We start from the raw sequence: 57397 nt of genomic DNA on the forward strand, positions 1-57397 counted from the left end.
GGTATCAGGAGTTCTTCACCTCGGATGAGTGGATGCGCTCGATCAAGAACAGCATCATCGTGGCGGTGTGCGCGACGGTGCTGGCCACGGTACTGGGCACGCTTGCCGCACTGGGGCTTTCCAGTCGCTTCATGCCGTTTCGCAACACCATCATGGCGATCCTGATCTCGCCGATGATCGTGCCGCTGATCATCAGCGCCGCGGCGATGTTCTTCTTCTTCTCGAAACTGGGGCTGACCCAGACCTATCTGGGCGTGATTCTGGCGCATACGGCGCTGGGCATTCCCTTCGTGGTGATCACGGTGACGGCGACGCTGTCCGGCTTCGATCACTCGCTGACACGTGCGGCACACTCGCTGGGGGCCAGTCCGAGCCGCACCTTCTTCCGCATCATCCTGCCGCTGGTGACGCCGGGGGTGGTGTCCGGTGCGCTGTTCGCCTTCATCACCTCGTTCGATGAGGTGGTGGTGGTGCTGTTCATCGCCGGGCCGGCGCAGACCACCATCCCGATCCAGATGTGGTCCGGTATCCGCGAGGAGATCAGCCCGACGATTCTGGCGGTGGCCACGCTGCTGGTGCTGGTCTCGATCCTGCTGCTGACGACACTGGAGCTGATTCGCCGCCGCAATGAACGTCTGCGCGGCCTGACGCCGAGCTGAGCACTGTCCTCGACCCTCTGCCGTCTGTCCTCTGGCGTCTGGCCTCTGCTCTTGAGTGCTGAGCGCTTGATGGCTGTGAGAAACAGGAGTCGTATGAAACGCCCGCGCCCCCGCAGAGTCTGTCTGCGGGGGCACGGGCGTTTCAGGGCCAGGGCTTGAAGACAGGGCTTGGAGACAGGACTTGGAGACAGGGCTTGAGGAAGAGCCTGCTGCGTCAGGCCGCGCCCAGTCGCTTGTAGAGCGTGGTGCGACTGATGCCCAGCTCCCGCGCGAGACGCGAGACGTTGCCGCCCAGCGCGTCCAGCGCACTCTGCAGCTCCTCGGCACTGGAGAGATCATGCAGCGAGGGCAGGCCGCTCGGTTGCGAGGGCTGGTGGGCAATCTCGCCCTCTGCTGCGGGACAGTCGCCCTCTGCTGCGTGACAGTCATTCTGCGAGGCAAGGCAGTCGCCTGCCAGCATCACATGGGCCGGCTCCAGGGCCGGCCCGTCGCACAGTGCCAGCGCCAGACGCAGCACGTTGTCCAGCTCGCGCACGTTGCCGGGCCAGTCATGCTGGGTGAGGCGATCGAGGAAGGCGGGCGTGATGCGCGGCAGCTCACGTTGCTGCTCCCGGCACAGCCTGGTCAGCAGGGCACGACTCAGGCCGGCGATATCGTGACGCTCCCTCAGCGGCGGCAGGGCGATGGTGGCGCCACACAGGCGATAGTAGAGATCTGCCCGGAAGCGCCCGGCCTTGACCAGCTCGCTGAGGGGCTGATGGGTGGCGGCGACCAGTTCGAAATCGACCCGCTGCGGCTTGCCGCCGCCCAGCGGGGTGACTTCACGCTCCTGCAGCACGCGCAGTAGGCGCGCCTGTACATGCAGTGGCATGTCGCCGATCTCATCCAGGAACAGGCGCCCGCCATTGGCCTCGAGCAGGCGGCCTTCGCGTCCGGCGGGGTCGGCACCGGTAAAGGCGCCGCGCCGATAGCCGAACAGCTCGGCCTCGACCAGCTCATCAGGCAAGGCGGCGCAGTTGATGGCGACCAACGGCTGATGGGCGCGATGACTGGCCTGATGCAGCGCCTTGACCACTTCCTCCTTGCCGACGCCGGTCTCGCCCTGCAGCAGCAGTGGCAGGCGGGCGTTCACCAGCCGCGTCAGCAGTTCGCAGACCCTGGCCCAGCCGGCATCGCCATGATGCAGGCGCGCAAGGCTCGGGTGGCACGCAGTCTCTCGAGTAGCGGTCTCGGCCGGTGGCTGGCTTTCTGGGTGCTTGGCTGGCGCGCGGGCCACGACCCGTGGCCTGGGCGGGGCTGCGCACAGGGTGTAGCCCGTGAAGCGCGGGTGCTGCGTGAGCGTCAGGCACTGCGCCTCGGCAAGCTGGGCCAGCGGTGCCCAGTCCAGCTGCCAGCGTGCCAGCGGCTGGCCCAGCAGCAGGTGGATGTCATCGCGGGTGGCACAGCTGTCGCTGTCCGCTGCATGGGCTGTGCTGTTCGATGCATTGACCGCGCTGTTCGATGCATTGGCCGCGCTGTTCGATGCGTTGTCTGCGCTGTCGGAGGCGGGCGTGAGTTCAAGGTGAGCCGCCAGCAGCTGCAGTCCCCGGCGACTGGCAGCCGCGACCTGACCTTGCGGCGTGATGGCCAGCAGGGCCGCGCTGGGCGAGTCCAGCTGCGAGCGGTTGAGATGCAGGCGCAACAGGTGATGGTCGTGCCCATGCGCCTCGCTCAGACGGCGTTGCTCGATGTCATCCGCCAGTACGCCGAGCATGCCGAGGCTGTACTGGCGCACACGGTAGGGATCGCAGATCAGCCCCAGGCACCCCTCGCAGGCGCCGGGCGTCAGCCCGCGACTGGCACTCCAACTGGCGGGGGCCAGCAATGCGGCACTGGCGCTGGCCAGCCCCTTGAGGCATTCGGCGTCATGCGCTTCGAGGGCGATGCGTGCCAGGCGATTGGCGCGCGGCGCATTCAGGGTCTCGGCGATGGCGTTGTGACCCAGCGACTCCTCACGCCAGCGCGCGCCGGGGTGCAACAGGGCAGCGTCATTGCCCAGCAGCTGTTGATGGCCGTAGCTTGCCAGCACCACGCCGTCGCGGTCGGTCAGTACCAGACACGCCTGCCAGTGATCGAGCAGGTTGAGGGTATGGCCGGCCACCGCTGACGCCACCGTCGTCATCAGGCTGGCGGCTTGACGCTGACGCCAGACGAGCTCCTCCGGCGGACACCTGAGGGTTGAGGGCGGCAGCGCCGAGGGAAGAGAAGAGGGCAGAGCAGCCGCAGACGTTGCGGAGGCGGCGCCTCGATCGAGCGCCTGATCCTCCGCGTGGCGAGCTGGATGCTTGGCCGAATGATGAGCAGCGTGGCGCGCTGAGTGCTTGGCGGCGTGGGGTAGTGGCATGCGACGTCCCTTGTGCGGCGGGCTTTTCAGGCCTCTGTTGTTATGGGTGCTGTTATCGATGCTGTTTTCGGTCTGGGGGAGTGTTCACGGCAATGTTCACTTGTGCATGGTGAGTGTTCAGTTCCGAGGACTCCAGTGTTCAGACACTGTTCATCAGAGTAGCGGCAGACGCGGCGGATGACGGGCTAGACCATGGTCTGCCCCTGCCTTGGTCGCATCTGGCAAGTGGCTGAATGATCGACAGAAGAGCGGAATCCGGCGCCCTCCGAGGGGCGATGGAGGCTGTCTGTGGGCAGGGGGTTGCGCGCGGCTGGCACAGGGTTCGCTTGAGGATAGTCACCAGGTGGGTGTGAACACTCGGCAGTGGTTGGCCGTGTCCTTGCCCCGATGACTTTCACCAGACGAGACAGCGCCATGTCCTTGAGCCTTGAGGCGGTCACCCGCCGGGTTGGCCGCGAGACCCATATCGACAGGGTGGACCTGACCTTCGAGCCCGGCTCCTTCAATGTGCTGCTGGGACGCACCCTGTCCGGCAAGACGTCGCTGATGCGCCTGATGGCGGGTCTCGATGTGCCCAGTGACGGGCGCATCGTGATGAACGGCGAGGACGTGACCGGCCGTCCGGTGCGCGAGCGCAACATCTCGATGGTCTATCAGCAGTTCATCAACTACCCGAGCCTGAGCGTCTACGACAACATCGCCTCGCCTTTGAAGCTGGCGCGCATGGCGCCCGGGGAAATCCGCCGCCGCGTACACGAGATCGCCGAGATGCTGCATATCGAGCAGTTCCTTGCGCGTCAGCCAGCGGAGCTGTCCGGTGGTCAGCAGCAGCGCACGGCCATGGCGCGGGCGCTGGTCAAGGACGCCGACCTGGTGCTGTTCGATGAACCGCTGGTCAATCTCGACTACAAGCTGCGCGAAGAACTGCGCCACGAGATGCGCAGCCTGTTCGCGACCCGCAACACCATTGCCGTCTACGCCACCACCGAGCCCGGCGAGGCGCTGGCACTCGGCGGCACCACCACCCTGATGCATGAAGGGCGGGTGCTGCAGTCCGGGCCTACCGAAGCCGTCTACCATCATCCGCTGAGTGTCGAGGCGGCGAAGCTCTACTCCGAGCCGCAGATCAACCTGTTCGAGGCCGAGGTGCGCGGGCGTGAGCTGGCTTTCTCCGGCGCGGCCAGTGCCGGCGAGCAGGGCAGCCGTTTCGTGCTGCCCGCGCCACTGGCGGGGATCGAGAGCGGGGCCTATCGCTTCGGTATCCGCCCCAGCCATCTGGGGTTGGCACCGCTGGCCGATGATGATCTGGAGTTCGCCGTCACGGTGGATATCGCCGAGATCTCCGGCTCCGAGACCTTCCTGCATGTCAGCAATGCCGATCACTCGCTGGTCCTGCATCTGGCCGGTATCCACGACTTCGCCGTGGATGATGCCATCCGCGTCTATGCCCCCGCCCACAAGCTGTTCGTCTATGCCGCCGATGGCGGTGACGGGGCGGAACAGCATGGCGATGGGGCACTGATCCGCTCGCCCGAGCGACCCACCACGACTGGCGGAGGGCTGGCCTGATGGCGGAAATACACCTCAATGATCTGGCGCACAGCTACCTGGCGGCGCCCACCGCGGACAGTGATTACGCCATCCGGCGCATGAATCATGTCTGGCAGCAGGGCGGCGCCTATGCACTGCTCGGCCCGTCGGGGTGTGGCAAGAGCACGCTGCTCAACATCATCTCCGGGTTGCTGGCCCCCTCCGAGGGCGAGGTGCGCTTCGATGATCGCGTGGTCAATCGGCTGCCGCCGGAAGAGCGCAACATCGCCCAGGTGTTCCAGTTCCCGGTGGTCTACGACACCATGACGGTCTTCGACAATCTGGCCTTCCCGCTGCGCAATCAGCGCCAGCCGGAGCACAAGGTGCAGTCCCGGGTGCGTGAGATCGCCCAGGTGCTGGAGCTGGAAGACCTGCTGACGCGGCGAGCCAGCAACCTGACGGCCGACGAGAAGCAGAAGGTCTCGATGGGCCGTGGGCTGGTGCGCGATGACGTGGCCGCCATCCTGTTCGATGAACCGCTGACGGTCATCGACCCCCACCTCAAGTGGAAGCTGCGCCGCAAGCTCAAGCAGATCCATGAGCAGTTCAACATCACCATGGTCTACGTCACCCATGATCAGCTGGAGGCCTCGACCTTCGCCGACAAGATCGCGGTGATGTACGAAGGCCGCATCGTGCAGTTCGGCACCCCGCGCGAGCTGTTCGAGGACCCCGCTCACACCTTCGTGGGCTACTTCATCGGCTCGCCGGGCATGAACCTGGCCAGCATCACGCTGGAGTCGCAGGGCGTGCGGCTCGGCACGGGGGAGGATGCACCCTTGCTGCATCTCCCACGGGCGCTGCTGGCGATACTGGCGGAGCGCAAGGGCGAGTTGAAGCTGGGCATTCGCCCGGAATTCGTCGAGCTCGAGGCCAGCGACAGTTCACCAGCGGCGGCGGTTCCCGACACCCGCGAGCATTGGCTGAGTGGTCAGGTCACGCTGGTGCAGGATCTTGGCACCTACAAGGTGGTGGATCTCGACATCGGTGGCGGCTGCCTGTTCAAGGTGCGCATCGAGGAAGATGCGCCGCTGCCGACAGGCCGCGTGCGCCTGCGTCTGCCGGCCCGCTGGCAACGCTTCTATCTCGATGAGCATCTGCTGGATCTGTCTCAGGCTGGCGCGCATGACAGTGGCGAGGCGGACAGCTTTGCCAGAGGGGAAGATGACCAGCGGCCGGGAGGAAACGCCTGATGCAACGCACACACAACAATCGCGCCTGGTGGCTGGTGCTGCCGGTGGTCATCGTGGTGGCATTCTCGGCCATCATCCCGATGATGACGGTGGTCAACTACTCGGTGCAGGACATCTTCGATCCCTCCACGCGCTTCTTCGTCGGCACCGAATGGTATCGCGAGATCCTGCGTGACGAGCGCCTGCACGACTCGCTGATCCGCCAGTTCGTCTATTCCTTCGCGGTGCTGGCCATCGAGATTCCGCTGGGGATCGCCGTGGCGCTCTCGATGCCGCGCAAGGGCTTCATGGTCTCGCTGTGCATGATTCTGCTGGCCTTGCCGCTGCTGATTCCCTGGAACGTGGTCGGCACCATCTGGCAGATCATCGGTCGTGAGGACATCGGTCTCTACGGCTGGGCACTGGGCCAGCTGGGTATCGACTACAACTACGCCTCCAATCCGGCAGACGCCTGGGTGACGGTGCTGGTGATGGATGTCTGGCACTGGACGTCATTGGTGGCGCTGCTGTGCTATTCGGGGCTGCGTGCCATTCCCGATGTCTATTACCAGGCCGCGCGCATCGACCGTGCCTCGCCCTGGGCCGTGTTCCGCTACATCCAGCTGCCCAAGCTCAAGAGCGTGCTGTTGATCGGCATCATGCTGCGCTTCATGGACAGCTTCATGATCTACACCGAGCCCTTCGTGCTCACCGGTGGCGGGCCGGGTACCACCACCACCTTCCTGTCCCAGACCTTGACCCAGATGGCGATCGGCCAGTTCGATCTCGGACGTGCCGCTGCCTTCTCGCTGATCTACTTCCTCATCATCCTGCTGGTCTCGTGGCTGTTCTATACCGCCATGACCCATCAGGACAGTGACGACGCCTGAGGAGACGAGTGATGACCACACGCAAGCGTCTGGTAATGACGATCTATCTGCTGTTCCTGCTGGTGCCGATCTACTGGCTGCTGATCATGTCCTTCAAGTCGAATCAGGAGATTCTCGGCGGCCTGACCCTGTGGCCCGAGAACTTCACCTTCGACAACTATCGGGTGATCTTCACCGACCCCAGCTGGTACATGGGCTACCTCAACTCGATGAGCTACGTGGTGCTCAACATGCTCATCTCGCTGGCGGTGGCGCTGCCGGCGGCCTATGCCTTCTCGCGCTATCGCTTCCTGGGCGACAAGCATCTGTTCTTCTGGCTGCTGACCAATCGCATGGCGCCGCCGGCGGTCTTCCTGCTGCCGTTCTTCCAGCTCTATTCCTCGGTGGGACTGTTCGATACTCCGCTGGCGGTGGCACTCGCGCACTGTCTGTTCAACGTGCCGCTGGCGGTCTGGATTCTGGAAGGATTCATGTCCGGCGTGCCCAAGGAGATCGATGAGACGGCCTATATCGACGGCTACAGCTTCCCGCGTTTCTTCCTGACGCTGTTCATTCCGATGATTCGCCCGGGCATCGGGGTGACCGCCTTCTTCTGCTTCATGTTCTCGTGGGTGGAGCTGTTGCTGGCGCGAACCCTGACCTCGACGGAGGCGAAACCGATAGCGGCGGTGATGACGCGAACGGTCTCGGCCTCGGGCATCGACTGGGGCGTGCTCGCCGCCGCCGGTGCCCTGACGCTGATTCCCGGCATTCTGGTGATCTACTTCGTGCGCAACCATGTCGCCAAGGGCTTCGCCCTGGGCCGGGTGTGATCGGCACCAGGACGAGCGCCGCTGTCATTGCCGTCAGCAAGTCTCTGCTGGCGGCCCACAAGAGGACATGATGATGGAATGGATGGCTTGGACACTGCCCACGTCACTCTTCTTTGCCGGTATCGGCACCCTGCTGCTGGGCATGACCGCCTGGCAGTTCGTGACCCCGACGCTGAGTCGTCAGGGATTTCTGCCCATCGCGACCACACGGGGCGACAGACTGTTCATCGGGCTGCTCTCCAGCGGCTGGCTGCATCTACTGTGGTTGGGCTTTACCGATCAGGTGCTGTGGATGATCAGCATCGTGTGTGTCGTCTGGATGCTGGTGTTGATGAAGTGGGGATGAAGTGGGGATGACATGCGGGGAGATGTGGAGAGGAGAGAGCGCTGACGACAGGCAGCGTCGCCCGGTGGCAACACGGAACCGGACAGCCTGAGGGGAGTCCCAAGCGGTTCTGGCTGGCATCCGCCAGTGTCATTCGCCGCTCTGGAATCTCGTTGCATGTCGTCATCTCGCTCACCGCATCGCTCGTCTACTGATAGTGCTTCAAAGGGGGCTTCGCATGGCGATTCTCCCTCGCCGGGCCGCAAGAACCGCCGTCGTCTCTGGGCGGGCGTGACAGGACTGAGCATTGCCTGCGTTGTCGCCCTCGGTTGGTGGGCCGGTACACCGCTCGACACCCCGGGCACCACGACGCCTGATCAGCAGGTCGGGAATGGCGAAACGGAAGATGCAGGGCAATCAGCATTGTGGCAGCAGTATCAGCGCGTGTGGCAGGCCAACCAGACCCGCCCACCCGAGGCGCGCAAGCCACTGCCACTGCCTGACGTTTCCCGCGCCGGCTACCACCAGGGCGAGGCACTACCGGCGCTTGAGCTCGAGTCCCGTGACGAGGGTGAAGCGACTGGAGCGGGCACGGCAGGTGAGAGCGAAAAGGGCGTGCTGCGCCGGTTCGATGTCACGGCCTACGGCGCGGATGGCAGTGACACCCTGAGTGATCGCCGCGCCATTCTCGAGGCGCATGCCGCCATGCGTGACTGGCAACGTCAGGGCAATGATGACGCTGACCGCCCGGCGCGCCGCGGCGTGCTGTATTTCCCGGCGGGGGATTTCGTGGTGTATGGGGCGGCCGAGCGCGACTGGTTTCACTCCCGCCTGGTGGCACTGAAAGCCGCGGTGGCGGACGCAGAACACCAGCAGGCGCTGCGCGAGGCATTGCTCAAGATGCAGGGTTTGAGTCTGGCAGGCAGTCATTGGACCTTGATGGGCGCGGGCAGTGATGTCACTCACCTCAAGCAGACCCGGCCGATGCTGCCGTTGCACGCCAGCTGGTACTGGAGCACTCCCTGGCTGCTGCATCTGGGCAATCTGGCCGAGGGTGGCAAGCAGGAAGAATGGCAAGCCGTCACGCCGACGAGCCACCGGCAGCCGGCTGATACGCAGGACACGATCACGCTGGCGGATGAGACGGATGAGGCCGATGGCGCAGCGCTCGCGCCAGGCGATGAGGTGCTGCTGGAGAGCATCGACAAGCGGCCTGAGTCAGTGGCGCGTGCCCTGGCGCCCTATCAGATGGAAAAGGACGCCAGCACCGGCGAGTCACGCTGGTTGATCGAGCGTGACGGAGTGATCAAGCGGGCGCGCTACCGCGTGGTGGCACGTGACGGCAAGCGCCTCACGCTCTCGCTGCCGGTGGTGCATGAGCGCTTTCCCGGTGAGCAGTGGCGCATCGCACGCCTGCACCCGGCGCGGGAAGTCGGGGCGCAGGGCATCACGCTCAAGGGCAACTGGCGGGGGCACTTCAAGCACCACCGCAGCGCCGAGGATGATAGCGGCTTCGGCCTTCTGGACCTGGATGGCATCACGGATGGCTGGGTACGTGACGTACGGCTCGACAGTTTCAATCAGGGGGTGAAGGTGCGCCACAGCTCACAGCTGACACTCGAAGACGTGACGATGACCGGCAAGCCCGGGCATATCGCGATGACGATCAGTGACAGCAATCAGGTACTGGCCCGCCAGGTAGTCGACCAAAGTCATGCCTGGCATGCGCCCGGGGTGGCCCGCTACGCGACCCATAACGTCTACCTTGAACTGGAGCACGCCGGTGACAGTGGTATCGAGCTGCATGGTCAGCAATCGCGCGACAACGTGTTCGATCGCAAGCGTGGCGGTCATGTGCGCGACCGCTGGGGCGCCAGTATCGGCCATCAGCCCAATCATCTGCGCGGGCTGGTGCTGTGGAACCCGGTCAATACCGGCAAGCCGCATGCTGCCTGGCCCTTCATGCGCGCCGATTCTCACTTCGGCAAGGTGATCATGCCGACGGTCGTCGGGGCGACCGGGCATGCGCTGGGCATCGCCAATCGCCATGACTATGCCCGGGTGATGAATGCCAAGGGCGTGACCGAGTATGCCCCCTTGCCGCCGATGGATGCCTTGCAGGCCCGCGTCGAGTCGCCGGGCGAGGCCGTGAAGCCTGCCTCGCTCTACCGCGCCCAGCACGAGCTGCTGCATGAGACGCGAGAGTGACAGCAAGCCGCTGAGCATCAGGGCATCAGAGAAATCAGAGCAATCAGAGCAATCAGGGCAGCAAGGACAACAGAGCAGCAGCCAACGACAGCCGATCGCAACGGCAGGAGGACGAGCAGCACCGAGAGCAAGCAAGGCGGCGAATCGCGCCGCGCGACACGTGATTGACGGAAGTGGTTGTTGGAAGACGCGACACAACAATAACGCCAATGAAGGGACATCCCATGAGTCAGCACATCATTCGACCCGCACGCCTGCGTTACGCCATCGCCTTCGCCACGGCGGCGGGGCTCGCCGGCCTTTCCAGTCAGGCCATGGCCGATCAGTATCAGGATGCGGCAAGGAAGTGGATCGATCAGGAGTTCTCACCCTCCACGCTGAGCAAGGACGAGCAGATGTCCGAGCTCGAATGGTTCATCAAGGCCGCTGAACCGCTGCGCGGCATGGAAATCAAGGTGGCATCGGAAACCCTGACCACCCATGAATACGAGTCCAAGGTGCTGGCCAAGGCCTTCAGCGAGATCACCGGCATCAAGCTGACCCACGACTTGATCCAGGAAGGCGACGTCATCGAGAAACTGCAGACCCAGATGCAGTCCGGGCGCAATATCTACGATGGCTACGTCAACGACTCCGACCTGATCGGCACGCACTTCCGCTATGGCAAGGTCGTGCCGATCAGCGACATGATGGAAGGCGACGGCAAGGCCTTCACCTCGCCGACGCTGGATCTGGACGACTTCATAGGGCTGGATTTCACTACCGGCCCGGATGACAAGCTCTATCAGCTGCCGGACCAGCAGTTCGCCAACCTCTACTGGTTCCGTGCCGACTGGTTCGAGCGCGAAGATTTGAAGAAGCAGTTCAAGGACAAGTACGGCTACGAGCTGGGGGTGCCGGTCAACTGGTCGGCCTATGAAGACATCGCCGACTTCTTCACCAATGACGTCAAGGAAATCGACGGTGAGCGGGTCTACGGCCACATGGATTACGGCAAGAAGGACCCGTCACTCGGCTGGCGCTTCACCGATGCCTGGTTCTCCATGGCGGGTGCCGGCGACAAGGGCCTGCCCAACGGCCTGCCGGTGGATGAGTGGGGCATTCGTGTCGAGGAATGTCAGCCGGTGGGCTCCTCGGTGACGCGTGGCGGCGCGGCCAACGGCCCGGCGGCCGTCTATGCCACCACCAAGTATGTCGACTGGCTGGGCAAGTACGCACCGCCGGAAGCCCAGGGCATGACCTTCTCCGAGTCAGGTCCGGTGCCGTCCCAGGGCAACATCGCCCAGCAGATCTTCTGGTACACCGCCTTCACCGCCGACATGACGCGGGATGGCCTGCCGGTGGTCAACGACGATGGCACGCCGAAGTGGCGCATGGCGCCGTCGCCGCATGGCCCGTACTGGGAAGAGGGCATGAAGCTTGGTTATCAGGACGTGGGCGCCTGGACCTTCTTCGATTCCACCCCGGAGAAGAATCGTCATGCGGCCTGGCTGTACGCGCAGTTCGTCACCGCCAAGACCGTCTCGCTCAAGAAGACCCTGGAAGGGCTGACGCCGATCCGCGAGTCGGATATCCAGTCCCAGGCGATGACCGATGCCGCGCCGAAGTTGGGCGGTCTGGTCGAGTTCTATCGCAGCCCGGCGCGGGTGCAGTGGTCGCCGACCGGCACCAACGTGCCGGATTACCCGAAGCTTGCCCAGCTGTGGTGGCAGTACATCTCCCAGGCCGCCAGTGGCGAAGCCACGCCGCAGGAAGCCCTCGATGGCCTGGCCAAGGCGCAGGACCGCATTCTCGAGCGTCTCGAGCGCGCCAAGGTGATGGACAACTGTGGGCCGAAGCTCAACGAGGAGCGTGATGCGGAGTACTGGTTCGCCCAGCCGGGTGCGCCGAAGGCCAAGCTGGACAACGAGAAGCCCAAGGGCGAGACCATCGCCTACGACGAGCTGCTCAAGAGCTGGAAGGAGTAAGCGCGACAGTGCGCCTTCGAGCAGTTTCCTGAAAGACAGCAGCAACGACAACGCCCCTGCCGGTTTCCCGGCAGGGGCGTTTTTGTGCCAGAGCGATCAGCGACAGCGTTTCATCACTTTCTCATTGCTGGCTTACCGTTACGGCTTTTAATTACCGCGTTCAGTCACGGCTCTCAATCACGATAGAGATCGATGCTCGGGCAGGAGCAGATCAACTGACGATCGCCGTGCACGTTGTCGACCCGGTTGACCGCCGGCCATTGCTTGGCAGCCTTGACGTGCTCGCTGGGGAAGGCGCCGATCTCGCGGGAGTAGCTGCGCGTCCACTCGGCGTCCATCAGGTCGGCCTGGGTGTGCGGCGCGTGTACCAGCGGGTTGTCTTCCAGTGTCCACTCACCTTGCTCGACACGGGTGATCTCGGCGCGAATCGCGATCATCGCTTCACAGAAACGGTCGATCTCGTAGAGCGATTCGGACTCGGTGGGCTCGACCATCAGGGTGCCCGCCACCGGGAACGACATGGTCGGCGCGTGGAAGCCGTAGTCGATCAGACGCTTGGCGATGTCTTCCTCGCTGATGCCGGAAGCGGCCTTCAGCGGGCGGATATCGATGATGCACTCATGCGCCACGGTGCCGTTCTTGCCGCGATAGAGCACCGGATAGTGCCCATCGAGACGCGTGGCGATGTAGTTGGCGTTGAGGATCGCAAGCTCGGTGGCTTCACGCAGCCCCTGCGCGCCCATCATCTTGATGTAGGCCCAGGAGATCGGCAGGATCGCCGCGGAACCGAAGGCGGCGGCCGAGACGGCGGTGCACTCCGGCTTCACGCCTTCCAGCGGGGTGACCACGTGGTTGGAGACGAACGGCGCCAGGTGGGCCTTGATGCCGATCGGGCCCATGCCCGGGCCGCCGCCACCGTGGGGAATGCAGAAGGTCTTGTGCAGGTTGAGGTGCGAGACATCGCCGCCGAAGTCACCCGGGCGGCAGATGCCGACCTGAGCGTTCATGTTGGCGCCGTCGATGTAGACCTGGCCGCCGTGATCGTGAACGACCTGACAGGCCTCGCGCACGGTTTCCTCGAACACGCCGTGGGTGGACGGGTAGGTGATCATGATCGCGGAGAGCTTGTCGCTGTGCTGTTCAGCCTTGGCACGCAGGTCGGCGATGTCGATGTTGCCGTTGGCGTCACACTCGACCACCACCACCTTCATGGCGGCCATCGCGGCCGAGGCCGGGTTGGTGCCGTGGGCGGAGCTGGGGATCAGGCAGATGTCGCGCGCGCCTTCGCCGATGGAGGCCTGGTAGCGACGGATCGCGACCAGCCCCGCGTATTCTCCCTGCGCGCCGGAATTCGGCTGCATGGAGATGGCGTCGTAGCCGGTGATCTCGACCAGGAAGGCCGACAGCTCATCGATCATCTGCTTGTAGCCGACTACCTGATCCGACGGTGCGAAGGGATGGACGTTGGCGAATTCGGGCCAGGTCACCGGGATCATCTCGGTGGTGGCGTTCAGCTTCATGGTACAGCTGCCCAGCGGAATCATCGCGTGGGTCAGCGACAGGTCCTTGTTCTCCAGGCGCTTGAGGTAGCGCAGCATCTCGGTTTCCGAGTGGTAGCGGCTGAAGGTCGGGTGGGTCAGGAAGTCGCTGTCACGCTGGCAGGCCGCCGGAATCGCGCTTGCGCCCTTGGCCAGCAGGTCCTGGTCCAGTGCGGCGACGGACAGGCCGTGCTCCTCGCCGAGCAGCACGTCGAACAGCACGCCGACGTCAGCGGCGGTGGTGGTCTCGTCGAGATTGATGGTGATGCGGCCGTCGCCGTGGTGGCGCAGGTTGATCTCGTGGGTCAGCTCGCGACCGTGGATCTTGCCCTCATCCACGCCGGTCACGGTGATGGCGTCGAACCAGCTGTCGTGGGCCAGTGCCATGCCGCAACGGCTGACGCCCTCGGCGAGAATGCTGGTCAGGCGATGCACGCGGGTGGCGATGCGCTTGAGGCCCTCGGCACCGTGATAGACGGCGTAGAAGCCGGCGATGTTGGCCAGCAGCGCCTGGGCGGTACAGATGTTGGAGGTCGCCTTCTCGCGGCGGATGTGCTGCTCGCGGGTCTGCATCGCCATGCGCAGCGCCGGGTTGCCGCGCGAGTCCTTGGAGACGCCGATGATGCGGCCCGGGATGGAGCGCTTGAGCTTGTCAGTGGTGGCGAAGAAGGCCGCGTGCGGGCCGCCGAAGCCCATCGGCACGCCGAAGCGCTGGGAGGTACCGACGACGATATCGGCGCCGAGACTGCCCGGCGACTTGAGCAGCACCAGGCTCAGCAGGTCGGCGGCCACCACGCTCATCGCGCCATTGGCGCGCGCGGCGTCCAGCAGCGGCGCGAGGTCGCGCACCTGGCCGGTGTTGCCCGGATACTGGAAGAGGGCGCCGAAGATATCGTGCTCGCCGACGTTCTCGGCGGCATCGATGATCAGCTCGAAGCCGAAGTAGTCGGCGCGGGTGCGCATGACGTCCAGGGTCTGCGGCAGCACGTCATCGGCGATGAAGAAGCGCTTGCTCTTGCTCTTCTTGTTGCCGCGCTGACACAGCGCCATGGCCTCGGCAGCGGCGGTGGCTTCGTCCAGCAGGCTGGCGTTGGCCAGCTCCATGCCGGTCAGGTCCATTACCGCCTGCTGGAAGTTGAGCAGCCCTTCGAGACGGCCCTGGGCGATTTCCGGCTGATACGGCGTATAGGCGGTATACCAGCCCGGGTTTTCCAGCACGTTGCGCTGGATGACCGCCGGCAGGTGGGTGTTGTGGTAACCCTGGCCGATATAGGTCTTGAACACCTTGTTCTGACGCGCGAGGCGCTTAAGGTAGTCCAGTGCTTCGGATTCCGTGCGTGGCCCTTCGAGATCCAGCTCACGGCCCAGACGAATGGCGGTGGGCACCGTGCGGTCGATGAGCGTGGCGATGCTCTCTTCGCCCAGCGTCGCCAACATGCGCGTCACATTGGCATCGGTCGGCCCATTGTGGCGGGAGATGAAATCGTCGTGTCCGGCCAGCTGGGCCAGGGTAAGCGTCTCGTGAGCCATGCAAGAAATCCTGTGCTGCAACGGGGACTGCAGAGGGCAGTCCGCGGGAGGAACATCACCGTGCCAGCGAGGAAGCGGCGGGCAGGGCGTCGGGAATCATGGGGGCATCGACATCACTGCCGAGCATGCTGCAGTTGCTTCACTCCCCGCGCGACCTGCAAGAGCGGTCGTGTCAGGGGTGTCGTGCCATCGAAACGGGGTGGCGCAGTCACGAGGGTGGCTGTGCGCGAGTGCGACTTTATGCGAGCGCGGAAAGGCGCTGAAACCTCCTGCCCTGAGCGTCTGCGGCATGGACAGGAGGTTGACGGCGATCAGGCTTCGCTTTCGACCAGCTGAGAATAGGCATCAGCGTCGAGCAGCTTGTCGAGTTCGGCGCTGTCAGCGACCTTCATCTTCAGAATCCAGGCATCGTCATAGGGGCTTTCGTTGACGGATTCCGGCGCGTCTTCGAGGCTCTCGTTGACGGAGATGACTTCACCGGCCAGCGGCGCGTACAGATCAGAGGCCGCCTTGACGGACTCGATGACCCCGAACTCTTCTTCCAGCGCCAGCTCACGGCCGACTTCCGGCAGTTCGACGAAGACGACATCGCCCAGCGCTTCCTGGGCGTGGTCGGTGATCCCGATGGTCACGGTGCCATCACCGTTGTCCTGAACCCACTCGTGACTCTCGGTGTACTTCAGCGTGGCGGGAATATTGCTCATGAGTGTTTTCCTATGTGAAAAGATTTTCTGATTCAGGGAATCGGTACGTCATTATGCCCCAAGGTCCCGGCGTGTGGCAGTGGCAGACTGCCGCGTGATGCTACGACTTTGGGCGTGTATTGCTGACGGCCGTACCTCTATCGTGGTCTGTCACTCTTCGGGCGTCCAGTGTCTTGCGTGGTTCACTCATGAAGCCCGCCATCACGGGCTTGCCTGGCCCATGGCTGTGCATCGCTGGCCAGGCCGCCCGGCGCCTTTCCAGCGCGCCGTGACACCTCGTAAGAGGTTGAGTGCAGCGCAGCAGCGCGGGAGATCGGTCGCGCCAGTGGGCGAGGATGTCCGAGTCACTGTTGCGAGGCGCTCAAACTCGCGTTATGGTGCCGACAGTTTCTTATCGGAAACTTGTTTCCATGTTGTGTCGTGAAGACCCGGCTGTCAATGCCTGATGCGTTCAAGCAGAGCGAACCTGATCAGAGCGCATGAGAGCGCTGGTGGCACTGAGAGAGTCTTTACCTGAGCGTGACCGCGTCGGGCATGCGGCTCTGCATCTAGCTCGTCATTCGGCTCGGTTTGTTGTGAGACTTTTTTCGCCAGTCTCGAGATCACCCGGCGCAGGATCTGCTGCCAGAAGACACGATGAGGCGATGAAACATGCGAGTTGGCGCAGTCTCATCGTACTTTTTACGCAATGATTGCCTCACCTGCCAGCGTAAAGCCCTGTTGGGCTAGTGAAGTGAGATAGCTTCCGCTAATGTGAGCTGTCCCAACGGTGAAAATGCCGTGGGAGGCTCGTCGCGGGTCGATCACCCGCCTGGGGATGGCACCGCCACGAGTCACTGCGCATCGTGTGATAACAACAATTCAGCGGAGGAAATCTGCGTGGAAATGATCAGTTCCGTCTTTAGTGCCATCAATGGCGTCGTCTGGGGCCCATTGATGCTGATCCTGTTGCTCGGGGTCGGCTTCTATCTTCAGGCAGGCCTCAAGGGCATGCCGCTTCGCAAGTTGGGTACCGGCTTCAAGCTGTTGTGGAATGGTCGTGCGCCGGGCAAGGATGGCGACGGCGAGATTTCTCCTTTCAATGCCCTGATGACGTCGCTGTCGGCGACCATCGGCACCGGCAACATCGCGGGCGTGGCAACCGCCATCGCGCTGGGTGGCCCGGGGGCGATCTTCTGGATGTGGATCACCGCGCTGGTCGGCATGGCGACCAAGTACGCCGAGGCCGTGTGTGCCGTGCGTTATCGTGAAGTCGATGACACCGGCAACCATGTCGGTGGCCCGATGTACTACATCCGCAACGGTCTGGGCGCCAAGTGGGGCTGGCTGGGTGGTGCCTTCGCCTTCTTCGGTTGCTTCGCGGCCTTCGGCATCGGCAACACCGTGCAGTCCAACTCGGTCGCGGACGCGCTGGAAACGTCCTTCGCCATCCCGCACTGGGTCTCCGGTGTGGTGATGATGGTGCTGGCCGGCGCCGTGATTCTCGGTGGCATCAAGCGTATCTCCAGCGTGGCGGGCAAGCTGGTGCCGTTCATGGCCATCGCCTACTTCCTGGCCGGCATCATCATCCTGGTGATCAACGCCGACCAGATCGGCCATGCCTTCGGTCTCATCTTCACCTATGCCTTCAATCCGGTCGCGGCTACCGGCGGCTTTGCCGGGGCAGCGGTGATGGCCGCCATCCGCTTCGGTGTGGCGCGCGGTATCTTCTCCAATGAAGCGGGCCTGGGCAGTGCGCCCATCGCCCACGCGGCGGCGCAGACCAAGAACCCGGTCCGTCAGGGTCTGGTCGCGATGCTGGGGACCTTCATCGACACCATCATCATCTGCACCATCACGGCGCTGGCGATCATCACTTCCGGCCTGTGGTCTTCCGGGGAAACCGGCGCGGCCCTGACCTCGATGTCCTTCGATCAGGCGCTGCCGGGCGTGGGCAACCACCTGGTGGCCATCGCGCTGGCGGTCTTCGCCTTCACCACCATCCTTGGCTGGTCCTTCTATGGTGAGAAGTGCTTCCAGTACCTGTTCGGTACGCGTGCCATCATGCTGTATCGCATCGTGTTCGTGATCGCGATTCCGCTGGGGGCGATGGCCAAGCTCGACCTGATCTGGCTGATGGCGGACACCTTCAATGCGCTGATGGCGATCCCGAACCTGATCGGTCTGGCGCTGCTGTCGCCGGTGGTCTTCAAGCTGACGCGTGATTATTTTGATGGCAAGGAAGTGCTGGCTGGCGAAGATCGCTGAACGACGCTGATGACTCGCCTGGCCCTACCGTGCCACTGACTGCCTTCTGCATCGCTCGGGTCACCTGACCTGGGCGGTGCAGGCGCAGGGCGCCCTGTTCAAATCGGCAGTGCTCTTGAGAGCAGTGCCCATGACAACAAGCCTCCAGAGAGCGTGTGCCGTTCGGGTGCCATCTCTGAGAGTCATCGCAAGCCAACCTGGAGAATGACGATGTCCGATTCCGCCGCAGTGACGGGTCTCAAGCAGACCGCCCTTCATGACCTGCATGTCGAGCAGGGGGCTAGGATGGTCGAGTTCGCCGGCTATTCCATGCCCGTGCAGTACCCGCTTGGCGTCAAGAAGGAGCATGAACACACGCGCGCCAAGGCAGGGCTGTTCGATGTCTCGCACATGGGGCAGTTGATCCTGCGTGGCGAGAATGTGCAGGCGGCGCTGGAGGCCCTGGTGCCGACGGATATCATCGACCTGCCGGTGGGCATGCAGCGCTATGGCCTGCTGACCTCCGACACCGGCGGTATCCTGGATGACCTGATGATCGTCAATGGCGGTGATCACCTCTACGTGGTGGTGAACGCTGCCTGCAAGGATCAGGACATCGCGCATCTGCGGGTCGGCCTGCCGATGGATATCGAGCTTGAGGTGCTGGATGATCGGGCGCTGCTCGCGCTGCAGGGGCCGATGGCTCACGCGGTGATGCAGCGTCTGTCGCCCGAGGCCTGCGAGCTGACCTTCATGCATCATGCCCACGTCACCATCGAGGGCATCGAGTGTTGGGTCAGCCGCAGTGGCTATACCGGCGAGGATGGCTTCGAGATCTCCGTGCCCGATGCCGACGCAGAGCGTTTCGCGCGTCTGTTACTGGCAATGGAGGAGGTGGAGTTCATCGGTCTTGGCGCGCGGGATTCACTGCGTCTCGAGGCGGGGCTGTGCCTGTACGGTCACGATCTCGATACCACCACCTCGCCGGTGGAAGGCAGCCTGATCTGGGCATTGGGCAAGGTGCGTCGTCAGGGCGGCGAGCGTGAAGGCGGTTTCCCGGGGGCCGATGTCATCCTGACCCAGATCGCCAACAAGGATCACACCCGCAAGCGGGTGGGGCTGGTCGCCCAGGGGCGTGCGCCTATCCGCGAAGGGGCTGAGCTCTATGATGCCCAGGACAACCGTATCGGTGTGGTGACCTCCGGCAGCTTCGGGCCGACCTATGGCAAGCCGGTGGCGATGGGCTACGTGAGCATCGCTCACAGCGCACTCGAGACCGAAGTGTTTGCCGATGTGCGTGGCAAGCGTCTGCCGATGACGGTGACGAAGATGCCGTTCGTCGAGCAGCGCTACTATCGGGGGTAAGCGCGCCGTGGTCAGGTGAGCCACAGTCAGGCTCGCTGCGAGGCGTGACGCTCCGTCGCGGGTAGCAGCGCCTTGAAGAGATGCGAAAAGGAGAGAAACGAAAAAGGGACTGCCCAGGCAGTCCCTTTTTTCATGTCTGGCACTCGGGCATGCGGAAGGATGCGATACCCCGAGGCGTGCGCGAACGCCAGACGCAGAAAAGCCCGCCGAAGCGGGCTTTTCTGTCGGAGGAGGGGTTAGCCTCTTCCAGCTAAAATCAAAGCTTAGTCGATCAGCTTGATGTTAGCGGCCTGGAGGCCTTTCTTGCCCTGGGTGACGTCGAAGGAAACCTTCTGACCGTCTTGCAGAGACTTGAAGCCTTCAGCCTGGATTTCGGAGAAGTGTGCGAACAGGTCGTCACCGTTGTCGTCCGGAGAAATGAAGCCGAAACCTTTGGTGTCGTTGAACCACTTGACTGTGCCAGTTGCCATGATCGTAATTCCTTACTGATGATATTGCCGGGAGTTACCCGATAAACGTGGGTAAAACAAGGAGGATATACACCAGGTACCGAAGTGCTTCGATCACGACTGACGATATTCGACTTGCTAACCAACGAGAGCAATACTGCGCTGCTCGGGCGGCAAGGTCAAATGAAATATCAAAAACTTATCCTTTTGCCTAATAATCGTGCGCAGAATTCGCCCGCAAAGCCGTGCCAATAGTGCTGAGAATTTCGCCACACCGAGGGCAGGGAGTCCGCTTGTTTTTTATCCCGTTATCTTGGTGTGAGCGATGACGCCTGTAGGAAAAAGACCATAGTGCGGCTTTGCTTGTATAGGGGGTTGAATGGCGCAAAGCCCCGCATGGCGGGCGATGGACACAAAAAAGCCGGCAGCGATGGCAGCGCTGCCGGCGGATGGCGTCGAAGCCATCAAGGCTCTCGGAGAGAGGATGTGATGCGCCCATCACATCATGAGAGATTTTCCTCAAAAGAGTCGGCAAAAATCCGTGGGATGCCGGGGCCATGTTTTGCCACCCTCGAGCGCAATTGTTTCGTGTGTCAAAAGTGGCTCGAAGGGCAAAAGCGGCGCGAGGGTGGCCAGTGCCCGGGGGCAGAAGGTGCCTCAGGCATCCAGCTGCATTTCCGGCACGTGTTCGGGGACGACCAGCTTGCCTGCGGTCAGGCGCTCGATTTCCTCGACGCTCACGCCTGGCGCGCGCTCCAGCAGGTGGAAGGCACCATCCTTGATCTCGAGGAAGGCGAGGTCCGTCAGCACGCGACGGATGCAGCCGGCACCGGTCAGCGGAAGTTCGCACTGGCTGAGCAGCTTGGATTCGCCGTGCTTGGAGGCGTGGGTCATGGTGCAGATGATGTTCTCGGCACCGGCGACCAGGTCCATGGCGCCGCCCATGCCCTTGACCAGCTTGTTGGGGATCATCCAGCTGGCGATGTTGCCGTTCACATCCACCTCGAAGGCGCCGAGCACCGTGAGGTCGACGTGGCCGCCACGGATCATGGCGAAGGATTCGGCCGAATCGAAGATGGCGGCGCCATCGATGGCGGTCACGGTTTCCTTGCCGGCGTTGATCATGTCGGCGTCGACTTCGTCTTCATAGGGGTAGCGGCCCATGCCGAGCAGGCCATTTTCGGACTGCAGCATCACCTCGATACCGTCGGGGATATAGTTGGCCACCAGTGTCGGGATGCCGATCCCCAGATTGACGTAGGAGCCGTCCTGGATTTCCTGAGCCACTCGCTGGGCCATCTGTTCGCGTGTCAAAGCCATGATTGTTTCCTTGTCTTGGGTGCCATCAGCCATGAGGCACTGTGCCGTGTCGTGAAGGCGGTCGAGAAAGTTCGCCGTGGGGGCTGTCGCCCTGATGGCGGCGATTGATGCCGGCGGAGCCCTGGGCTCAACGCGAGCGGACGGTGCGTTTCTCGATGCGCTTCTCGAAGTTGCCCTTGATGACGCGATCCACATAGATGCCGGGCGTGTGGATGTCGGCGGGATCCAGTTCCCCCGGCTCGACCAGCTCTTCGACTTCGACCACGGTGATCTTGCCGGCGGTGGCGGCCAGCGGGTTGAAGTTGCGCGCGGTATGGCGGTAGACGACGTTGCCGTAGCGGTCCGCCTTCCAGGCCTTGACGATGGCGAAGTCGCCCTTGATGGACTCTTCCAGGATGTAGGGGCGGCCATCGAACTCGCGCACTTCCTTGCCTTCGCCGATCGGTGTGCCGTAACCGGTGGCGGTGAAGAAGGCGGGGATACCGGCGCCGGCAGCACGCATCTTCTCGGCCAGCGTGCCCTGGGGGGTGAGGATCACTTCCAGATCGCCGTCGAGCAGCTGCTTCTCGAACAGCGCATTCTCGCCGACGTAGGAGGCGATCATGGTCTTGATCTGACGGTCTTCCAGCAGGATACCGAGCCCGAAGCCATCGACGCCGCAGTTGTTGGATACCACGGTGAGGTCCTTGGCGCCGAGGCGCTTGATCTCTGCAATCAGGTTCTCCGGGATACCACACAGGCCGAAGCCACCGGCGATTACCGTCATGCCATCTTCGAGGCCTGCCATGGCCTCCGCGTAGCTGGTCACCACCTTGTTGAATCCTGCCATGCGAATCTCCTTGAGTATCCAAGCTGTTGTTGTCGGGATGTCTTCATCATTGCCGACAATCCTGAGTCTGTATATATTTAATAAGTTTGTTTTTTCTATCCATTGATCAGTTTTTGATAAGAATTGATCTGCTGTTTATCGAGCCTGCTCGCGAGGAAAAAGCCCGCCAAACCCCCATGCTGGCGGGACTGACGCGGTAGCGGGGCGGAACGGCCTGAACTGTGCGGGCAGTCATGTGAGAGCTGCGTGGCTGTCATCTATGACCAATGGCCTAGATGCCCTGCAAGCGCCTGACCTGCGAGCGCCTGCCCTGCGAGCGACAGACGACGAACTGCGCCGCATCACTTCTTGTGACATCTCTTGAAACAACCCCGGGCAGGACACGACATGACTCTGAAACAGCTGAAGGCCTTCGTGGCCGTGGCGCGCACGTTGTCCTTCGCCGAGGCGGGCACGCTGGTACATCTCTCGCAGCCGGCCCTGTCATTGGCGGTCAAGAATCTGGAGGAGTCGCTGGGCGGGCGCCTGTTTCAGCGCTCGACCCGACAGGTCAGCCTGACGCCGGAGGGTCGCGCCTTCTTTCCGCTTGCCAGGCGTCTGCTGTCGGACTGGGAGCATGCCGAGGATGAGATGCGCCAGCGCTTCAGCCTCGGGCGCGGCCGCGTGGCTCTGGCCGCGATGCCGACCTTTGCCGGCAATCTGCTGCCCGGGGTACTGGCCGATTTTCGCCGCCAATATCCGGAGATCACCATCGAAGTGAATGACGTCATCGCCGAAGAGGTGGTCGAGCGGGTCACCGATGGTCGTGTCGAGCTGGGGATCTGCTTCGACCCCGGCGTGCGCCAGGACCTGGTGTTCGAGCTTCTGTTCGAGGACCGCTATGTGGCGATCATTCCCCCCGGCCATGCCTTGCTGGCAGAGGCGCCGACCTCCATCGCGTGGTCACGACTGCTCAAGGAAGACTTCATCACGCTGCAGCGGCCCTCGGGGGTGCGTCGCATGCTTGAGAAACGCCTTGAGGATGCGGGCATGGCGCTGCATGTCGCCTTCGAGACCCACCAGCTGGTCACCTGCGGGCGCATGGTGGCGGAAGGTCTGGGTGTCAGCGCGGTGCCGGCGATGAGCGCGGCGCAGATGAGTGCGCTGGGCTGTCAGTGCCTGCCGCTGACAGGTCCCGAGATTCAGCAGCGGGTCGGGGTGATCCGTCGCGGCCGTCATGAGCTGTCGGTGGCGGTACAGGCGATGCTGGAGACCCTGCGCGCGCGTTACCCGTCGGCGGGTTGACCCCGGGGCGCAGTGACGCTGGAAGGGACAACAAAAAGGGACAATAAAGCAGGCGTTAGAGCAGGAAGAGAGCAGGAAGAGGGCAAGAGGAGAGCGAGAAGAGAGAAAGCAGAGAGCAACAAGAAAGATGACCTCAGCGCGAGGGCGTCAGCAACTGGCGATAGGTCAGGCTGATGCGCAGCCCCTCGAGCTTTCGCGGCGGCAGCGCATGATGGAGGCGGTCCTGACAGCCACGACCCATCACCAGCAGCGAGCCGTGCGGCAGCCACAGATTGAACGCCGGCGTGTCGGCATAGGGGCTGCGCGGATGGCCCTTGAAGCGCAGGGGGCGCTCTCGTCCCAGTGAGATGGCGAGCACGATCGGGCGAGTGCCCAGTTCCGGCTCGTTGTCGCTGTGCCAGCCCATGCGGTCGGCACCATCGGCGTAGCGATTGGCCAGCAGGCTGTTGAAGTGCTCCGGGATCACGGGCTCGTCGCGCCCCAGGTCATCGCGTTGCGGGCTCAGCTCGTGATTGATGGCATGACGCGACAGCTCGCCCAGCTGCCAGGCCGTCATGTGCCAGGGGTTGGGTTCGAACAGACTGCCGGAGTAGCGATAGCGGGCGCCGACATCGCCCATCCACACCTGACGGCGTGGGATCGGGTGCGTCTTGCCATGCACGCTCAGGCTGGGGCGCTGCCAGTCGAGATCGCCCTCCAGCGTGACGAGGGCCTGATCGGCCTGCAGCGGCGTCAGGGCGCGCGGCTTGAGATACAGCGGATGCAGCGGGTGGCGGTACCAGCCGTGCGCGAGGGTGAGCCAGTCCTCGGGCAGCTCGCGCGGGCGAGCTGCCAGGACCGAGCCATCCGCCGCCGTCTGGCGCGCAGCCCCATCAGCCGCGGACGTCGAATCAGAGGTCGAGAGGGCGGCGAAGAGATCATCGCCAGCAGAAGGAGTCGTCATGCGGCGAGAGTGCCAGAGCCGCGTCAGGTTGGGCAAGTGGGATTCGCGCCGACCCCGGGCTGACGCATGCCTCGCGAGTGTCAGGTCGTCAGCAGCGCCTCGAAGGTCAGGATGGCCACCTCGGCAAGGCCCAGCCCCAGCAGCGCGCCGGCCAGCACATCACTGACGTAATGCAGGCCGAGGATCACCCGGGAAAGCGCGATCAGCAGTGCCAGCGGCGTGACGAGGATGGCAAGCTCCGGCAGCTGCTGAGCGGTCAGGCTGGCGAAGAGGGCAGCATGCAGGGTGTGACCGCTGGGAAAGCTGTAGCGGTCCAGCGGCGGCATGGTGCAGTTGATGGTATTGAAGGTGATGAACGGGCGTTCCCGACACAGCCGTGTCTTGAGCGCGCGGTAGAGCAGGGCCCCGGCGCCGGCCGCCAGGCCGAATTCCAGAAACAGCCAGCCGCCCATGGCATGGTGCAGCGGCAGGCTCAGCGTCAGCAGCGCCCATACCGGCCAGTCGCCCAGGCGCGAGACGATACGAAACAGGGTGAGTATCGGCCGGAACAGCGCCAGGCGCGCGACCTGGCGGCACAGGCGCCACTCCAGAAGGTCCAGTCGCTCAAAGACGGGAAGGCTGCGATCGTGCATCGGGCTTCTCCTCGGCGTGACGCAGGCAGGTCAGAAAGCCCTCGGCGATGCGGCTCCAGCCCAATGGTTCGACGCGCACGCGGGCGGCACGTCCCAGTCTGGCGATGCGGGCCGGCCGCTGGCAGGCCTCCACCGCCTGTTCGATGAAGCGTTCCGGCTGGCTGCAGGGCGCCAGCAGGCCCTGGTGATCGTCGCGGATCACCTCGGCGGCCGCCGCGTAATCGAAGGCGATCACGGCCAGTCCGCTGGCCATGGCTTCCAGTACCACATTGCCGAAGGTCTCCGACAGTGACGGGAAGACGAACAGGTCGGCACTGGCGTAATGGGCGGCCAGCGACTCACCGGTCTGGAAGCCGGCGAAGATCGCCTCGGGCAGACGCTGCTCCAGGCGCTCGCGCAGCGGGCCGTCTCCCACCAGCACCAGGGCGAGGTCCGGTTGCACGGCCAGCATGGCCTCATAGGTGCGGATCAGCAGCTCGATGTTCTTCTCGGCGGCCAGGCGCCCGACGTGCAGCGCGACGGGTTGCTGTGAGCTGACGCCCCAGGACTTGCGCAATGCTTCGCTGCGATGACTGGGCGAGAAGCGCTCGCAATCCAGGCCGCGTCCCACCACCTGCACATGCTCGAAACCTTGCTGCATCAGGCTGTCTGCCTGGGTGCGGGTCGGTACCAGCGTCATGTTGGCGGCGTTGTGGAAGCGACGCAGGCCGCGCCGTACCAGCGGGCGTAGCGCCTTGAGCCGGTAGTGGGTGCTGTATTGATCGAAATTGGTATGAAAGCCCGCGACCACCGGCAGGCCCAGACGGCGGGCGACCATCAGCGCGCTGATGCCCAGCGGGCCTTCGGTGGCGATATAGACGACGGAGGGGCGATGCTCGCGCCACATGCGCATCAGGCGCTGTGGTGCCGGCACGCCGACCTGCACGGTGTCATATCCGGGCAGGCGGAAGCCGCGTACCTGAAGCTCCTGCTGGACACGCGGCTCCAGGCTGCCATCTCGGGTGGCGGGACGAATGAGTTGGAGCTCACAGCCGCGTGCGATGAGTTGATCGCACAGATGACTCAAGGTATGAGCCACGCCATTGATCTCCGGATGCCAGGTTTCACTGACGAAGGCAATGCGCTCCATGACGTCTCCCTAGATGACTATTGTGGTCATTATCGAGAGAGGGAGTGACGGCGGCATAACAAGCAGGTGACGAAGCGATGACACACCCTCAACCCCTCACAGCTCAAAGGTATGAGGGTTGTCTCATGAATCGTCAAGCAAGGACGACAGCCACCGGCGTGGCACCGGCGCTGTCGTCATCTGGCGGGGATTGGAGGTGGCGCCATGTCGGGCTGGCGCCGTGAAGCAACGCTGGTTCAGCGCTTCTCGAGAATCTCGCGCGGGTCGATCGGCTTGCCGCCGTGGCGCACGTCGAACAGCAATTCATGCTGACCGTTGTTGCCGCGTGCGACGCGACAAAGCGGTGTGCCCGGAGTGACCTGCTGGCCCACCTTGACCAGAATCTCGCCGCACTGGGCCAGCACGCTCTGCAGGTTGCCGGAGTGGTGCAGGATGACCACGTTGCCCAGTTGGCGCATGGAGTCGGCGAAGCGCACTTCGCCCCGCGCCGGTGCACTGGCGATGCCGCTGGCGGCGGTACGAATCTGCATGGGTGCCAGCTGGCCATTGCCGTTGGTGCCGAATTCGCGCGTCACGCTGCCGGCGGCAGGCCAGCGCCATGACTGGCCCGGCTTCTGCAGCGGGCCGGGGTCCGGGCGGGCGACCAGGCTGCCACCGCTGGCGCGCGCGGCCGGGGCGCTGCGGCTCGGGCCACCGTTGAGCGGCACCGAGATCAGCATGCCGACATCGAGATCATTGGGGTCCTTGCCGGGGTTGGCGGCCTGAATGCGCTGCGGGCTGGCACCGAAATAGCGCCCGACCTTGGAGTAGGTGTCGCCGGGGCGAAGCTGATAGCGATACGGGCCGCCGGAGGGTGCCCGCTCACGCGCGGTGGGCACCAGGATGCGCTGACCGACCTTGAGGTCACGAATCTTGACGCCCGGATTGAAGCGCGTGAGGCGCAGCAGGGGAATGTCGGCATCGCGCGCGATCTGCCCCAGGGTATCGCCCTTCTGGATGGTGACCCACTGGCCGGCCGGCGAGCCGGAGTAGCTGCCGGTCGCGCAGCCGCTCAGCCACAGGCCGAGGCAGAGCAGCGCCAGCCAGCGCAGCGCGAGGCCGGCCCGCTGCAGAAGTGGACGGTTCACGTCAGGTTCGGCCTGCGCTCGTGCCGAGAAGTCCGCGGCATTCAGGCCGTATTCAGTGTTCATCAATGTCATTCCCTGCACGTGACAGTCGGGCATCCTTGTCCTTCCAGACCTGATTGAGCCATTGCTGGAAGCGCTCGCGATAGGCGGCGTCCGCATGATAGTTGCCGTCCAGCATCCAGGGCTCCAACGGCCGCTGAGTGATGACGAGCGTGATGTCGCCCCCGTGACCGCACAGGAACTGCCAGAAACTGGCATCGGCATGCCGGTAATCGAGGGTGGCATCCAGAATACCGGAAAGTCGATCGCCAAGCGTGTTGATCACCTGGGCACTGCCGCCGGCACGCGGCTTGAGCAGGTGCTGGAAAGGGCTCTGCTGCTGGTTGTGCTTGGCGGGCGTGAAGCGAGTGCCTTCCACGAAGTTGAAGATCGCCATCGGCGCCTGACGCGAGCGCTCGCACATGCGTCGCGTCGCTTCGCGATCACGCTCGGCGAGCCGCGGATTGCTGGCCAGTTTCTGCTGGCTGTAACGGCGCATGAACGGGAATTCCAACGCCCACCAGGCAAGGCCGATCACCGGCACCCAGATGAGTTCCTGCTTGAGGAAGAACTTGGGCATCGGCGTGCGACGGTGCAGGGCGTACTGGAGAACGAAGATGTCAGTCCAGCTGCGGTGATTGGCGATCACCAGCCACCAGCGACGTCGGGCAGACCCATCGCGCAGCGATGGCGGCACGTGGATGTCCCAGCGCGGGCGCAGCACATGGCGAATCCACAGGTTGTTGGTGCCGATCCAGCCCATGGCGAGACGGTTGAGCCCCTCCAGCATGTGCAACTGCAGGCGGCGCGATGGCGTGATCAGCTTGAGCGCGGCCAGCAGGTAAAGCGGCAGCGCCCAGCACAGGGTATTGATGATCAGAAAGACAAGGCTGATGACACCTCTGATACTCGACATGCATGACTCCTCCATCAGGTGGCGCCATCGTAATTCACCCAAGAGTGGATGCCCACCCCGCTTGCGTGGGGGATGGCAACCCTGCGTTGCACGAAGCGAACGCCCCTCAGGTCGAATGGCGGGGCGCACGCAGCTGTGATGAGATGCATCGCCGGTCGTGTGACGGGTCGGTGCAAGGGAAAGGTCGTGGCAGGGTTCACGTTGAAGTCACGCCGGGCACCGTCAATCATCGCCGCCGCTGCGCGGCGATATCTCAGGGAGTGAGAGTGGCATGTGGTTGCAGGGACTGTTGATCGGGCTGGCGCTGGCCGCCTTCGTGTTGATTGCCATCGAGGATGTGATCCATCTCAACAAGGCCAAGACGACCTTGTTGCTGGGCACCTTCAGCTGGTTGCTGCTGTTCATCTTCGGCCCCGCGGCCCTGGCGGTGGATGATGTCCCCGAGGCCTTGAACGAGAACCTGCTCGAGATCGCCACCTTGTGGCTGTTTCTGATGGCGGCGATGACCTTCGTGGCCTTTCTCAATGCCAAGGGGCTGATCGCCAATCTGATCTACCGCCTGCTGCCGAAACGCATCGGGGAGCGCGGCCTGCTGTATCTGACGGGACTCTTTGCCTTCGCCTTTTCATCGCTGGCCGACAACATCACCGCGACGCTGGTATCGCTGACCCTGGTGCTGTCGCTGGGCCTGGCGCCGAAGAAGACGCTGCGCTTTGCGGTGCTGGCGGTATTTGCCGTCAACTCCGGCGGGGTGGCGCTGATCACCGGGGACGTGACCACGCTGATGATCTTCCTGGCGGGCAAGGTGCGCATCAGCGAGCTGATGCTGCTGGCGCTGCCGTCCTTCCTCAGCGTGATGCTGCTGGCGACGTTACTGCTGCCCGGGCTGGGAGGCGAGGTGAATCTGGTGCGCGAGCCGCGCGAGACCCGGCGTCTTGATCGTCTGGTCGCCTGGCTGTTTCTGGCCACCATCCTGTCGACCCTCGGGCTCAACGTGCTGTTTGGCGTGCCGCCGCTGCTGACCTTCCTGTTCGGGATGTCGTTGATGTTCCTGCTCGGGCATGTCGCCGAACGGCGCAGCGACAGCGAAGAGCGCCGCATACTTGATTACATTCGTATTATCGAATTCGATACATTGCTATTCTTCCTCGGCATCCTGCTGATGGTCGGGGCGCTCAAGGAAGCCCGTCTGCTGGAAGGCCTGGCACAGCTCTATGCCCTGATGCCGGCGATGCAGGCCAATTATCTGGTCGGGCTGCTCTCGGCGCTGGTGGACAACGTGCCGCTGACCGCCGCAGTGCTCAAGGCGGATGTCAGCATGAACGATGCGGAGTGGCTGGCGCTGACCTATGCCGCAGGCGTGGGTGGCTCGCTGCTGGTGATTGGCTCCGCCGCCGGGGTGATCGCGCTTTCCAAGGTGCGCGAGGTGAGCTTCATGAGTTATCTGCGCTTCTTCCCGGCGTTGTTGCTGGCCTACAGCGTGGGCTATCTGGAGGCATACTGGCTGGGCGGGCAGATCACGAACACGCCAGTGACATTGGCGCTGTCGTCTCTGAGCTGATGTGGGTGGCTGATGGGGGGGTTCACTACGGCCACAGCCGCTGCCGCAGTCGCTGCCACAGTGGCCGTCTGATGCACTGCCAGATGCGTGGTCGGAAGGGGAATTGGCGCTGTTTGCGGTCGGCTGATCATTTTTTGATCAATCTGTCTGCGCTCGCCTGATCTCGATGGCGATACCTAGATGTACAGAGATTCTTCACAGCTTTTTCCACAGCTTCTGTTGATAACCTGTCTGCGACGTTAGGTTTAGAGGCTCAGGCACAAGACGCAGGCATGGCGGGGGAAAGCGGCGGGGGAAGCGGCGAGTCGTGCAGTGATGACATCATGAGGTGATGCCATAAGGGTGATGGCAAGAGGGGTGTGAAGGGTATGGCATGACAGGGCGTGTCACCCTCTGAACACAAGAGCCCCCTACGCATGCGCAGGGGGCTGAATGCGACTCATCTCATTGCGCAGTGCTGCCAAGAGGCCATTACGCGCTGAGCTGGCACAGCGTATGTTCCGGCAGCAGTTGTTCTGCGGGACGCTGTTTCCCTTCTTGCTGAGTCGTCACCGGTGCCGTCGCCAGCAGGGCGATGCCGCCCAGCACCACCATATGCTCGTCACCGTCCGCGAACACCATGCGCTGGGCGTGGGCCGGGTAGTAGTGATACTGCAGCTTGGGATTGATGGGCAGTACCGCATGATGGCGCCCGGTCTGCGGTGCCATGCCGTAGGCCAGCATGCCCTCGCAGACCGCTTCCAGCGTTTCGCCAAGCTCTTCGGCATTGAAGCCGACATGGTGCAGGCGCGGCCCCATCACGGAGAGCCAGGCAGCCAGCGGGTTGGCCTCGAGCAGGCGCTCGAAGGTCGGCCAGTCCGGCATGTCCCACGGACGGCAGGGCGCGAGCAGGTTCTGTCCCTTGCAGTCATCACGATGACTCTGACTGATCAGGCGCTTGAGCAGGTCGCGGTGCATCGGCGGCAGGCTGTTGGCCTGCAGTTCCGCCAGCATGACGGCAGCGCCACCATCCGGGGGAAGCAGCAGATCAACCAGCAGGCCGCGGTCGGCCATGGCGTACTGTTTCACGCGGCGATAGCCCTGGTGATACAGGCTGGGTAACAGTTTCTCGCTTCTGAAAGGCCCCTGATTCAGCGTCAGGAACATCAGATATTCAGGGTTGATGCTGTCTGGCCAGATATCCAGCGCCCCGATGTCGGGATGGCGATGGACGAAGTCCAGCCATAGCTGCTGTTGGAATTCCTTGCGTTGCATGATGCCTCCTTGGACGGCCCCTATGACCTCAGTGCTGGAGCGATTATAGGTAGTCGTGCAAAGGGGGATTCAACGCCATTATCCGTTTTTTCGCGTTTCTTGATCGGAGAGTAAAAATGCCAGTGCTGGTGGCGTATTGCGTGGTTCTCATGGTGTGGTCGACGACACCGCTGGCCATCTCGTGGAGCGCCTCGGGCTGGCTGCCTGCCTGGTCGGCGATGGGCAGAATGTTAATTGCCGCATGCCTCGGTTACCCATTGTTACGCATGATGGGGCTGAAAATGGACCTTTCGCGTGGGGCACTGCGCAGCTACTCGGCAGCCGCTCTGGGTATCTGGGGTGGCATGTACTTCGCCTACCTCTCTGCGGCCTGGTTACCAAGCGGTATCATGTCGTTACTGTTTGGACTGGCACCTTTGCTATCAGGGCTTTATGCACGCTGGTGGTTGAAAAGTGCTCCACTTGACAAGTTGCAGTGGATGGGGTTTGCGTTGGCATTGAGTGGACTGGCCGTCGCGGTCTCGGATTCCCTGGCGTTGCCGCCGGGCAGCTGGAAGGGAGTCCTGACCATGCTGCTGGCCGTCAATTGCTTTGCTGCCTCGGGGGTACTGGTGCAGCGCGAGCGGGCAGGGCTGCATCCGCTGGTGCAGACGGAGGGGGCGCTGCTGGTCTCGCTGCCGCTCTATCTGGTGTGTGCGCTGATCGTCGATGGCGTGCCGCAGGCCCTGCCGGAGGGGCGTCCGATGGCGGCCATCCTCTACCTTGGCATCTTCGGCTCGCTGATCGGCTACCTGTGCTACTACTTCGTGCTGTCACGCCTGTCGGCCAGTACGGTGGCGCTGGCGACCTTGATCACCCCCATCTTCGCCATGAGCCTGGGCGCGGTGCTCAATGATGAGCTGATCTCCAGCCGCGTGCTCGCCGGGGCCTTGCTGATCGTGATCGGGCTGTGCGCCTATCTGTTCGGCCCGCAGTGGCGGGCGCGCCTGACGTCCCGCCGCCTGTCGCAGGGCTGAGCAGGCCTCGGGCCGCCCGCCTTGACCGGTGGCAAGGTTGCACGCAATGCCTTGCCGAGTGCCCCAACGACAAGGGCCGCCCCTGCCGGGGCGGCCCTTGTGTCTTTTCAGGCGCGACTGAGCGCTCTGACGAGTCGTGCGACGTCAGTCCTGATTGTTCTGGAACAGACGCTTGAGCTCGACCATGGCGGCTTGCTCGCTGTTGACGAGCGCTTTCTGGTCGTGACGGTGCTCGTAGTTCTGCTTGAGCATGTTGTCATCCATTTCCCGGAACGCACGCGCCACTTCCGCCGCGCGAGCACTGGGGTAGCCCATCGCCACCAGCAATTCTCCGCCCATTTCCAGGCTGCTGGCGTAGGTGTCACGAATCACGTGCTCCACGCCCAGTTCCATCAGCTCCCAGGCGTGGTGGCGGTTACGGGCACGCACGAACAGCTTCAGGTGCGGGAATTGATGGCGCACCATGCGTACGATGCCAGTCGAGGTCTCGGCATCATCGACCGCCACCAGCATGATCCTGGCCTGCTCGGCACCCGCTGCCCGCAGCAATTCGGCGCGGCTGGCATCGGCGTAGAAGATACGCGACCCGAACTGACGCACGAACTCGACCTGGGTGATATTGGGGTCAAGCGCAGTGAAGTTGATGCCCTGGCTCTTGAGCATGCGCGCGCTGATCTGGCCGAAGCGGCCAAAGCCGGCGATCACCACCTGCGGCGTCTCCTCACCGAAGTCCTCATCATAGGGACGCTTGGCTTCGCTGGTGGCGCCGAGGTGGCGGGCATAGCGATAGAGGAAGGGCGTGGCAGCCATCGATAGGGTCACCGCACTGATCACCAGGCTGGTGAGGGTCTGATCGAAGATGCCGGCGGCCATGCCGGCGGTCAACAGCACGAAGTCGAACTCACCACCCTGTGACAGGACCGCGGCCAGCGGCAGGGCCTCGGCCATCTTGAGGCGTGCGACGCGTCCGACCAGCGTGATGACGATGACCTTGCCGAACATCAGCGCCAGCGTCAGCGCCAGCACGGTCAGCGGACGCTCCATCACCAGCGACACGTCGACCGACATGCCCACGGCCATGAAGAACAGCCCCAGCAGCAGCCCCTTGAAGGGCTCGATGTTGGCTTCCAGCTCGTGACGGTAGACGGTATCGGCCAGCAGTACCCCGGCCAGGAAGGCGCCCAGGGCCATGGACAGGCCCACCCACTCCATCAGCAGCGCCGTGCTGATCACCACGAACAAGGCCGCGGCGGTGAAGATCTCGTGGATCTCGCTGCGCGCGACCATCTTGAGCAGGCGCGGCACGACAAGGCGGCCGACGATGATGACCGCCGCGATCATGCCGATGCCCTTGGCGATGCCGATCCAGTTGGTGCCGGTGGAGGCATCGAAGTTGTCAGCGAACAGCGGCATCAGGGCCAGCAGCGGGATCACCGCCAGGTCCTGGAACAGCAGGATGGCGAAGGTCGACTGGCCGTGCGGCGTCGCCAGCTGCTGATTCTCGCTCAATACCTGCAGCGCGAAGGCGGTCGAGGACAGCGCCAGAATCAGGCCCAGCAACACGGCGGCGGGCAATTCCAGCCCCAGCCACAGGCCGACAGGGGTGAGCAGGGCGCCGCACAGCAGCATCTGGGCGCTGCCCAGGCCCGCAAGCTTGAGGCGCATGTCCCACAGGCGCTTGGGTTCCAGTTCCAGTCCGATCATGAACAGCAGCATGACGACCCCGAATTCGGCGAAGTGCAGCACTTCGCCAGGCTCCGAGATGAAGCCGATCAACGACGGACCCAGCAGTACCCCGATGGCCAGATAGCCCAGGATGGAGCCGAGGCCCAGACGCTGGAAAAGTGGCACGGCAACCACCGCGCATCCCAGCAGCACGGCGCCTTCCATCAACATGTTCATGTGCGTGTCCTTGTGCATACACGGGCGGAGAAGGCAGCGATTGTCGCTGGCCCCTCCTTTTGTCGCAAGCGGCAAGGTGCGCAAGACGCGACCCTGTGCACAGCGTTGTGGTGCGAGTGAGTGTCGTGACCAGGGGCGGGAGGCGGTGACGCAGGCACAAAAAAGCCCCCGCCAATGGCGAGGGCTTCAGCAGTGAAGCAGCTGATGGCGGCGATCAGGCCTGTGGCATCAGAGCTTCGTCCTGCACGTACTGGTTGAACTCGGTGAAGCCACCGATGTGGGTCTGATCGACGAAGATCTGCGGCACGGTCTCGACCGGCTTGCCGATGGTCTTTTCCATGTCGGCCTTGCTGATGCCTTCGGCATGGATGTCGATGTAGCGGAAGTCGAAATCATCGCGCTTGGCGGTGAGCTCTTCCGCGAGGTCCTTGGCGCGGACACAGAAAGGGCAACCCGGACGACCGAAAATGACTGCAAGCATGAGACTCTCCTAAGGTTCGTGACTCTCGTTCAGCCCGTACTGGGTGGGCCGAGAAAATGGCGCCGGCACTGCCGGTGAGTAATGGATGACCGCCATTGTGCTTGAGCCTGCCCGGGTTTGCCAATTGAGCCGTACTACCAAAGTCATTGGGGCAATCAATCACTGCCGTGCTGAGGATTAGCCCATCAGCAGCAGATTGGCGCCAAAGCCACCGACGATCAACAGCGTGAACAGGATCAGCGCGAGCAGGAAAGGCTTCATGCCCAGTGAGCGCAGACGATCGATGCGAGTCTCGACGCCCAGGCCCGCCATGGCCATGGTCAGTGCCACGCTGCCGAGGGTAGAGAGGCTTGAGTGCACTGCCGCCGGGATCGCGCCGGTGCTGTTGATGCCGGCCATGGCGATGAAGCCCAGCGCGAACCACGGAATCGTCATGCTGCCGCCGGTCTCGCGGTCATCGCCCTCGGTGCGGGTACGCATGGCCCACAGCTTCGGCAACAGCAGCAGGAAGGGTACCAGCATCATCACGCGCATCAACTTGACGATCAGCGCATTGGCCAGGGCGTCCGGGCCGACCGCTTCCCCGGCGGCCACGACCTGAGCGACCTCGTGGATGGTGGAACCGATATAGATGCCGAACAGGCCTTCATGCATGCCGCTCAGCGGGTAGAGCAGCGGGTAGACCAGCATCGCCAGCGAACCGAACAGCACCACCGTGGCAACGGCCATGGCGGTGGCCGCCGGGCGTGCCTTGATCATCGATTCGGTCGCCAGTACCGCCGCGGCGCCACAGATGGCGGAACCGGCACTGGTCAGCAGTGCGGTGTCGCGGTCCAGCCCCAGCCAGCGCGTGCCGATGAAGTAGCCGCTGCTCAGCACCGCGGTGATCACCAGCACATCGAGGAAGACGACGCTCCAGCCCAGGCCGAGAATCTGCTGCAGGGTGATGGAGAGGCCGAACAGGATGATGCCGAGACGCAGCAGCTTCTTGGTCGCGATATGCAGCCCCGGGGAGAGCGCCGCGGCGTGCCGGCTGGTGATCGGCAGGTTGCCGACCACGATACCGCACAGCAGGGCGAAGACCAGCGGGCTGATGCCGGTGGAGGCCAGCGCCGGAATGGAATGCAGTGCCAGTCCGACAAGGGTCAGGCCGCCACACAGGGCGAGGCCCGGCAACATGCGGCGCAAGCGCTCGGCAGTGGCGGGGGGAGTCAGGGTCTGTGCGTCCATGAGCATTCTCCTTGAGGAAAGTGGCCTATCCCGTGCGGAACATGGCCTGTCTTGTTATGGGTCGTGCGCTGGCGTGGGGTGCACGGCTGTCATCGGCAAGGGCGCTTGAGTCTGCGTCGCTTGCTTAGTGTCTCTGGTTTGATGATTAGTCTATTCGGGAATATTATTCGGCAGTTAGTCGATTATTCTTTTATTACATACCGGAAAAACCGATATGCAGATCCACATCACGCTGCGCCAGTTGCAAGTGTTCGTGGCGGTGACCCGCCATGGCTCCGTCAGTGCCGCGGCGCGCGAGATCGGCCTGTCGCAATCGGCGGCGAGTCAGGGGCTATCCGAGCTTGAGCGTCACCTCGAGGTGCAGCTGTTCGAGCGCCTCGGCCGTCGCCTGGCCCTGAACGCCAATGGTCGCCGCCTGTTGGCGCGCGCCGAGCAATTGCTGGAACAGACCCACGCGCTGGAGCTGGAGGCGCGTGAGCCCGGCGTGGTGGATGGCAACCTGCGCGGCGAGCTGGAAATCGCCGCCAGTGCCACCATCGGCACCTGGTTGCTGCCGGGGCTGGCGGGGGCCTTCATGCGCGAACATCCGGGCACCGAGCTCAACCTGCGTCTGCGCAATACCCATCAGGTGGTGGAGGCGGTGCTCAACTATGACGCGGAACTCGGCCTGATCGAGGGCGACTGCCATGCGCCACGCCTGATGAGCCAGACCTGGCGTGAGGATGAGCTGGTAGTGGTGGCGCCGCCGAGCCATCCGCTGGCCGTGCGTGGCGTGGCGCTCAGCGACGAGGACCTCGCCACCGCCGACTGGATTCTGCGCGAGGGGGGCTCGGGCACGCGGGCGGTCTTCGAGCGTGCACTGCACGGGCGGATCGAGCGCCTCAAGGTGCGCATGGAGCTGGGCCAGCACGAGGCCATCAAGCAGGCCGTGTTCGCCGGGCTGGGGCTGGGGTGTCTGTCGCGGCTGTCGGTGGCGGCCGAGATCGCGCGTGGCGAGCTGGTGGTGCTGGCCACGCCCCAGCTCAACCTGAAGCGGCGCTTCTCGATGCTGTGGCACCCGGAGCGTTACCGCAGCCCGCTGTGGCAGGCGGTCAAGGTCTATCTGGAAGCCAGCCCGCGCTGAGCCGTCGAGGACGGAGCCGCCGCGCGCTTGATAGTTTGCTAACATAGGCGCTCCCCGCGAGCCGGCTGCCGCCGAGCCACGCCGCTGAGCCACGCCGCTGAGCCTGAGCTACTGCGCCTGAGCCACGGGGAGCGTAACGGTCTGTCTAGCGTCCATGGAGATGATGATGAGCACAACGGTCGAGCTTTATTACCACGAGAGCGATGCTCGTGATGGCGCCGAGGAACAGACAACGAGCCAGCAGGACGCGACGCCGCTGGTCATTCTTCACGGCCTGTTCGGCAGTGCCGACAACTGGCGTTCGCATATCAAGTCGTGGTCGCGGACGCGCCGCGTGATCGCGGTGGATCTGCGCAACCACGGCCGCAGCCCGCACGTGGCCGGCATGAGCTACCCCGAGCAGGCCGCGGATGTCATCGCGCTGCTCGACCGCCTCGCCATCGAGCGCTGTGACCTGCTGGGCCACTCGATGGGCGGCAAGGTCGCCATGCAGGTCGCGCTCGAGGCGCCCGAGCGTCTGCGCAGCCTGCTGGTCGCCGATATCGCGCCGGTCGCCTATGGCCACGGACATGACGATATCTTTGCCGCCTTCGAGGCAGTGCGTGACGCGCGCCCGGCCTCACGCAAGGAGGCCGACACGGTGATGGCGCAGCATGTCGATACCCCTGCCATTCGCCAGTTCCTCGCCACCAATCTGGTGCGTCTCGACGATGGCGCCATGGGCTGGCGCGTCGGGCTGGACCATATCGCGGCGGGCTACCCGCAGATCGTCGAGGCGCCGCACGGCCAGGGGCCGGTCGAGCTGCCGGCGCTGCTGCTGTGGGGCTCGCGCTCCAACTACGTGCAGGCCGAGGGCCTGGCGACGATGCGCGAGCACTTCCCTGCGCTGGAAGATGACTCGCTGGAGGCCGGCCATTGGCTGCACGCCGAGCGTGCCAGCGAGTTCCAGCAGGCGGTGGTGGCGTTCCTTGAACGCGTCGCACGCGCTTGAGTACGCCGAGCCGTCACTCCGAAAATCGTCAGCCGGCCGCAAGCGAGCGGGTCATCCCGCCGGTGACCACCCACGAGCGCCTGGTGGTGGCGCTGGTCACCCTGCTGCAGTTCGCCGTCATCATGGGCTTCACCATGGTGATGGCGCTGGGTCCCGACTTTGCCACCTCGCTGGGCATTCCGCTGGATCACCTTGGCTATATCGTCGGCAGTTATCCGCTGGCCGCCGCAGTGGGTACCCTGCTGTGGACGCGACACGCCGATCGCTTCGATCGCCGCTGGGCGGTGCTGGGCTTCCTGTTCGGCGCGGCGCTCTGTCACCTGATCGCCAGCTTCGCCACCGACTTCGAGACCCTGCTGGCGGCGCGCATGCTGGGCGGACTGTTCGGCGGTCCGGCGGCGGCGACGGCGCTGGCCATCGTGATCGACGTGGTGCCGGGAGTACGCCGGGGACGTGCCATGGGCCTGGTGATGGGCGCCTTCTCGGTGGCCTCGGTGCTGGGGCTGCCGTTTGCGCTGTGGCTGTCACAGGGCTTCGGCTGGCAGGCGCCATTTCGCGCCGTGGCGCTATTGGCGCTGCTGGTGTGCGGGCTGCTGGCCTGGATACTGCCGCCGATCCGCGGTCATCTCGATAACCCCGAGACACGTCAGCGCAGCCGCAAGGGCACCACGATCCTGACCATCCTGGCCCAGCCCGACCATCGGCTGGGGCTGGCGCTGATCGCCACGGCGATGTTCAGCAACTTCCTGGTGATTCCCAACCTGGCAAGCTATCTGCTGTTCAATCTGGGCCTGCCGCGCGAGGATCTCGGCGGGCTCTACATGATCGGTGGCGGCCTGTCGCTGGTCGGCATGCAGCTCACGGGGCGGCTGTGTGATCGCTATGGCTGTGTCTGGCCGGGCACCATCACCTGCCTGATGACGGCGCTGGTCGGCTGGGCCTTCCTGCTGCATTCGCCGGGACCGTCGTTGATCTGGATCGGCTTCGGCGCCTACATGCTGTTCTCGTCGGCGCGGCGTGTGACCCAGAATACGCTCAACAGCTTCATTCCCGCCGACCACGAGCGGGCAGCCTTCACCAGCACCCAGAGTGCCGTGCAGCATCTGAGCTCCGCCGCCGGCAGCTATGTGGGCGCCGGACTGCTGGTCAGCACGTCGAGCGGCGCGCTGGAAGGCATGCCGCTGCTGGTCGCGGTGCTGATGATCGCGCTGGTGATCCAGCCGCTGCAGATCCTGTGGCTGTCGCGTCGCCTGGCACGCCGCTAACGCTTGTGGAATAGGCACAAGACGGCGAGAGTGAGCCGGTCCTGAACCCAAAACGCCCTGTCGGAATCTCCGACAGGGCGTTTTGCATGGGGCGCGCAAGCGCTCAGCGTTTCAAGAGCTCTGGGCGCTCAACGTCTCAGGGGGCGTTGACGTCGACGGCCAGGTGGCTCAGTGACTGGCGCTTCTTGATCATGCCACGCTCGAACAGGAAGTCCTCGAAGTCACGGTAGCGGCCGGCATCCAGCGCGGCAGGACGCAGCGCGAAGCGCGGCAGGGTGGCGTACCAGGCTTCCTTGTTGAGCTCGGTATCCAGTGCCGGGTCGGAATCGCGGAACATCTCCCAGCCCTGATCCGGGTGGTTGATGATCCAGGCGGTGGCTTCGCCGACGGCGGCGAGGAAGCCGGCGTACTGGGCCTGCTTGCGCTCGTAGCTGTCGCTGTTGGCGACGAAGATCAGCTCGTCATAGGTCGGCACGCCTTCTTCCTCGATGTAAAAGGCGCGGCCCTTGACGCCTTCCTGGGCCATCTGGGCCAGCTCGAAGTTGCGGAAGGCGCCGGTGACGGCATCGACCTTGCGCGTCAGCAGTGACGGCGTCAGCGAGAAGTTGACGTTGGTCAGCGTGATGTCATCCAGCGTCAGGCCGCTGTGCTGCAGCATGGTGGAGAGCAGCACTTCCTCGACACCGCCGACCGAGTAGCCGACCCGCTTGCCCTTGAGGTCGGCGATCGACTGGATGTCGCTGTCGGCGCGCACCACCACCACATTCAGCGGTGTGGCGACCAGGGTGCCGATACGCACCAGCGGCAGGCCCTGATCGATCTGCAGGTGCAGCTGCGGCTGATAGCTGATGGCGATGTCGACGCGCTCGGCGGCGGCCAGCTTGGGCGGCACGCTCGGATCGGCGGGGGCGATCAGCTCGACATCAAGGCCGTGCTTCTTGAACAGGCCCAGCTCCTGCGCCAGCACCAGCGGGGCGTGGCCGGGGTTGGTGTACCAGTCGAGCATGACCTTGAACTGCGTCAACGGCTGCTCGGCGGTGGCAGCGTCCTTGGCAGAGTCATTGGCAACGTCCTTCGAGTCAGCATCAGCGCTCTGTTCGTCGCTGGCGGCTGGCGGGGCATCCGCGGTCGGTTCAGCACCGTTCTTCGCCTGTTCGGCGGCGCCGGCGGTCGCTTCCACGGCTTCCTGGCTTGCCACCGGCGCGGAGGTGGCCGAGTCGCCGTTCACCCCGACCTCGGCCTGCTGAGCGACGATTTCCGGCGCTGACTGGGTGCTGGTGGCGGGTTCTGCCTCGGCGGCGTGGGCCGACATGGCGGTGGCTGGCAGGCTGCTCAAGCACAGCGTGGTCAGCAGGGTGGCGAAGGCGGTGGACAGCAGTGAGGCACGCGGTGAACGTGTCGGCTGCGCTTTGCGCCGTGGCGCCGATGACGAAAGAGACATGGCGGAGTTCCTTGTGATCACAGGGTAGTGGTGCTGCCGTTCGTGGGCGGCAGTCGTCAGGCTCATGCAATTTGTGTCGAGCGTCGTTGCGTCTTTCGGTTACGCGATCTTGCGGTCTTGCGGTAGTTACTCGAAGCCCCGGCGTGTCAGCTCAGGCGTGTCAGGCGGTCGCGGTGCCAGGGCATCAGGGCGCGCAGCAGCGCATCCAGCGAGAAATAGAGCAGCAGGGAGAAGGCGACCAGCACCAGCAGGGCGGCGAACATCAGGTCGATTTCCATGCGCGCGTTGGCGTTGAGCATCAGATAGCCCAGCCCCTGACTGGCGCCGGCCCATTCCCCGATGACGGCGCCGATGGGGGCGGCGGTCGCGGCCATGCGTATGCCGGAGGCCAGTGCCGGCAGCGCGGCGGGCAACTGGATATGGATCAGTCGGCGCCATGGACTGGCGCCCAGGGTATGGGCAAGATCCAGCCAGCCCTGCTGGGTCTGGCGCAGGCCGTCGTAGCCGGTGGAGGCGACCGGGAAATAGATGATCAGCGTCGCCATCACCACCTTGGACAGCATGTCATAGCCGAGCCACAGCACCAGCAGCGGCGCGATCGCGAACAGCGGTATCACCTGACTGATCAGCAGCATCGGCAGCAGCGTGCGGCGCAGGCGGGGAATGAAGGCCAGCGCCAGCGCGGTGGCAAGGCCGAGCAGAATGCCCAGTACCAGCCCGGCCAGTATCTCGCTGATGGTGACGCCAGCGTGATGAGCCAGCAGCGGCGCCTTCTGGATCAGTACCTCGAGCACGGCCTGCGGCGTGGGCAGAATGTAGGGCGGTACGGCGGTGACGGCAATGATCAGCTGCCAAAGCCCCAGCAGGAGCAGCGCGCTGATGACGAGGTGACGCATGGCGTGCAGACGTTTCATGCGGCCTCCTCACTATCACGCAGGCGGGCGATCAGTTGCGCCTGCGCCGGTGGCAGGGCCGGGTCATCCAGCGGCACCGGGCGTGCGGCGCCAAGCCCCGGCAGGCGTTCCAGCTCGGCGCCGTGGCCCGGGAGGCTCGACGGGCGCAGCACCAGCAGTTGATCGGCGAGGCGCAATGCCTCCAGCGGATCATGGGTCACCATCAGGACGGTGCGGCCCTTGAGCAGGCGGCTGGCCAGATCATGCAGCTCCAGACGGGTGATGGCATCCACCGCCGAGAACGGCTCGTCCATCATCACGACCGGCGCCTGCTGGTAGAGCGTGCGGGCGAGGGCGACGCGCTGGCGCTGACCGCCGGAGAGGGCGTCCGGCCAGGCCTGCTCACGGCCCTCAAGCCCGACCGCGGCCAGAAGCTCATGGGCAAGCTTGCGATTGCGCGGCCGCCGGCGCAGGTCATCGCCCAGCCACAGGTTGTCGATGACGCGCCGCCACGGCAGCAACAGGTCCTGCTGCGCCATCCAGGCCACGCGGTCGGTCAGCGGCTGACCGTCATCGGTGGCGAGGTCGAGCTGGTGGAGATCTGACATCTCCAGGCCGGCCAGCAGGCGCAGCAGCGAACTCTTGCCGCAGCCGGAGCGCCCCAGCAGTGCCGTCCAGCTACCGGCCTCCAGACGCGCGGAAATATCGCGGAACAGCGTGTGGCCGGCGTAATCGATTCGTGCGTTGTTGAGGGTGAGTCCCAGCGACACAGGCAATTCCGTGGTCAGGCGGCGTGCCGGCAGGAGGAAGCAGGTGACGCGCCATGCAGGGCACGCGTCGGGGATTCCCTCCGCCGGTATCAACCGGATCAGGTTCCAGGGGTTGTCGCGCGACGTATCGCTGCGGCTCTCAGCCCATCCTCGGGCACCCCCATCCAGGCCGACAGTGTAACGTCACTGTCTTGCCGGTGTCTTGTCCGACGCGGGTCAGGGGCGGGGCGGGGGCGGGTCAGGTGGGCAGGGCAGAGGTGGCGTGCGAAACGGACTATGCCGATGTGCCACGCCTTGGGTATGCTGAGGATTACTGTAACAAGACGTGTAGCCCAAGGAGATCATCATGCCCGACACACCGGATCTCTCGACCTGTTCCAGTTATCCCGTTCCCCCACGGCGGCCGAGCACGGCTGAGGCCGTGGGCGAGCCGCGTCCCGTGCCCAGGGGCTGGCCCGAGGAGTCACTGACCCGCCGGCTCTCGACCTATCTGGGCCAACCGCTCGAACCGCTGGCGCTCGCCTGGCCGGATAGCGCCAACTGGCTATGGCGCCAGCGTGGCGGCACGCCCGGCCTCATCAAGCTGGCGCGCACCGGCCCAGACCATGACCCCTTCTGGCGTGCCATGCGCGGGGTCTTCGGCGCCGATCGCTGGGCGACGCCGGAGGGCCTGACGCGACTGGCGGGCGCCTTGCCCGCGCGCCTGCCGATTCCGCCACTGCCCCTGACCTTTCTGGGGCGTCTCGATGGCGCGCCCATCTGGCACCTGCCGTGGTCCAGCGGGCAGCCGAGTGATCTCAGCATCACCTTCTGTGAGCTGCTGGGCGACCAGCTCGGTCGCCTGCATCAGGATACGGTGTCGGGCTTCGGTCAGCCGCTGGCGCAGCCGATGCCGCTATTGCACTGGAATACCCGCGTCACGCGCTTTCTCGCCCATCACCCGCGTCGCGCGGAGCTTGGCACGCTGCTCAAGCGCACCTTCCCGGCGCCGACCCGCGCGGTGTGGTGTCTGCCGGACATGCGCGCCGATCAATACCTGTGCGCCGCCACCGGCTGGGTATGGAGCGATTGGGAGGCACTGGTGTGGGCGCCGATCGAGTTCGACTGGGCGCTGGTGGAGTTGCAGCTGGAAACGCCGGAGCAGCGTCAGGCCTTCATGAAGGGCTATTCGCGCCATGGGCGCATGATCGATCTCGATGGCCAGCGTGAGCTGTGTCGTGCGCTGTTGTGGGCGATGGAGGCCTTCGGTCCGCGGTCCTATGCTGAGCTTGCGGCATCCCCTGCCTGGGTCTCGCCGCGTAGCCTGGCGTGAAATCCGCGTGCTGCACGCTGCAAGTACATGAAAGGTGTGAAATTTCTCTGCAGCTCCATCGCTGACATGGAATACTGTGGGTGAGTCGTCGTGGACGTCACTCGAGATCTGATGTAGGGCTTGGCGGGGGAGCACTCGTGGTAGAGAACCTGAATTATTATTTCTTGCTGGCAGGCACGCTGATCGCCTTGAGCGTGTTGGCCAGCCGCGTCTCGGCGCGTCTTGGCATGCCGCTGCTACTGCTGTTCCTCGGCCTTGGCATGCTGGCGGGTGAAGATGGCGTGCTGGGCATCCAGTTCGACGACGCCTCATCCGCTTACATGATCGGCAATCTGGCGCTGGCGCTCATCCTGCTCGATGGCGGCCTGCGCACGCGGCTGTCCACGTTTCGTGCCGGCCTGAAACCGGCACTGGTGCTGGCCACCGTCGGGGTCTTCATGACCAGCGGCCTGGTGGGCCTTCTGGCCATGTGGCTGTTTGATCTCACTCTGATCGAAGGCCTGCTGGTCGGGGCCATCGTCGGCTCTACCGATGCCGCGGCGGTCTTCTCGCTGCTGGGCGGCCAGGGCGTTCACCTCAATGAGCGTGTCGGTGCGACGCTGGAAATCGAGTCCGGCACCAACGACCCGATGGCGATCTTCCTGACCATCACGCTGGCCGAGATCCTGACCGGTCAGCTCTCCGGCGTCGCGTCGGGCATCATGAGCTTCCTGCTGCAGTTCGGTGTCGGCGCCGCCATGGGGATCGCCGGCGGCTGGTTGATCGCCCGCCTGATGCGCTATCTGGACCTCGCGCCCGGCCTCTATTCGCTGCTGGCGCTGGCGCTGGGCTTGAGCCTCTTCGCCACCACCAACGAGATGGGCGGCAGCGGTTTCCTTGCCATCTATCTGTGCGGCCTGATGATCGGCAATCACCCCGGCCGGCATCTGGAGCACATCCTGCCGGTGCATGATGGCCTGGCGCATCTCTCGCAGATCGTGCTGTTCCTGATGCTGGGCCTTCTGGTCTCGCCCTCGACCATGCTGCAGTTCGCGCTGCCGGCCGCCATCCTCAGCGTGGCGTTGATTCTGGTGGTGCGCCCGCTGGCGGTCATCCTGTGTCTCAAGCCGTTCTTCCGCTTCCGCTGGCGTGAGCTGTGGTTCATCAGCTGGGTCGGATTGCGAGGGGCGGTGCCGATCGTGCTGGCGATCTTCCCGGTGATCACCGGGGTCGAGAATGCCGGTCTCTACTTCAATGTCGCCTTCTTCGTGGTCATCATCTCGCTGCTGGTGCAGGGCTCGTCGCTGGCGCCGATGGCGCGCAAGCTGCGGGTGGTGGTGCCGCCGGGCGCACAGCCCAGTCGCCGCAACCTGCTCGGTATCATGCCGGTCAATGACTACGAGATGCTGGTCTATCGCGTCGACAACACGGCGCTGGAAGGCGTGGCGCTGCGCATGCTGCGCTTCCCGTCGGGGGCCAAGGTCGGGGCGCTGTTCCGCAACAAGGTGTTGATCCACCCCAAGGGCAGCACCTGTCTGCATCAGCAGGATGTGCTGTGCGTGGTGGGGCGCTCCTGTGATGTGCCGAGCCTCAACCGCATGTTCAATGGCGAGAGTCTGCAGCACGAGCAACGTGCCTTCTTCGGGACCTTCACGCTGGAAGGCGATGCCAACATGCAGGATATCGCCGATGTCTACGGCTTGACGCTCTCCCAGGGCGAGCACCACCTGACCATCGCCGAATTCATCACCCGTCGAGTCGGCGGGGTGCCGGTGGTCGGCGACGATGTCGACTGGCATGGCATCCACTGGGTGGTGAACGAGGTGGAAGGCAATCGCATCACCAAGGTCGGCCTGCGACTGCACTGAGCCTGAGTCCGTGTCTGAGCCTGAATCTGTGTCAGGGCCTGCGCCTGCGCTTCACACACTACGACGCCCCCATTGCACTGCGTGTAATGGGGGCGTCGTGTTTGGACTCATCAATATCGTATTCTGTTGATGTCAGGCCAATTTGTCCGTGACAGCGCCTGGCCACCGATTGTGGCCAGCGACAAGGAGGTGACTACATGGCCAGCCCACATCCTCATCTCGCGGGCTTTCTGCGACGATTCGAGCAATTCCCGCCCGGACTCACGGCGGATGAGAAGACCTTTCATGCCACCTTCAATGTGGTCTACGTGCTGGCGGTCAGCTGCCATCTGCTCTACGCCATCCTGCTGTTGTGGCTGGGCGAGATGGGCATTCTGGCGCTGAATCTGGCGATGCTGATCGTCGATCTGGTCTGTCTGCAGCTGCACCGTGCTCGCCGTGAAGCCCTGGCGGCCACGCTGATGGCGTTGGGCACCTGCGCGCAGATCAGCTTCTCGTTGCGCTATTTCGGCTCGGAGGCCGGGTTCGACTACTTCTACTTCGGCGCCTTGCTGTGCATCTACTCGATCCGCATGTCGTTCATGCGGCGCGTTCTGCTGTGTGCCGCCTGCCTGAGCATGCCGCTGCTGGCCTACATCATCCTGATGCTGGAAGGGCCGACCAATCCGCTGCCCGCCGGCTGGATGCTGGCATTTCGCATCATCAATCTGGGCGTCTTGACCATCTTCTTCACGCTGGTGCTGGTGCAGATGGGCTGGTCGGTGGAGCGCCTGCAGCAGCGTTTCGAGACGGGAGGGCGCTTCGATGCGCTGACCGGCGCCCTGAGTCGCGCCGAGCTGGTCGACAGCGGGCGTGGCATGTTGATCAACAACGGGGCGCTGAGCGTGATGATGGTGGATGTCGACCATCTGGCGCTGATCAACGAGACCTGGGGTCGCCAGGCCGGCGATCAGGTGCTCAAGGAGCTGGTGCGGCGCATGCGCAGCATCCTGCGCGGGGAGGACCTGGTCGGGCGCTATGGCGGCGAGGAGTTCGTGCTGCTGTGCCCGGGGCTGCATGGCGAGCGCGTCGATCAGGTGGCAGAGCGCCTGTGCAAGGGCGCCTCGGCGTTGCCGTTCGTCATCAATGACGGCCTCAACAGTCTGGATGTCAATCTGTCGATCGGTGTCGCCCAGCGTCAGTCCGGCGACAAGGACCTGGAAGGCCTGATCGCCAAGGCCGACGTCAATCTGTTCCGCGCCAAGCAGGACGGCGGCAATGGCTTCGTCAGTGACACCCAGCTGGGCCCCGTGGGTGGGCCGGGCATCGCCGCCATCAATTGAGCGCAAAGCTCTGTGAGCAGAGTTTTCGCATAGAGATTTGCGAACAAAGCTAGGTATACAACCCAGCACGCCCCCGGAGAATGACGTTCATGTCTCCGGGGGCGTGCGTGTGTCAGGGCGTCATCAGGCTTGCCCTGAGAGGTGTCAGCGGCGGTTGGGCTGGCGACGACGGCCCTTGCTTGCGGACTTGGGGGCGTAGTCGCTGTTCGAGGCCGGCACCGCGAGCTTGGGCGCAAAGCCTTCCACGACTTCGCGTGTCACGAAATAGCCCAGGTGCTGCTCGATAGCGCACAAGTTGCGGAAGTCATCACGCGAGACCAGCGAGATGGCTTCACCGCTGGCTCCGGCGCGACCGGTACGCCCGATGCGGTGGACATAATCCTCGGCGGCGTCCGGCAGGTCATAGTTGACCACGCGCTGCAGGTCATCGATGTCGATGCCCCGCGCGGCAACGCCGGTGGCCACGAGATACTTGATGGTGCCGGCCTTGAAGTCGGCCAGCAGCTGCTCGCGCATTGCCTGGCTGCGACCGCTGTGGAAGGACTCGGCGGCGATGTCACGCTTCTCCAGCTGACTCACCAGCTTGGCGGCGCCGCGCTTGGTCTCGATGAAGATCAGCGCCTGCTGCCACTGCTTCTCGTGAATCAGGTGGCTCAGAAGGGCGGACTTGAACTCCTTGTCGACCGTGATCAGGTACTGGCTGATATCCGGCGCGGTGACGTTCTCCGGTGCGACCATGATCTCGACGGCGTCCGTCACTGCGGTCTTGGCGAGCACGCGCACCTGGGCCGAGAGCGTGGCCGAGAACAGCAGGTTCTGGCGCTCTCTGGGCAGCTTCTCGACGATCTTGTTGATGTCGGCGATGAAGCCCATGTCGAGCATGCGGTCCGCTTCGTCGATGACGAGGGTGCGTGTCTCGTCGAGATGGATCGCGCGGCGGGTCAGCATGTCCAGCAGGCGGCCAGGCGTCGCCACCAGGATGTCCACGCCCTCGATCAGGCGTTGTTGCTGGGGTTCGATCTCCACGCCGCCATACATCGCCATGGAGCTGACTTCCAGATACCTGGAGTAGTGCTGGATGTTGTCTTCGACCTGGATCGCCAGCTCCCGCGTCGGCGTCAGGATGACGGCATGTACGCGCTTGGCACGCACCTTGGGTGCCTGCTGCAGGGTCTGCAGGATGGGCAGCACGAAGCTTGCCGTCTTGCCGGTACCCGTCTGGGCGGCGGCGATCAGGTTGTCACCGGCCAGCACGACGGGGATCGCCTTCTCCTGGATGGGAGTCGGGGTCTGGTAGCCTTGCTCGGTGACGGCCTTGACGATGGAATCGCTCAAACCAAGGGCAGAAAATGGCATGGTGTCTCGACTTGTCTAGAGGGGGAGGGGCAAGCGCACATTCTGCGGCAAGGAATGTCTGGCGCAGTGATGCTCACTGTAGCCGAAAGTCCGCTGACGGCCCGGCGCATCATTGGCCATCGCTGCTCAGGCAGGGTAGCGAAGTGGCGGCGATGGGCGCTGCGCGGCAACAATGAAAAAGCCCCGCCTACCTGAAGTAGACGGGGCTTTCGGAATTCAAGGTGGTGGAGGGACAGGGATTCGAACCCTGGGTAGGCTATTAACCTACGCCGGTTTTCAAGACCGGTGCATTCAACCGCTCTGCCATCCCTCCGACTCACGGAGCGAAATACTACCGAACCTGATGAGAATAGCAAGGGGTAGGCGAAGAAAAATCTTCGGAAAAGCCATCGCGGACAATCACTTGCAGCAGGATGGCACCGGGGTGAGGCCGCCGGAGCCGCCTGCTGGCACCAGACCATGAATCAGGTCATGACTCAGGCCACGAAAAAGCCCCGCCTACCTGAGGTAGACGGGGCTTTCGGAATCAAGGTGGTGGAGGGACAGGGATTCGAACCCTGGGTAGGCTATTAACCTACGCCGGTTTTCAAGACCGGTGCATTCAACCGCTCTGCCATCCCTCCGACTCACGGGATGAAATACTACGGATTTTTCAGTCAGGGTCAAGGACTTGGCGTAAATTTCCTTGTCGTTCAGATGCTTGAAAGGTCGCACATGCCACAATGGCTGCGGAGACTGACGATGTCGTTGCCTTGCACGCGCCGGATGGTTGCCTCAATAGGGCTTTTCATCGTTCTGTCTCTTGATTAGGCAAACCCCTGAGGGCATGCTGGGGTCAAATCGATGAATCCATCGTAGCAACCTGAGGATAGACACCATGGCTAACAGCTCCTGGCAGGTCTCGCAGGATACCGCGAGCCGCTCGCTCAGTACTCACAAGGTACTGCGCAACACTTACATGATGCTGGCAATGACGCTGCTGTTCTCCGCGCTGACCGCTGGCGTGGCGATGAGCATGGGCGTCGGCCGCATGAACATCTTCGTGCTGCTGATCGGTGCCTACGGCCTGATGTTCCTGGTCCACAAGACCGCGAACTCCACCGCCGGCATCTTCGCGACCTTCGCCTTCACCGGCTTCATGGGCTTCACGCTCGGTCCGGTACTGAACGCCTACCTGAGCCTGCCCAACGGCGGCCAGCTGGTGATGACCGCCCTCGGCATGACCGGCATCACCTTCGCCGGCCTGTCCGCGGTGGCACTGGTGACGCGCAAGGACTTCTCGTTCCTCAGCAATTTCCTGTTCGCCGGCGCCATCGTGCTGATTCTGGCGATGCTGGCAGCGATGATCTTCAACATCAGCGGCCTGGCACTGGCTGTCTCCGCCGGCTTCGTGCTGTTCGCCTCCGCGGCGATCCTGTTCGAGACCAGCCAGATCATCCACGGCGGGCAGACCAACTACCTGCTGGCGACGGTGAGCCTGTACGTCTCCATCTACAACATGTTCGTCAGCCTGCTGGCCCTGCTGGGCTTCGCTTCCGACGATTGATCGTCAAGCGAAGGAACATGAGACCTGCAAACGACCCCGCCTCGGCGGGGTCGTTTGCGTTCGGGTGTCAGGTGGCGTGACTCGCGCTAGAATGGCGCCCATTCATGAGCAGTCACACGAGGTTCGCATGCGTTATGCTCTGGCCGTCTACGGCGGCCCCTATAGCCAGCAGGCCAGCCATTCGGCGCTGCGCTTTGCCGACGCCCTGCTGGCGCGCGGCCATCAGCTGACCACGGTGTTCTTCTATCACGATGGCGTCTACAACGCCGCCAACATGATGGCACCACCCCAGGACGAGCCGCATCTGCGCGATCGCTGGCTGTCGCTTGCCGAGAATCACGCCACCCGCCTGCAGGTGTGTGTCGCGGCGGGGCTGAGACGCGGCATGCTCGATGAGCGCGAAGCGGCGCGGCATGGCAAGCAGGGGCATACCCTCGAGGCGCCGTTCGAGCTGACGGGGCTGGGCCAGCTGGTCGAGGCGACGCTGGACAATGACCACCTGATCACCTTTGCATGACGTCATTTCTTGTCGTCACTGATGATGATGTCACTTATCGAGTGAGGAGCAGACCATGAGCGATGTGATGACGGCAGCCCCAGCAGGCGATGACGCCGGGATAGCCGCCGGTGATCTGCTGGTCATGCTACGCCATGGCCCGCATGGCAGCAGCTGGCTGCGCGAGGGACTGGAGGCGGCGATGGTCGCGGCCGCCTTCGGGCGCGAGGTCGGGCTGCTGTTCACCGGCGACGGCGTGATGGCGCTGCTGGAAGGGCAGCAGGTCGGGCCGCTGGGACAGAAGGGCAGTGACAACCTGCTGGCGGCGCTTGAGATGTATGACGTCGAGCGCTGTTACGTCGATGCGGCGGCGCTGCGCGCGCGGGGCCTGACAGCGCAGGATGTCACGCTGTTGCCGGTCACGCTGCTCGAGCACGACGAGGTGGTCGCGCTGACCACCGCGTTCTCGCGCGTGCTGAGCTTCTGACACGTCACTGCCGCCAACGCTGGCGACTGATATGCTCGCATCAGTTTCCTGATGCCATGTCATTGATATCTCTTGATTGATGGCCAGTGGCAGTCCCAGCTTCCCTTGCCTGGACAATTGCATGAATCTACATCTACTCAATCGTTCGCCATTCTCCAGCCGCATCCATGATGATGTGCTCAATGCCATGGGCCCGGAAGACCAGCTGCTGTTGATCGAGGATGGCGTCAATGGCGCCCTCGACAACGCCGAGCAGCACCTTGCCGGGCTTGAGGGAAGGCTGTTCGCGTTGCGCGAAGACCTCGAGTCCCGCGGTCTGCTGGGGCGCTGCGCGGAGAACGTCATCGTGGTCGACGTCGACGGTTTCGTCGCCCTGACCGAGGCCGCCGACAAGACCGTCAGCTGGTTCTGAGGCGCCAGGCGCTTCTCCCTTTCAATTTTCATGCAAGACAGTGAATCAGGATCTGTATGGCCAGTAGTGAAACGGTGCGCACACTGACGCTTGATGGGCGTGATATCGGACTGGATGCGGAAGGTTATCTGGTCGATCTGGATGACTGGAGCCCGGCGCTGGCGGAAATGCTGGCCGCCGAGGAGGGACGTGAACTGACGCCGGAGCACTGGGAGGTGATCGAGGTGTTGCGCGACTTCTATCAGCGCTTCTCGCTCTCGCCGGCCATGCGCCCGCTGAGCAAGGCGATGACCCAGCGGTTTGGCCCCGACAAGGGCCGCTCGCTGCATCTGATGCGGCTGTTCCCGGACAGCCCGCCCAAGGTGGGCGCGCGCATCGCCGGGCTGCCCAAGCCGACCAACTGTCTGTGACGGTCAGTCGCATGCCTGAGTCGTCTTGCCCGTCGTGGTGCGCTGCGCTCAACGCGCAAGACCCGGCAGGGATGGCGACGTACGGCGTTGTCTGCGTTACTATTCGTCACAGCGTTGCGGTGTCGGCCAGGAGGCCGATGCTGCTTCAGGTCCCGCGACATGGTCGCAAGGGCATTTGAATTCAGGCGGACAAGAGTCGACTTGCATGGGAAGAGCATTCCAGAACCGTAAAGAATCAATGGCGCGTACCTCTCTCAACAAGGCACGCGTGTATTCACGTTACGGGCGCGAGATTTACGTCTCGGCCAAGAGCGGTGGCCTCGATCCCAACGGCAACCTGAGCCTGCGTCGTCTCATCGAGAAGGCCAAGAAGGACCAGGTGCCGACTCACGTCATCGACAAGGCGATCGACAAGGCCAAGGGCACCGGCGGCGAAGACTTCGCTCTGGCGCGCTATGAAGGCTTTGGCCCGGGCAACGTCATGGTCATCGTTGATTGTCTGACCGACAACAACAACCGCACCTTCGGCGAAGTCCGCACCTGCTTCAACAAGGGCAAGGGCAAGCTGGGCGCGCAGGGTTCGGTGTCGCACATGTTCGACCACCGCGCCATCCTGGCCTTCAAGGGCGCGGAAGAGGACGAGGAAAAGGTCCTGGAAGCGCTGATGGAAGCCGACGTCGATGTCAGTGATATCGAGCTCGACGAAGGCATCATCACGGTTCTCGCGCCGACGACCGAGTACTTCAAGGCCAAGGGTGCGCTGACCGACATCTACGGTGAAGACCTCGACTTCGAAGTCGATGAGATCAGCTTCATTCCGCAGATCCATACCGAAGTCGGCGGCGATGACGCCGAGCTGCTCAACAAGATGCTCGAGCTGCTGGACGATTGTGAAGACGTGCAGCAGGTCTATCACAACGGCGAGTTCGTCTAGGTCAGCGTCTTGAACGTGATGCGACTAACGGCTTCACGCTGACAGGGATGCGAATGTCAGTGTGAGAGGTCAGTCAGAAAAAAGCCCCATCGGCATGCCGACGGGGCTTTTTCATGTCTCGACACTCTGCACGTTTTGACACCCTGCACGTTTCGACACTCTGCACGTATCGACAGTGTGCGTGTCTCAGCAGTGCGCGCGCTTCAGCAACGTGCATGGTGCTGCGCTTGCGGGTCCGTCTCGCGTGGGTCCGCCATGCCACCCTTGACGCCGTGCTTCACCAGCCAGACGTTGACGGGCCAGGCGGCGAGCAGCCCCAGACTCAGGGAAATGATCAGTGAGTTCCAGAACAGCGGCTGGTGCATGCCGGCACCGCCCGCAAGCCAGAGGTCCACGGAAATCGCCACCACTTCCATCACCACGATGGAGGCCGTCTCGCTCTTGAAGGCATCACGAATTACCTGCGGCTTGTCATCACTGCCGCCCTGCAGCATCGGGCCGACCGTCAGCAGGAAGCCGAACAGGTAAGCGAAGAGGAAGGTGATGATCGCGGTGGAGATATTGCCCATGGCCAACAGGCCCACCGCCAGGCTGACGCCGACGAATTCCCCCAGTCCGCAGCCCGAATAGCAGTGCGCGACGCTTCTCAGCCCCTTGCGGGCATCACCGTTGGCGGCGATCTGGCGGCGCCCGGCAAAGCGATAGACCAGCAGGCCCACGACACCGGAGTAGAGCGTGGTCAGCCCCCACACCCACTTCATCATCGGGGCCAGGTGAGCATTCTTCGTTGTCAGGTCACGCACGACCCAGATCAGCGCCGGTACCATCAGCAACAGCCAGCACAGCAGCAGGCTCCAGTGGGAAAGTGACTCACGTAATAGATCTTGCATGGTGACCCCCGTCGAGTGGATGTCGCAGATGGCCGTGTGCCGATAGCAATACGCTGATAGCAGTACGCCGATAGCAATACGCTGATGGCGCGGCCCTTCTTGATAGCTGGTGGGGGCAGCGCGTCATATCAAGGGTGGCCTGTCATCGCCTGCTCGCAACCGCCCGTTGCTTCCGCCTGACAGGGTGACAGGCGAGGGTGTGTTCTCACGCCTTGTTAACCTTGCCGCAAGCCTCCATGGTGAAGGATGTCGGGCATTGCCCTTGCAATGTCGCCACTTTTCCCAGGAGTCACCATGTCGAGACACGCTGCTACATCCCTTGCGCGCGCCGCCCGTCAATTCGCCGGTGTCGGTTTGATTGCCTCGCTTGCCGCGCCAGCCGTGGCCCAGGCGGCAGACGACAAGGTCTTCGGTTGGGTGGAGAAGGCGACCATCGAGCCTTGGGGCGTGATGGTGAAAGCCAAGCTGGATAGCGGCGCGCTGACCTCCTCGATGCATGCCGAGAATATCGAGACCTTCGAGCGTGATGACGAGGAATGGGTGCGTTTCGATGTCGAGGTCGAGGACGAAGCCAAGGGTGACAAGGTCGAGAACACCTTCGAGCGCCCCCTGTATCGCGACCTGACGGTGTCCGGTGCAGGCGGACGCGATACGCGCCCGGTGGTGCTGATGACGCTGTGCATGGGCGGCGAGCGCTACGAGGAGCAGTTCAGTCTGCGCGATCGTGACGGCATGAATTATCCGGTACTGCTGGGGCGCCGCACCATCCAGAGCCTGGGCGTACTCGATGTGCGCAAGACCTTCCAGACCAGCCCGGACTGTGCCGAGGACGCGCCGCTGCATCGCTATGAAGACAAGGAGTATTCCGATCGCATCGGCGCGGCGTCCTGACCTGATGTCGCTCTGAACGCTCATTGAGGAACGCGTACCGCGCACATTCATCACAAGAGGGAGGCCAGCATGTCGGGTACCGCCAGCCAGCAACCTCAGCGTGACGGTTTGCCACTCATCAGGATCTACTACGACGCGCGCTGCCCGGTGTGTCGTCGTGAACGCGCCCGCTACGAGCGGCTGTCGCGCCAAGACGCCAACGTCGAGTGGTGGGATGCGACGGATAACGCCGAGCATCTCGCCGCGCGCGGCATCGGCCTTAAGCAGGCATTGCTGTCGTTGCATGTCGAGACAGCGCAAGGGCAAATCCGTGAGGGCATGCCGGCGTATCGCCTGCTGCTTGCGCGCATCCCCGGTCTTGCCTGGCTGGGGTGGCTGATCACGCGGCCGCTGATCGAGCCGGTGCTGACGCGAGTCTACGATGCCTGGGTGCGTCGTCGGCTGTGTCGGGACGGCAGGCTGTAAGTGCCGACGAGCCCGACGCAGGCCGCTGGAACCTCCGTTGCAAGCCCTGCCGGTTCATCATGCTTTTTTGATATGCAAATGCTAATAGTTTTCGTTAGTATGTGAGGCACTGTCTGTTTCTTCACGTCTGCGAGCTTCCCGATGATCGACGCGCTTTCCCCGCTCTTTGCCGGTCCGATGGTTGCCTATCGGGACCTGATCACTACCTACGCTCAGGTGCAGGCAGGTGATGAGGCGTCGCTTCAGCGTGTCGTGCCGGCGCGCGATGTGCTCAGCCCCGGGTGGCTGGCGGCGTGCATCGCCGCGCATGGCATGCAGTACGAGACCAGCCCGGCAGACGCCGCCTCTCACCACAGCGCCCCCGATGAGCAGGCGCTGCTTTCCCAGTGGTCCAAGTACCTGTTGTCCTCGATGGTATCGCTGCCGCTGGCAGCCAACCTGCTGCTGGACCATCAACTGCCGCTGGAGCTGCGGCATCTTTCGCTGCGCCTTGGCGAGCATGGCGTGGTCACGCAGCTGATACTCGATGATGCGGCGGGGCAGGGCGCAAGCCTCCCGGCGGAGATCGAGTCGGCCGATGAGGCGACGCGCCTTCAGGCGCGCTTCCAGGGCTACCTGGCGCATCTTGAGGCCGTCATCGAGCGCCTCGTGCCGCACACTGCGTTGGGGCCCAAGGTCTTCTGGAGTAACGCGGCGCATTACTTCGTCTATATCGTCGGCATGCTGGAAGAGCAGGGCTGGGTCGCGCAGGCGGCGCCGGCACGTCAGCTGATGGCGACCAGAATTCTGGCCGACGGGCGGCGCAATCCGCTCTATCAGCCGGTCAGCGACGTGATGGACCGCCATGGCGAATGGCATACGCCGCGCAAGGTATGCTGCGTGCGTTATCGCATCGAGTGCCTGGGCTATTGCAGCAATTGTCCGCTGAGCATCGAGCGCGCCACGGCACGTCGCGCCCAGACACGTCGGGTCGATCAGCGTGCCAACTCGCGCGCGGCGCTGATAGGTAGCGACCTGTCCTGATAGGTAGCGCCCTGAGCGTCAGCGGTCTGTGTTGATCGGCGCCCTCTGGTAAGATGGCGTCCCCTGTCATTGTCCGGTATGTCGTCATGTCCTCGTCTTCGCGCCGCCCACGCGGTGCTTCCCTCGCCAAGTCTGGCGCATCCTCCCGACACGACTCGGCTGACAGACGTCAGCAGGCCGCCCCGGCTGACCGTCGTGATCCGGCCGCCCGCGAGAAGCCCAGCGCGGCCAAGGCACCTTCCGTTAAAGCGCCTGCCATCAAAGCGCCTGCCATCAAGGTGACCCCGGCTCGCAAGGGTCAGCTGCACCCCCGCAACCCGCATCGTGGACGCTATGACATGGCCGCGCTGGTCAAGGCGAGCCCGGCACTGGCGGCCTTCGTGATCAAGACACCCGCTGGCAGCGAGTCCATCGACTTCGCCGATCCCGTGGCGGTCAAGGCGCTCAATCGGGCCCTGTTGAGTCGCCATTACGGCATTGCCCACTGGGACATTCCCACCGGCTATCTGTGTCCGCCCATCCCCGGGCGCGCCGATTATCTGCATTATCTGGCGGACCTGATCAGTGAAGCGAATGGCGGTCAGCTGCCGGCGGGTGAGCACGTGCGCGCGCTGGATATCGGCACTGGCGCCAACCTGATCTACCCCCTGCTGGGCAATCGCAGCTTTGGCTGGCAGATGGTCGGCAGTGATATCAGCACGCAGGCGATCGACTCGGCTCGCGCGATTCTGGGCGCCAATGTGCGCCTCAAGGGCCAGATCGAGGTGCGTCTGCAGGCTGATCGCACGCGCCACTTCGCTGGTATCTGGGGTGCGGATGAGCGTTTTGATCTGGTGCTGTGCAATCCGCCGTTCCATGCCAGTGAAGCCGATATGGCGCGGGAATCGCAGCGCAAATGGCGCGGGCTCGACAAGTCGCGCCAGCAGCGCGGCAATGCCTCATGCAAGGGGCGTGCACGCAACGCGCCAGCGCTGAATTTCGCGGGTCAGGCGGCCGAGCTCTGGTGTCCGGGCGGTGAAGAGGCCTTCGTCACCCGCATGATCCAGGAGAGCCGCAACGTCGCCACGCAGTGCCTGTGGTTCACCTCGCTGGTCGCGCATTCGGCGAGCCTGACCGGTATCAGGAAAGCCCTCAAGTGCAGTGGTGCCAGCGAGGTCAGGGTGATCGAGATGTCCCAGGGGCAGAAGGTCAGCCGCTTTGTCGCCTGGTCGTATCTCACGCCCGACCAGCGTCGGCAGTGGGGGCGGGATCACTGGCAAGGGAAGTGAAGCGTCTGTCATAGCCGTATCAAGAGAGTCTTCGACTCAATGATGTCTTTGCATTGAAGCCCCCGTCGCCCAGCGCGACGGGGGCTTCTTGCATTGGCGGTTGTCATCCGCGCTTCACTTAAGCCTGCCTTAATAGTTTGCGGGCAAACTTTCTGCCAGAAACGCGCAGCCTGTCGGTTCCGATCGCTGCAGGATCTGACATTTATCCGGCTTGCTCGACGCCCAGTCATTGCTCAGGAGTTATTCCATGAAGTCCGCGATCACCATGATATCGCCTGGTCCAGACCACCCCTCGGCGCAGGGCGAGGAGCCCTTGTGCGGAGGAGTTTCGGTGTTGATACCGGCTCGTGATGAGCGTGACAACTTGCCGGGCCTTATTGCCGAGGTGCATGAGGCGCTTGCGGGGCAGCGCTACGAGATCATCGTGGTGGATGATGGTTCCAGTGATGGCAGTTGGAGTTGGCTCAAGCAGGCTGCGCAGGAAGATTCACGATTGCGTCCCTATCACCACGGCACCAGTTTCGGACAGAGTACTTCGCTGTGGCAGGCTGCCCGGCTGGCGCGCGGTCGATGGTTGGCGACCCTGGATGGCGATGGCCAGAATGATCCAGCGGACTTGCCGGACATGTTGTCACTGGCAACGCTCGAAAAGCTCGACCTGGTAGCTGGTCATCGCACGCAACGCCGCGATGATGCCGTCAAGCGTGTGTCATCACGCTTGGCCAATGCCATCCGACAAGCGCTGCTGCAAGATGACACGCCAGATACCGGCTG

The 57397-nt window shown here is 63.8% G+C and carries 50 protein-coding genes, 2 tRNA genes and 1 riboswitch (2 of these 53 only partly in view); of the genes, 30 read left to right on the forward strand and 22 right to left on the reverse strand.

All coding sequences use genetic code 11. The annotated features are described in order from the left end of the window. Positions 1-659 carry the 3' portion of an ABC transporter permease gene (locus HA399_RS05855; protein WP_043334517.1) on the forward strand. The gene continues 193 nt to the left of window position 1, outside the view, so the window shows 659 of its 852 coding nt (coding positions 194-852); the start codon falls outside the window, past its left edge; its stop codon occupies positions 657-659. A 214-nt stretch (positions 660-873) separates the two neighbouring features. Here the strand turns inward: HA399_RS05855 and HA399_RS05860 are convergent, their stop codons facing one another. Next, positions 874-2820: a sigma-54-dependent Fis family transcriptional regulator gene (locus HA399_RS05860; protein WP_404326389.1), complete on the reverse strand. Its 1947-nt coding sequence runs from the start codon at positions 2818-2820 to the stop codon at positions 874-876. A gap of 636 nt (positions 2821-3456) precedes the next feature. Here HA399_RS05860 and HA399_RS05865 point away from each other — a divergent pair. The 7 genes from HA399_RS05865 (at position 3457) to HA399_RS05895 (ending at position 12006) form a co-directional block, all read left to right on the forward strand. Then, the gene (locus HA399_RS05865) at positions 3457-4611 is read left to right on the forward strand and encodes an ABC transporter ATP-binding protein (RefSeq protein ID WP_404326390.1); all 1155 of its coding nucleotides are present in this window, start codon (positions 3457-3459) and stop codon (positions 4609-4611) included. Beyond that, the gene (locus tag HA399_RS05870; RefSeq protein WP_404326391.1) at positions 4611-5825 is read left to right on the forward strand and encodes an ABC transporter ATP-binding protein; all 1215 of its coding nucleotides are present in this window, start codon (positions 4611-4613) and stop codon (positions 5823-5825) included. The genes HA399_RS05865 and HA399_RS05870 overlap by 1 nt, the downstream gene beginning before the upstream one ends. Next, positions 5825-6694 carry a carbohydrate ABC transporter permease gene (locus HA399_RS05875; protein WP_043334509.1) on the forward strand — a complete coding sequence of 290 codons (870 nt, stop codon included), beginning with the start codon at positions 5825-5827 and terminating at the stop codon, positions 6692-6694. The genes HA399_RS05870 and HA399_RS05875 overlap by 1 nt, the downstream gene beginning before the upstream one ends. 11 nt (positions 6695-6705) lie before the next feature. Further along, a complete protein-coding gene (locus HA399_RS05880) occupies positions 6706-7506 on the forward strand; it encodes a carbohydrate ABC transporter permease (RefSeq protein WP_043334505.1) in 801 nt (266 codons plus the stop codon). A gap of 73 nt (positions 7507-7579) precedes the next feature. Beyond that, positions 7580-7852, forward strand: coding sequence for a DUF2160 domain-containing protein (locus HA399_RS05885; RefSeq protein ID WP_043334560.1), 273 nt, complete (start codon positions 7580-7582; stop codon positions 7850-7852). A 156-nt stretch (positions 7853-8008) separates the two neighbouring features. After that, positions 8009-10039, forward strand: coding sequence for a DUF4955 domain-containing protein (locus HA399_RS05890; RefSeq protein ID WP_404326392.1), 2031 nt, complete (start codon positions 8009-8011; stop codon positions 10037-10039). 314 nt (positions 10040-10353) lie between these two features. After that, on the forward strand, positions 10354-12006 hold the full coding sequence (locus HA399_RS05895) for an ABC transporter substrate-binding protein (RefSeq protein ID WP_225348116.1): 1653 nt from the start codon (positions 10354-10356) through the stop codon (positions 12004-12006). Between the two features lie 173 nt (positions 12007-12179). On the opposite strand, the gene gcvP is transcribed toward HA399_RS05895, so the two are convergent. Next, positions 12180-15074 (reverse strand): aminomethyl-transferring glycine dehydrogenase, encoded by a 2895-nt coding sequence (gene gcvP, locus HA399_RS05900; protein WP_215824173.1) that lies wholly within the window; start codon positions 15072-15074, stop codon positions 12180-12182. A 311-nt stretch (positions 15075-15385) separates the two neighbouring features. Continuing rightward, positions 15386-15778, reverse strand: a complete 393-nt coding sequence (gene gcvH / locus HA399_RS05905) for a glycine cleavage system protein GcvH (protein ID WP_404326394.1) — start codon at positions 15776-15778, stop codon at positions 15386-15388. 885 nt (positions 15779-16663) lie between these two features. Here gcvH and HA399_RS05910 point away from each other — a divergent pair. Further along, positions 16664-18025 (forward strand): sodium:alanine symporter family protein, encoded by a 1362-nt coding sequence (locus tag HA399_RS05910; RefSeq protein ID WP_225996440.1) that lies wholly within the window; start codon positions 16664-16666, stop codon positions 18023-18025. 210 nt (positions 18026-18235) lie between these two features. Beyond that, positions 18236-19369, forward strand: a complete 1134-nt coding sequence (gcvT, locus tag HA399_RS05915) for a glycine cleavage system aminomethyltransferase GcvT (RefSeq protein ID WP_054556755.1) — start codon at positions 18236-18238, stop codon at positions 19367-19369. Between the two features lie 263 nt (positions 19370-19632). Here the strand turns inward: gcvT and HA399_RS05920 are convergent, their stop codons facing one another. From HA399_RS05920 to HA399_RS05930, 3 genes are all read right to left on the reverse strand, one after another. Further along, the gene (locus tag HA399_RS05920; RefSeq protein ID WP_043334489.1) at positions 19633-19839 is read right to left on the reverse strand and encodes a cold-shock protein; all 207 of its coding nucleotides are present in this window, start codon (positions 19837-19839) and stop codon (positions 19633-19635) included. A 636-nt stretch (positions 19840-20475) separates the two neighbouring features. After that, on the reverse strand, positions 20476-21138 hold the full coding sequence (locus HA399_RS05925; RefSeq protein ID WP_043334487.1) for a 3-oxoacid CoA-transferase subunit B: 663 nt from the start codon (positions 21136-21138) through the stop codon (positions 20476-20478). Between the two features lie 127 nt (positions 21139-21265). Beyond that, a complete protein-coding gene (locus HA399_RS05930; RefSeq protein WP_043334485.1) occupies positions 21266-21967 on the reverse strand; it encodes a CoA transferase subunit A in 702 nt (233 codons plus the stop codon). Positions 21968-22354: 387 nt separating this feature from the next. Here HA399_RS05930 and HA399_RS05935 point away from each other — a divergent pair, with 387 nt between their 5' ends. Continuing rightward, on the forward strand, positions 22355-23251 hold the full coding sequence (locus HA399_RS05935; protein WP_404326395.1) for a LysR family transcriptional regulator: 897 nt from the start codon (positions 22355-22357) through the stop codon (positions 23249-23251). A 133-nt stretch (positions 23252-23384) separates the two neighbouring features. Here HA399_RS05935 and HA399_RS05940 read toward each other — a convergent pair whose 3' ends face one another. From HA399_RS05940 to HA399_RS05960, 5 genes are all read right to left on the reverse strand, one after another. Continuing rightward, positions 23385-24194 (reverse strand): alpha-ketoglutarate-dependent dioxygenase AlkB family protein, encoded by an 810-nt coding sequence (locus HA399_RS05940; protein ID WP_404326397.1) that lies wholly within the window; start codon positions 24192-24194, stop codon positions 23385-23387. 80 nt (positions 24195-24274) lie between these two features. After that, positions 24275-24826 (reverse strand): phosphatase PAP2 family protein, encoded by a 552-nt coding sequence (locus tag HA399_RS05945; RefSeq protein WP_043335024.1) that lies wholly within the window; start codon positions 24824-24826, stop codon positions 24275-24277. Then, positions 24798-25955, reverse strand: a complete 1158-nt coding sequence (locus HA399_RS05950; RefSeq protein WP_404326399.1) for a glycosyltransferase family 4 protein — start codon at positions 25953-25955, stop codon at positions 24798-24800. The genes HA399_RS05945 and HA399_RS05950 overlap by 29 nt, the downstream gene beginning before the upstream one ends. Before the next feature lie 236 nt (positions 25956-26191). Continuing rightward, the gene (locus HA399_RS05955; RefSeq protein WP_404326400.1) at positions 26192-27145 is read right to left on the reverse strand and encodes a LysM peptidoglycan-binding domain-containing protein; all 954 of its coding nucleotides are present in this window, start codon (positions 27143-27145) and stop codon (positions 26192-26194) included. Beyond that, positions 27135-28037: an acyltransferase gene (locus HA399_RS05960; protein ID WP_043335030.1), complete on the reverse strand. Its 903-nt coding sequence runs from the start codon at positions 28035-28037 to the stop codon at positions 27135-27137. Before HA399_RS05960 ends, HA399_RS05955 begins: the two co-directional genes overlap by 11 nt. Positions 28038-28308: 271 nt before the next feature. Here HA399_RS05960 and nhaD point away from each other — a divergent pair, with 271 nt between their 5' ends. Continuing rightward, entirely contained in the window at positions 28309-29598 is a 1290-nt protein-coding gene (gene nhaD / locus HA399_RS05965) for a sodium:proton antiporter NhaD (RefSeq protein ID WP_404326401.1), read from the forward strand. Positions 29599-30069: 471 nt separating this feature from the next. Here nhaD and HA399_RS05970 read toward each other — a convergent pair whose 3' ends face one another. Continuing rightward, entirely contained in the window at positions 30070-30852 is a 783-nt protein-coding gene (locus HA399_RS05970; protein WP_043335032.1) for a DUF1338 family protein, read from the reverse strand. 149 nt (positions 30853-31001) lie between these two features. Between HA399_RS05970 and HA399_RS05975 the strand changes: the two genes are divergently transcribed. Beyond that, complete coding sequence (locus HA399_RS05975) at positions 31002-31868, forward strand: DMT family transporter (protein WP_225348118.1); 867 nt, start codon at positions 31002-31004, stop codon at positions 31866-31868. A 144-nt stretch (positions 31869-32012) separates the two neighbouring features. Here HA399_RS05975 and HA399_RS05980 read toward each other — a convergent pair whose 3' ends face one another. The 3 genes from HA399_RS05980 to HA399_RS05990 form a co-directional block, all read right to left on the reverse strand. Next, positions 32013-33770, reverse strand: coding sequence for a monovalent cation:proton antiporter-2 (CPA2) family protein (locus HA399_RS05980; RefSeq protein WP_107335164.1), 1758 nt, complete (start codon positions 33768-33770; stop codon positions 32013-32015). A 214-nt stretch (positions 33771-33984) separates the two neighbouring features. After that, a complete protein-coding gene (locus HA399_RS05985) occupies positions 33985-34251 on the reverse strand; it encodes a GrxA family glutaredoxin (RefSeq protein ID WP_043335038.1) in 267 nt (88 codons plus the stop codon). A gap of 177 nt (positions 34252-34428) precedes the next feature. Then, positions 34429-35481 carry a YeiH family protein gene (locus HA399_RS05990; protein WP_404326402.1) on the reverse strand — a complete coding sequence of 351 codons (1053 nt, stop codon included), beginning with the start codon at positions 35479-35481 and terminating at the stop codon, positions 34429-34431. A 214-nt stretch (positions 35482-35695) separates the two neighbouring features. On the opposite strand from HA399_RS05990, the gene HA399_RS05995 reads away from it, so the two are divergent. The 3 genes from HA399_RS05995 (at position 35696) to HA399_RS06005 (ending at position 38860) form a co-directional block, all read left to right on the forward strand. Further along, positions 35696-36604, forward strand: a complete 909-nt coding sequence (locus HA399_RS05995) for a LysR substrate-binding domain-containing protein (RefSeq protein ID WP_043335040.1) — start codon at positions 35696-35698, stop codon at positions 36602-36604. Between the two features lie 166 nt (positions 36605-36770). Next, positions 36771-37595: an alpha/beta fold hydrolase gene (locus tag HA399_RS06000; RefSeq protein WP_404326403.1), complete on the forward strand. Its 825-nt coding sequence runs from the start codon at positions 36771-36773 to the stop codon at positions 37593-37595. Further along, positions 37592-38860 (forward strand): MFS transporter, encoded by a 1269-nt coding sequence (locus HA399_RS06005; RefSeq protein ID WP_404326404.1) that lies wholly within the window; start codon positions 37592-37594, stop codon positions 38858-38860. Before HA399_RS06000 ends, HA399_RS06005 begins: the two co-directional genes overlap by 4 nt. 136 nt (positions 38861-38996) lie before the next feature. Here HA399_RS06005 and HA399_RS06010 read toward each other — a convergent pair whose 3' ends face one another. From HA399_RS06010 to HA399_RS06020, 3 genes are all read right to left on the reverse strand, one after another. Continuing rightward, positions 38997-40301, reverse strand: a complete 1305-nt coding sequence (locus HA399_RS06010) for an ABC transporter substrate-binding protein (protein ID WP_404326405.1) — start codon at positions 40299-40301, stop codon at positions 38997-38999. 146 nt (positions 40302-40447) lie between these two features. After that, on the reverse strand, positions 40448-41215 hold the full coding sequence (locus HA399_RS06015; protein ID WP_131431694.1) for an ABC transporter permease: 768 nt from the start codon (positions 41213-41215) through the stop codon (positions 40448-40450). After that, complete coding sequence (locus HA399_RS06020) at positions 41212-41964, reverse strand: ABC transporter ATP-binding protein (protein ID WP_200906787.1); 753 nt, start codon at positions 41962-41964, stop codon at positions 41212-41214. Before HA399_RS06020 ends, HA399_RS06015 begins: the two co-directional genes overlap by 4 nt. Before the next feature lie 58 nt (positions 41965-42022). Further along, positions 42023-42136: riboswitch (TPP riboswitch) on the reverse strand. Between the two features lie 174 nt (positions 42137-42310). Between HA399_RS06020 and HA399_RS06025 the strand changes: the two genes are divergently transcribed. The 3 genes from HA399_RS06025 (at position 42311) to HA399_RS06035 (ending at position 46445) form a co-directional block, all read left to right on the forward strand. Further along, a complete protein-coding gene (locus HA399_RS06025; protein WP_404326407.1) occupies positions 42311-43276 on the forward strand; it encodes a hypothetical protein in 966 nt (321 codons plus the stop codon). A 137-nt stretch (positions 43277-43413) separates the two neighbouring features. Continuing rightward, complete coding sequence (locus HA399_RS06030) at positions 43414-45123, forward strand: potassium/proton antiporter (RefSeq protein WP_131431696.1); 1710 nt, start codon at positions 43414-43416, stop codon at positions 45121-45123. Between the two features lie 197 nt (positions 45124-45320). Next, positions 45321-46445 carry a GGDEF domain-containing protein gene (locus HA399_RS06035; RefSeq protein ID WP_054557336.1) on the forward strand — a complete coding sequence of 375 codons (1125 nt, stop codon included), beginning with the start codon at positions 45321-45323 and terminating at the stop codon, positions 46443-46445. A gap of 144 nt (positions 46446-46589) precedes the next feature. Here the strand turns inward: HA399_RS06035 and HA399_RS06040 are convergent, their stop codons facing one another. The 3 genes from HA399_RS06040 to HA399_RS06050 all read right to left on the reverse strand — a co-directional run bounded on the left by HA399_RS06040 (position 46590) and on the right by HA399_RS06050 (position 48424). After that, entirely contained in the window at positions 46590-47801 is a 1212-nt protein-coding gene (locus HA399_RS06040; RefSeq protein WP_404326408.1) for a DEAD/DEAH box helicase, read from the reverse strand. 222 nt (positions 47802-48023) lie between these two features. Next, a tRNA-Ser gene (locus HA399_RS06045) sits at positions 48024-48114 on the reverse strand. A 219-nt stretch (positions 48115-48333) separates the two neighbouring features. After that, positions 48334-48424: transfer RNA gene (locus tag HA399_RS06050), tRNA-Ser, on the reverse strand. Positions 48425-48678: 254 nt separating this feature from the next. On the opposite strand from HA399_RS06050, the gene HA399_RS06055 reads away from it, so the two are divergent. The 6 genes from HA399_RS06055 (at position 48679) to HA399_RS06080 (ending at position 52086) form a co-directional block, all read left to right on the forward strand. Next, on the forward strand, positions 48679-49347 hold the full coding sequence (locus tag HA399_RS06055; RefSeq protein ID WP_043335052.1) for a Bax inhibitor-1/YccA family protein: 669 nt from the start codon (positions 48679-48681) through the stop codon (positions 49345-49347). A gap of 127 nt (positions 49348-49474) precedes the next feature. Next, complete coding sequence (tusD, locus tag HA399_RS06060) at positions 49475-49864, forward strand: sulfurtransferase complex subunit TusD (protein WP_043335054.1); 390 nt, start codon at positions 49475-49477, stop codon at positions 49862-49864. Positions 49865-49919: 55 nt separating this feature from the next. After that, positions 49920-50330 carry a sulfurtransferase complex subunit TusC gene (gene tusC, locus HA399_RS06065; RefSeq protein WP_235507078.1) on the forward strand — a complete coding sequence of 137 codons (411 nt, stop codon included), beginning with the start codon at positions 49920-49922 and terminating at the stop codon, positions 50328-50330. A 121-nt stretch (positions 50331-50451) separates the two neighbouring features. Then, positions 50452-50742, forward strand: a complete 291-nt coding sequence (gene tusB, locus HA399_RS06070; RefSeq protein WP_043335056.1) for a sulfurtransferase complex subunit TusB — start codon at positions 50452-50454, stop codon at positions 50740-50742. Positions 50743-50798: 56 nt separating this feature from the next. Next, a complete protein-coding gene (locus tag HA399_RS06075) occupies positions 50799-51152 on the forward strand; it encodes a TusE/DsrC/DsvC family sulfur relay protein (protein WP_166019546.1) in 354 nt (117 codons plus the stop codon). Between the two features lie 205 nt (positions 51153-51357). Further along, positions 51358-52086: a YebC/PmpR family DNA-binding transcriptional regulator gene (locus HA399_RS06080; RefSeq protein WP_054557332.1), complete on the forward strand. Its 729-nt coding sequence runs from the start codon at positions 51358-51360 to the stop codon at positions 52084-52086. A 203-nt stretch (positions 52087-52289) separates the two neighbouring features. Here the strand turns inward: HA399_RS06080 and HA399_RS06085 are convergent, their stop codons facing one another. Beyond that, entirely contained in the window at positions 52290-52976 is a 687-nt protein-coding gene (locus tag HA399_RS06085; RefSeq protein WP_404326410.1) for a DUF4396 domain-containing protein, read from the reverse strand. A gap of 294 nt (positions 52977-53270) precedes the next feature. On the opposite strand from HA399_RS06085, the gene HA399_RS06090 reads away from it, so the two are divergent. The 5 genes from HA399_RS06090 to HA399_RS06110 form a co-directional block, all read left to right on the forward strand. Further along, positions 53271-53867: a RimK/LysX family protein gene (locus HA399_RS06090; RefSeq protein WP_052384744.1), complete on the forward strand. Its 597-nt coding sequence runs from the start codon at positions 53271-53273 to the stop codon at positions 53865-53867. A 69-nt stretch (positions 53868-53936) separates the two neighbouring features. After that, positions 53937-54332 (forward strand): thiol-disulfide oxidoreductase DCC family protein, encoded by a 396-nt coding sequence (locus HA399_RS06095; protein WP_404326412.1) that lies wholly within the window; start codon positions 53937-53939, stop codon positions 54330-54332. A 141-nt stretch (positions 54333-54473) separates the two neighbouring features. Next, a complete protein-coding gene (gene fhuF, locus HA399_RS06100) occupies positions 54474-55355 on the forward strand; it encodes a siderophore-iron reductase FhuF (protein WP_404326413.1) in 882 nt (293 codons plus the stop codon). Between the two features lie 86 nt (positions 55356-55441). Further along, a complete protein-coding gene (gene rlmF / locus HA399_RS06105; RefSeq protein WP_404326414.1) occupies positions 55442-56623 on the forward strand; it encodes a 23S rRNA (adenine(1618)-N(6))-methyltransferase RlmF in 1182 nt (393 codons plus the stop codon). Between the two features lie 247 nt (positions 56624-56870). Then, positions 56871-57397: the 5' portion of a glycosyltransferase family 2 protein gene (locus HA399_RS06110; protein WP_404326415.1), read on the forward strand. The gene runs 442 nt beyond the window's last position; 527 of the gene's 969 nt are visible here — the first part of the coding sequence; its start codon is at positions 56871-56873; its stop codon lies beyond the right edge, outside the window.

Source organism: Cobetia sp. UIB-001, from assembly GCF_044789135.1.
Classification (GTDB): Bacteria; Pseudomonadota; Gammaproteobacteria; order Pseudomonadales; family Halomonadaceae; genus Cobetia; species Cobetia amphilecti.

Coding starts and splice junctions, on each gene's coding strand:
- HA399_RS05860 (WP_404326389.1), bottom strand. CDS start 2,820: ATGACGACGGTGGCGTCAGCGGTGGCCGGCCATACCCTCAACCTGCTC.
- HA399_RS05865 (WP_404326390.1), top strand. CDS start 3,457: ATGTCCTTGAGCCTTGAGGCGGTCACCCGCCGGGTTGGCCGCGAGACC.
- HA399_RS05870 (WP_404326391.1), top strand. CDS start 4,611: ATGGCGGAAATACACCTCAATGATCTGGCGCACAGCTACCTGGCGGCG.
- HA399_RS05875 (WP_043334509.1), top strand. CDS start 5,825: ATGCAACGCACACACAACAATCGCGCCTGGTGGCTGGTGCTGCCGGTG.
- HA399_RS05880 (WP_043334505.1), top strand. CDS start 6,706: ATGACCACACGCAAGCGTCTGGTAATGACGATCTATCTGCTGTTCCTG.
- HA399_RS05885 (WP_043334560.1), top strand. CDS start 7,580: ATGGAATGGATGGCTTGGACACTGCCCACGTCACTCTTCTTTGCCGGT.
- HA399_RS05890 (WP_404326392.1), top strand. CDS start 8,009: ATGTCGTCATCTCGCTCACCGCATCGCTCGTCTACTGATAGTGCTTCA.
- HA399_RS05895 (WP_225348116.1), top strand. CDS start 10,354: ATGGCCGATCAGTATCAGGATGCGGCAAGGAAGTGGATCGATCAGGAG.
- gcvP (WP_215824173.1), bottom strand. CDS start 15,074: ATGGCTCACGAGACGCTTACCCTGGCCCAGCTGGCCGGACACGACGAT.
- gcvH (WP_404326394.1), bottom strand. CDS start 15,778: ATGAGCAATATTCCCGCCACGCTGAAGTACACCGAGAGTCACGAGTGG.
- HA399_RS05910 (WP_225996440.1), top strand. CDS start 16,664: ATGATCAGTTCCGTCTTTAGTGCCATCAATGGCGTCGTCTGGGGCCCA.
- gcvT (WP_054556755.1), top strand. CDS start 18,236: ATGTCCGATTCCGCCGCAGTGACGGGTCTCAAGCAGACCGCCCTTCAT.
- HA399_RS05920 (WP_043334489.1), bottom strand. CDS start 19,839: ATGGCAACTGGCACAGTCAAGTGGTTCAACGACACCAAAGGTTTCGGC.
- HA399_RS05925 (WP_043334487.1), bottom strand. CDS start 21,138: ATGGCTTTGACACGCGAACAGATGGCCCAGCGAGTGGCTCAGGAAATC.
- HA399_RS05930 (WP_043334485.1), bottom strand. CDS start 21,967: ATGGCAGGATTCAACAAGGTGGTGACCAGCTACGCGGAGGCCATGGCA.
- HA399_RS05935 (WP_404326395.1), top strand. CDS start 22,355: ATGACTCTGAAACAGCTGAAGGCCTTCGTGGCCGTGGCGCGCACGTTG.
- HA399_RS05940 (WP_404326397.1), bottom strand. CDS start 24,194: ATGACGACTCCTTCTGCTGGCGATGATCTCTTCGCCGCCCTCTCGACC.
- HA399_RS05945 (WP_043335024.1), bottom strand. CDS start 24,826: ATGCACGATCGCAGCCTTCCCGTCTTTGAGCGACTGGACCTTCTGGAG.
- HA399_RS05950 (WP_404326399.1), bottom strand. CDS start 25,955: ATGGAGCGCATTGCCTTCGTCAGTGAAACCTGGCATCCGGAGATCAAT.
- HA399_RS05955 (WP_404326400.1), bottom strand. CDS start 27,145: ATGAACACTGAATACGGCCTGAATGCCGCGGACTTCTCGGCACGAGCG.
- HA399_RS05960 (WP_043335030.1), bottom strand. CDS start 28,037: ATGTCGAGTATCAGAGGTGTCATCAGCCTTGTCTTTCTGATCATCAAT.
- nhaD (WP_404326401.1), top strand. CDS start 28,309: ATGTGGTTGCAGGGACTGTTGATCGGGCTGGCGCTGGCCGCCTTCGTG.
- HA399_RS05970 (WP_043335032.1), bottom strand. CDS start 30,852: ATGCAACGCAAGGAATTCCAACAGCAGCTATGGCTGGACTTCGTCCAT.
- HA399_RS05975 (WP_225348118.1), top strand. CDS start 31,002: ATGGTGTGGTCGACGACACCGCTGGCCATCTCGTGGAGCGCCTCGGGC.
- HA399_RS05980 (WP_107335164.1), bottom strand. CDS start 33,770: ATGAACATGTTGATGGAAGGCGCCGTGCTGCTGGGATGCGCGGTGGTT.
- HA399_RS05985 (WP_043335038.1), bottom strand. CDS start 34,251: ATGCTTGCAGTCATTTTCGGTCGTCCGGGTTGCCCTTTCTGTGTCCGC.
- HA399_RS05990 (WP_404326402.1), bottom strand. CDS start 35,481: ATGGACGCACAGACCCTGACTCCCCCCGCCACTGCCGAGCGCTTGCGC.
- HA399_RS05995 (WP_043335040.1), top strand. CDS start 35,696: ATGCAGATCCACATCACGCTGCGCCAGTTGCAAGTGTTCGTGGCGGTG.
- HA399_RS06000 (WP_404326403.1), top strand. CDS start 36,771: ATGAGCACAACGGTCGAGCTTTATTACCACGAGAGCGATGCTCGTGAT.
- HA399_RS06010 (WP_404326405.1), bottom strand. CDS start 40,301: ATGTCTCTTTCGTCATCGGCGCCACGGCGCAAAGCGCAGCCGACACGT.
- HA399_RS06015 (WP_131431694.1), bottom strand. CDS start 41,215: ATGAAACGTCTGCACGCCATGCGTCACCTCGTCATCAGCGCGCTGCTC.
- HA399_RS06025 (WP_404326407.1), top strand. CDS start 42,311: ATGCCCGACACACCGGATCTCTCGACCTGTTCCAGTTATCCCGTTCCC.
- HA399_RS06035 (WP_054557336.1), top strand. CDS start 45,321: ATGGCCAGCCCACATCCTCATCTCGCGGGCTTTCTGCGACGATTCGAG.
- HA399_RS06040 (WP_404326408.1), bottom strand. CDS start 47,801: ATGCCATTTTCTGCCCTTGGTTTGAGCGATTCCATCGTCAAGGCCGTC.
- HA399_RS06055 (WP_043335052.1), top strand. CDS start 48,679: ATGGCTAACAGCTCCTGGCAGGTCTCGCAGGATACCGCGAGCCGCTCG.
- tusD (WP_043335054.1), top strand. CDS start 49,475: ATGCGTTATGCTCTGGCCGTCTACGGCGGCCCCTATAGCCAGCAGGCC.
- tusC (WP_235507078.1), top strand. CDS start 49,920: ATGAGCGATGTGATGACGGCAGCCCCAGCAGGCGATGACGCCGGGATA.
- tusB (WP_043335056.1), top strand. CDS start 50,452: ATGAATCTACATCTACTCAATCGTTCGCCATTCTCCAGCCGCATCCAT.
- HA399_RS06075 (WP_166019546.1), top strand. CDS start 50,799: ATGGCCAGTAGTGAAACGGTGCGCACACTGACGCTTGATGGGCGTGAT.
- HA399_RS06080 (WP_054557332.1), top strand. CDS start 51,358: ATGGGAAGAGCATTCCAGAACCGTAAAGAATCAATGGCGCGTACCTCT.
- HA399_RS06085 (WP_404326410.1), bottom strand. CDS start 52,976: ATGCAAGATCTATTACGTGAGTCACTTTCCCACTGGAGCCTGCTGCTG.
- HA399_RS06090 (WP_052384744.1), top strand. CDS start 53,271: ATGTCGAGACACGCTGCTACATCCCTTGCGCGCGCCGCCCGTCAATTC.
- HA399_RS06095 (WP_404326412.1), top strand. CDS start 53,937: ATGTCGGGTACCGCCAGCCAGCAACCTCAGCGTGACGGTTTGCCACTC.
- fhuF (WP_404326413.1), top strand. CDS start 54,474: ATGATCGACGCGCTTTCCCCGCTCTTTGCCGGTCCGATGGTTGCCTAT.
- rlmF (WP_404326414.1), top strand. CDS start 55,442: ATGTCCTCGTCTTCGCGCCGCCCACGCGGTGCTTCCCTCGCCAAGTCT.